Annotated in this window: 57 protein-coding genes and 4 tRNA genes (2 of these 61 cut by a window edge); 5 read left to right on the plus strand and 56 right to left on the minus strand. The window is 66.5% G+C overall.

Translation table 11 applies throughout. The features are described 5' to 3' along the window. From DXV50_RS03415 to DXV50_RS03435, 5 genes are all read right to left on the minus strand, one after another. On the minus strand, positions 1-109 hold the beginning of the coding sequence (locus DXV50_RS03415) for an FHA domain-containing protein (RefSeq protein WP_117204801.1). Its footprint begins 323 nt before the window's first position; the window shows 109 of its 432 coding nt (coding positions 1-109); its start codon is at positions 107-109; its stop codon lies off the left edge, out of view. A gap of 42 nt (positions 110-151) precedes the next feature. Further along, on the minus strand, positions 152-532 hold the full coding sequence (locus DXV50_RS03420) for a RidA family protein (RefSeq protein WP_117204802.1): 381 nt from the start codon (positions 530-532) through the stop codon (positions 152-154). Between the two features lie 15 nt (positions 533-547). After that, complete coding sequence (locus tag DXV50_RS03425) at positions 548-1,405, minus strand: hypothetical protein (RefSeq protein WP_117204803.1); 858 nt, start codon at positions 1,403-1,405, stop codon at positions 548-550. Positions 1,406-1,442: 37 nt separating this feature from the next. Further along, positions 1,443-2,165 carry a CDP-alcohol phosphatidyltransferase family protein gene (locus DXV50_RS03430; protein WP_117204804.1) on the minus strand — a complete coding sequence of 241 codons (723 nt, stop codon included), beginning with the start codon at positions 2,163-2,165 and terminating at the stop codon, positions 1,443-1,445. A gap of 106 nt (positions 2,166-2,271) precedes the next feature. Beyond that, entirely contained in the window at positions 2,272-3,666 is a 1,395-nt protein-coding gene (locus tag DXV50_RS03435) for a M20/M25/M40 family metallo-hydrolase (RefSeq protein ID WP_117204805.1), read from the minus strand. Between the two features lie 141 nt (positions 3,667-3,807). On the opposite strand from DXV50_RS03435, the gene DXV50_RS03440 reads away from it, so the two are divergent. The 3 genes from DXV50_RS03440 to DXV50_RS03450 all read left to right on the plus strand — a co-directional run bounded on the left by DXV50_RS03440 (position 3,808) and on the right by DXV50_RS03450 (position 5,350). Beyond that, a complete protein-coding gene (locus DXV50_RS03440; RefSeq protein WP_117204806.1) occupies positions 3,808-4,125 on the plus strand; it encodes a DUF1292 domain-containing protein in 318 nt (105 codons plus the stop codon). A gap of 126 nt (positions 4,126-4,251) precedes the next feature. Next, the gene (locus DXV50_RS03445) at positions 4,252-4,674 is read left to right on the plus strand and encodes a zinc ribbon domain-containing protein (protein ID WP_269801601.1); all 423 of its coding nucleotides are present in this window, start codon (positions 4,252-4,254) and stop codon (positions 4,672-4,674) included. A 73-nt stretch (positions 4,675-4,747) separates the two neighbouring features. Then, positions 4,748-5,350: a Type 1 glutamine amidotransferase-like domain-containing protein gene (locus tag DXV50_RS03450; RefSeq protein WP_117204807.1), complete on the plus strand. Its 603-nt coding sequence runs from the start codon at positions 4,748-4,750 to the stop codon at positions 5,348-5,350. A 733-nt stretch (positions 5,351-6,083) separates the two neighbouring features. Here the strand turns inward: DXV50_RS03450 and DXV50_RS03460 are convergent. From DXV50_RS03460 to DXV50_RS03570, 23 genes are all read right to left on the minus strand, one after another. After that, positions 6,084-6,869 (minus strand): radical SAM protein, encoded by a 786-nt coding sequence (locus DXV50_RS03460; protein WP_232817441.1) that lies wholly within the window; start codon positions 6,867-6,869, stop codon positions 6,084-6,086. Positions 6,870-6,919: 50 nt separating this feature from the next. Next, on the minus strand, positions 6,920-7,282 hold the full coding sequence (locus tag DXV50_RS03465; RefSeq protein WP_117204810.1) for a DUF1667 domain-containing protein: 363 nt from the start codon (positions 7,280-7,282) through the stop codon (positions 6,920-6,922). After that, a complete protein-coding gene (locus DXV50_RS03470) occupies positions 7,279-8,556 on the minus strand; it encodes an NAD(P)/FAD-dependent oxidoreductase (protein ID WP_117204811.1) in 1,278 nt (425 codons plus the stop codon). The genes DXV50_RS03465 and DXV50_RS03470 overlap by 4 nt, the downstream gene beginning before the upstream one ends. Then, positions 8,553-10,019, minus strand: coding sequence for an NAD(P)/FAD-dependent oxidoreductase (locus DXV50_RS03475; RefSeq protein ID WP_117204812.1), 1,467 nt, complete (start codon positions 10,017-10,019; stop codon positions 8,553-8,555). Before DXV50_RS03475 ends, DXV50_RS03470 begins: the two co-directional genes overlap by 4 nt. 157 nt (positions 10,020-10,176) lie before the next feature. Continuing rightward, a complete protein-coding gene (locus tag DXV50_RS03480) occupies positions 10,177-11,994 on the minus strand; it encodes an ABC-F family ATP-binding cassette domain-containing protein (RefSeq protein ID WP_117204813.1) in 1,818 nt (605 codons plus the stop codon). Further along, positions 11,994-12,851 carry a deoxyribonuclease IV gene (locus tag DXV50_RS03485; protein ID WP_117204814.1) on the minus strand — a complete coding sequence of 286 codons (858 nt, stop codon included), beginning with the start codon at positions 12,849-12,851 and terminating at the stop codon, positions 11,994-11,996. Before DXV50_RS03485 ends, DXV50_RS03480 begins: the two co-directional genes overlap by 1 nt. Then, positions 12,852-14,063, minus strand: a complete 1,212-nt coding sequence (gene coaBC / locus DXV50_RS03490) for a bifunctional phosphopantothenoylcysteine decarboxylase/phosphopantothenate--cysteine ligase CoaBC (protein ID WP_117204815.1) — start codon at positions 14,061-14,063, stop codon at positions 12,852-12,854. It lies immediately after the preceding gene. 2 nt (positions 14,064-14,065) lie between these two features. After that, complete coding sequence (locus DXV50_RS03495; protein WP_117204816.1) at positions 14,066-14,785, minus strand: zinc ribbon domain-containing protein; 720 nt, start codon at positions 14,783-14,785, stop codon at positions 14,066-14,068. A 63-nt stretch (positions 14,786-14,848) separates the two neighbouring features. Next, positions 14,849-16,024, minus strand: a complete 1,176-nt coding sequence (locus DXV50_RS03500) for a cysteine desulfurase family protein (RefSeq protein ID WP_117204817.1) — start codon at positions 16,022-16,024, stop codon at positions 14,849-14,851. 7 nt (positions 16,025-16,031) lie between these two features. Then, positions 16,032-16,709 (minus strand): ribulose-phosphate 3-epimerase, encoded by a 678-nt coding sequence (rpe, locus tag DXV50_RS03505; RefSeq protein ID WP_117204818.1) that lies wholly within the window; start codon positions 16,707-16,709, stop codon positions 16,032-16,034. Then, positions 16,709-17,755, minus strand: coding sequence for an NAD(P)H-dependent glycerol-3-phosphate dehydrogenase (locus DXV50_RS03510; RefSeq protein ID WP_117204819.1), 1,047 nt, complete (start codon positions 17,753-17,755; stop codon positions 16,709-16,711). Before DXV50_RS03510 ends, rpe begins: the two co-directional genes overlap by 1 nt. Further along, the gene (locus DXV50_RS03515; protein ID WP_232817442.1) at positions 17,755-18,486 is read right to left on the minus strand and encodes a glycerol-3-phosphate acyltransferase; all 732 of its coding nucleotides are present in this window, start codon (positions 18,484-18,486) and stop codon (positions 17,755-17,757) included. Before DXV50_RS03515 ends, DXV50_RS03510 begins: the two co-directional genes overlap by 1 nt. After that, a complete protein-coding gene (gene der / locus DXV50_RS03520; protein WP_117204820.1) occupies positions 18,487-19,818 on the minus strand; it encodes a ribosome biogenesis GTPase Der in 1,332 nt (443 codons plus the stop codon). It abuts the gene before it with no gap. A gap of 85 nt (positions 19,819-19,903) precedes the next feature. Beyond that, a complete protein-coding gene (locus DXV50_RS03525) occupies positions 19,904-21,283 on the minus strand; it encodes a DUF512 domain-containing protein (RefSeq protein WP_117204821.1) in 1,380 nt (459 codons plus the stop codon). Between the two features lie 3 nt (positions 21,284-21,286). After that, on the minus strand, positions 21,287-22,129 hold the full coding sequence (gene ispH, locus DXV50_RS03530; RefSeq protein ID WP_117204822.1) for a 4-hydroxy-3-methylbut-2-enyl diphosphate reductase: 843 nt from the start codon (positions 22,127-22,129) through the stop codon (positions 21,287-21,289). A 3-nt stretch (positions 22,130-22,132) separates the two neighbouring features. Continuing rightward, positions 22,133-22,855 carry a lysophospholipid acyltransferase family protein gene (locus tag DXV50_RS09835; protein ID WP_232817443.1) on the minus strand — a complete coding sequence of 241 codons (723 nt, stop codon included), beginning with the start codon at positions 22,853-22,855 and terminating at the stop codon, positions 22,133-22,135. Positions 22,856-22,863: 8 nt separating this feature from the next. Continuing rightward, complete coding sequence (gene cmk, locus DXV50_RS09840) at positions 22,864-23,565, minus strand: (d)CMP kinase (RefSeq protein ID WP_117204823.1); 702 nt, start codon at positions 23,563-23,565, stop codon at positions 22,864-22,866. Between the two features lie 56 nt (positions 23,566-23,621). Continuing rightward, positions 23,622-24,425: a pseudouridine synthase gene (locus DXV50_RS03545; RefSeq protein WP_117204824.1), complete on the minus strand. Its 804-nt coding sequence runs from the start codon at positions 24,423-24,425 to the stop codon at positions 23,622-23,624. Further along, positions 24,418-25,149 carry an SMC-Scp complex subunit ScpB gene (gene scpB, locus DXV50_RS03550; RefSeq protein ID WP_117204825.1) on the minus strand — a complete coding sequence of 244 codons (732 nt, stop codon included), beginning with the start codon at positions 25,147-25,149 and terminating at the stop codon, positions 24,418-24,420. The genes DXV50_RS03545 and scpB overlap by 8 nt, the downstream gene beginning before the upstream one ends. Continuing rightward, positions 25,149-25,988 carry a segregation and condensation protein A gene (locus tag DXV50_RS03555; protein ID WP_117204826.1) on the minus strand — a complete coding sequence of 280 codons (840 nt, stop codon included), beginning with the start codon at positions 25,986-25,988 and terminating at the stop codon, positions 25,149-25,151. Before DXV50_RS03555 ends, scpB begins: the two co-directional genes overlap by 1 nt. A 3-nt stretch (positions 25,989-25,991) precedes the next feature. After that, the gene (locus DXV50_RS03560) at positions 25,992-26,684 is read right to left on the minus strand and encodes a site-2 protease family protein (RefSeq protein ID WP_232817444.1); all 693 of its coding nucleotides are present in this window, start codon (positions 26,682-26,684) and stop codon (positions 25,992-25,994) included. A gap of 22 nt (positions 26,685-26,706) precedes the next feature. Further along, a complete protein-coding gene (locus tag DXV50_RS03565; protein ID WP_117204827.1) occupies positions 26,707-27,003 on the minus strand; it encodes a hypothetical protein in 297 nt (98 codons plus the stop codon). Then, positions 26,996-28,990: an ABC-F family ATP-binding cassette domain-containing protein gene (locus DXV50_RS03570; RefSeq protein WP_117204828.1), complete on the minus strand. Its 1,995-nt coding sequence runs from the start codon at positions 28,988-28,990 to the stop codon at positions 26,996-26,998. Before DXV50_RS03570 ends, DXV50_RS03565 begins: the two co-directional genes overlap by 8 nt. A gap of 204 nt (positions 28,991-29,194) precedes the next feature. Here DXV50_RS03570 and DXV50_RS03575 point away from each other — a divergent pair, with 204 nt between their 5' ends. Then, complete coding sequence (locus tag DXV50_RS03575; RefSeq protein WP_117204829.1) at positions 29,195-31,180, plus strand: acyltransferase family protein; 1,986 nt, start codon at positions 29,195-29,197, stop codon at positions 31,178-31,180. Positions 31,181-31,256: 76 nt separating this feature from the next. Beyond that, positions 31,257-31,332, plus strand: a tRNA-Ala gene (locus DXV50_RS03580). Between the two features lie 113 nt (positions 31,333-31,445). Here the strand turns inward: DXV50_RS03580 and DXV50_RS03585 are convergent. From DXV50_RS03585 to ppdK, 28 genes are all read right to left on the minus strand, one after another. Then, entirely contained in the window at positions 31,446-31,961 is a 516-nt protein-coding gene (locus tag DXV50_RS03585; RefSeq protein ID WP_198666400.1) for a P-loop NTPase family protein, read from the minus strand. A gap of 34 nt (positions 31,962-31,995) precedes the next feature. After that, entirely contained in the window at positions 31,996-32,592 is a 597-nt protein-coding gene (locus DXV50_RS03590; RefSeq protein WP_117204831.1) for a hypothetical protein, read from the minus strand. Between the two features lie 94 nt (positions 32,593-32,686). Further along, positions 32,687-32,762, minus strand: a tRNA-Ile gene (locus DXV50_RS03595). A 44-nt stretch (positions 32,763-32,806) separates the two neighbouring features. After that, positions 32,807-32,882 (minus strand) — tRNA-Ala (locus DXV50_RS03600). 4 nt (positions 32,883-32,886) lie between these two features. After that, a tRNA-Val gene (locus DXV50_RS03605) sits at positions 32,887-32,961 on the minus strand. Positions 32,962-33,047: 86 nt separating this feature from the next. Continuing rightward, complete coding sequence (locus DXV50_RS03610; protein ID WP_117204832.1) at positions 33,048-33,431, minus strand: hypothetical protein; 384 nt, start codon at positions 33,429-33,431, stop codon at positions 33,048-33,050. Between the two features lie 126 nt (positions 33,432-33,557). Then, on the minus strand, positions 33,558-34,694 hold the full coding sequence (locus DXV50_RS03615; protein ID WP_117204833.1) for a pyridoxal phosphate-dependent aminotransferase: 1,137 nt from the start codon (positions 34,692-34,694) through the stop codon (positions 33,558-33,560). 11 nt (positions 34,695-34,705) lie between these two features. Continuing rightward, positions 34,706-35,731: an alpha-hydroxy-acid oxidizing protein gene (locus DXV50_RS03620; protein WP_117204834.1), complete on the minus strand. Its 1,026-nt coding sequence runs from the start codon at positions 35,729-35,731 to the stop codon at positions 34,706-34,708. A 107-nt stretch (positions 35,732-35,838) separates the two neighbouring features. After that, positions 35,839-37,551, minus strand: coding sequence for a proline--tRNA ligase (locus DXV50_RS03625; RefSeq protein ID WP_117204835.1), 1,713 nt, complete (start codon positions 37,549-37,551; stop codon positions 35,839-35,841). A gap of 69 nt (positions 37,552-37,620) precedes the next feature. Continuing rightward, entirely contained in the window at positions 37,621-38,709 is a 1,089-nt protein-coding gene (gene ispG, locus DXV50_RS03630; protein WP_117204836.1) for a flavodoxin-dependent (E)-4-hydroxy-3-methylbut-2-enyl-diphosphate synthase, read from the minus strand. Between the two features lie 16 nt (positions 38,710-38,725). Further along, positions 38,726-40,105, minus strand: a complete 1,380-nt coding sequence (locus DXV50_RS03635) for a site-2 protease family protein (protein WP_117204837.1) — start codon at positions 40,103-40,105, stop codon at positions 38,726-38,728. After that, positions 40,105-41,301: a 1-deoxy-D-xylulose-5-phosphate reductoisomerase gene (gene dxr / locus DXV50_RS03640; protein ID WP_117204838.1), complete on the minus strand. Its 1,197-nt coding sequence runs from the start codon at positions 41,299-41,301 to the stop codon at positions 40,105-40,107. Before dxr ends, DXV50_RS03635 begins: the two co-directional genes overlap by 1 nt. Next, a complete protein-coding gene (locus DXV50_RS03645) occupies positions 41,298-42,251 on the minus strand; it encodes a phosphatidate cytidylyltransferase (protein WP_117204839.1) in 954 nt (317 codons plus the stop codon). Before DXV50_RS03645 ends, dxr begins: the two co-directional genes overlap by 4 nt. Beyond that, positions 42,248-43,033: an isoprenyl transferase gene (locus DXV50_RS03650; protein WP_117204840.1), complete on the minus strand. Its 786-nt coding sequence runs from the start codon at positions 43,031-43,033 to the stop codon at positions 42,248-42,250. The genes DXV50_RS03645 and DXV50_RS03650 overlap by 4 nt, the downstream gene beginning before the upstream one ends. Then, positions 43,034-43,579, minus strand: coding sequence for a ribosome recycling factor (gene frr, locus DXV50_RS03655; protein WP_117204841.1), 546 nt, complete (start codon positions 43,577-43,579; stop codon positions 43,034-43,036). A 2-nt stretch (positions 43,580-43,581) separates the two neighbouring features. Beyond that, a complete protein-coding gene (pyrH, locus tag DXV50_RS03660) occupies positions 43,582-44,307 on the minus strand; it encodes a UMP kinase (protein ID WP_117204842.1) in 726 nt (241 codons plus the stop codon). 172 nt (positions 44,308-44,479) lie between these two features. After that, positions 44,480-45,355 carry a translation elongation factor Ts gene (gene tsf / locus DXV50_RS03665; protein WP_117204843.1) on the minus strand — a complete coding sequence of 292 codons (876 nt, stop codon included), beginning with the start codon at positions 45,353-45,355 and terminating at the stop codon, positions 44,480-44,482. 50 nt (positions 45,356-45,405) lie between these two features. Then, on the minus strand, positions 45,406-46,149 hold the full coding sequence (rpsB, locus tag DXV50_RS03670; RefSeq protein ID WP_117204844.1) for a 30S ribosomal protein S2: 744 nt from the start codon (positions 46,147-46,149) through the stop codon (positions 45,406-45,408). Between the two features lie 203 nt (positions 46,150-46,352). Beyond that, positions 46,353-47,279 (minus strand): tyrosine recombinase XerC, encoded by a 927-nt coding sequence (locus tag DXV50_RS03675; RefSeq protein WP_198666401.1) that lies wholly within the window; start codon positions 47,277-47,279, stop codon positions 46,353-46,355. Next, positions 47,276-48,601 carry a methylenetetrahydrofolate--tRNA-(uracil(54)-C(5))-methyltransferase (FADH(2)-oxidizing) TrmFO gene (trmFO, locus tag DXV50_RS03680; RefSeq protein WP_117204845.1) on the minus strand — a complete coding sequence of 442 codons (1,326 nt, stop codon included), beginning with the start codon at positions 48,599-48,601 and terminating at the stop codon, positions 47,276-47,278. Before trmFO ends, DXV50_RS03675 begins: the two co-directional genes overlap by 4 nt. Before the next feature lie 38 nt (positions 48,602-48,639). Beyond that, positions 48,640-49,533, minus strand: a complete 894-nt coding sequence (locus tag DXV50_RS03685; RefSeq protein ID WP_117204846.1) for a DNA-processing protein DprA — start codon at positions 49,531-49,533, stop codon at positions 48,640-48,642. A gap of 4 nt (positions 49,534-49,537) precedes the next feature. Next, on the minus strand, positions 49,538-51,055 hold the full coding sequence (locus tag DXV50_RS03690) for a YifB family Mg chelatase-like AAA ATPase (protein WP_117204847.1): 1,518 nt from the start codon (positions 51,053-51,055) through the stop codon (positions 49,538-49,540). A 1-nt stretch (position 51,056) separates the two neighbouring features. After that, the gene (locus DXV50_RS03695) at positions 51,057-51,650 is read right to left on the minus strand and encodes a YraN family protein (protein WP_117204848.1); all 594 of its coding nucleotides are present in this window, start codon (positions 51,648-51,650) and stop codon (positions 51,057-51,059) included. Between the two features lie 176 nt (positions 51,651-51,826). Next, entirely contained in the window at positions 51,827-52,609 is a 783-nt protein-coding gene (locus DXV50_RS03700) for a ribonuclease HII (RefSeq protein WP_117204849.1), read from the minus strand. A 59-nt stretch (positions 52,610-52,668) separates the two neighbouring features. Next, positions 52,669-53,010, minus strand: coding sequence for a 50S ribosomal protein L19 (rplS, locus tag DXV50_RS03705; protein ID WP_117204850.1), 342 nt, complete (start codon positions 53,008-53,010; stop codon positions 52,669-52,671). A gap of 109 nt (positions 53,011-53,119) precedes the next feature. Further along, complete coding sequence (locus tag DXV50_RS03710) at positions 53,120-54,091, minus strand: DUF6273 domain-containing protein (RefSeq protein WP_117204851.1); 972 nt, start codon at positions 54,089-54,091, stop codon at positions 53,120-53,122. A 64-nt stretch (positions 54,092-54,155) separates the two neighbouring features. After that, complete coding sequence (locus DXV50_RS03715; RefSeq protein WP_117204852.1) at positions 54,156-55,202, minus strand: deoxyguanosinetriphosphate triphosphohydrolase; 1,047 nt, start codon at positions 55,200-55,202, stop codon at positions 54,156-54,158. Positions 55,203-55,280: 78 nt separating this feature from the next. Continuing rightward, positions 55,281-56,372, minus strand: partial view of a pyruvate, phosphate dikinase gene (gene ppdK, locus DXV50_RS03720; protein ID WP_117204853.1) — the end only. 1,674 nt of this gene lie beyond the right edge of the window; 1,092 of the gene's 2,766 nt are visible here — the last part of the coding sequence; its start codon lies off the right edge, out of view; it ends in the stop codon at positions 55,281-55,283.

Below are 56,372 nucleotides of genomic sequence, written 5' to 3' on the forward strand. Positions count from 1 at the left end.
GGTTGGCCGGCTTCTGCTGGGCCATGAGGTCCGGCACCGTGGCGTCTGCCGCGGGCATGCGAAAGATCTCGGTGGCGCCGGGGTTCTGGTTGGTCTCTTCGGTCTGCATGTGGTTCTCCCCTCGCGTTTTCAGTCGGTATCCATCATAGCGCTACCGGCAGGCCACGCAGTCCATCTCCACGAGCGCGCCGAGAGGAATGTCGGCGACCGCGACGACGGAGCGTGCGGGCGCGGGCGTGCCGAAGCGCTCCGCGTACACCTCGTTGAAGGCGTCCAGGTCAGTGAGGTCCCTGAGGTAGACGGTGGTCCTTGCGACGTCTGAGAGCGAGCAGCCGACCTCCGAGACGAGCCTCTCGCAGAGGTCGATTACGCGGGAGGCCTGCTCGGTGATGCCGCCCTCCACCAGGACGTCGGTCTGGCCCTCGGCGATAGGCAGCTGCCCGGCGGCAAAGACCAGCCGGCCGGCGGTGGTTCCCTGCGAGTAGGGGCCAAAGGCCTCGGGCACGCCCTGAGCGTTTATCGAGTACTTCATGGCGTTCCTTTCGGGCTAGCGCTGGCCCGAAAGGGCGCGCGCACCTATGAAGTCGGAGCCGGGCCTGAGGAGGCCCCAGCCGGAAAGCGTCCCTTGGCTGGGCTCGACGCGGCCGAGGGAGCTTGCGTCCTCTCCCCAGGGAAGCCCCTGGCGCACCAGCTGGTCGAGGATGACGGAGCCCGCCGGTGAGACCTCCTGGAAGGAGAGGAAGCTCCTCCAGAGGATAGTGGCCTGCGCCGGAGAGACAAAGACCAAGAAGGCGTCAACGCCTGCGTGTGGAAGCGGCGCGGCCGCGACGACGCAGAGGATGGAGTCGAGCTTGATCTGGGCCACGCGCCCGGGCCGTGGCAGGTCGGAGGGAGACTTCACGTAGTCGGCGAGGACGTCCCTTGCCTTTGCGCCGCACAGCAGGAGCGGCACGAGCATGCCCTGGGCGGACTCGACCTCGGTGCCCGCGTAGGGGGCGCATCCGTCCTGCTCCAGGTTGGCGAGAAACCCGAGCCAGGCCAGGAGCGTCTCGCCCCTGTCCGTCGGGTCAAGAAGGACGTACTCGGAGTCGCCGGTGCGAAGGCAGAGCGGGATGGCGTTGACGGAGGCGTCCCCGGTGAGGGACGGCTCGAAGGCGCACTCCCCCACACCGAGCGTGCGCCCGCAGAAGGCTGCGCCGGCGAGCTGCGTGGCCGGCCCGCCGTGGAGAAGCGCGTACGTGGCGCCGGTGAGGTCAACGAGGAAGGCACCCTCGCGGACGAAGGAAAGGGGCATGGAGCCCGGGTAGGTTGCCGGACGGGGAGGATTTCCGTCCTCGGGGTCCTCGAAGACGGCGTTGAGCAGGAGGTGCTCGCGATAGAGCGGGCCAAAGGTCTGGGAACTCATGGGTGCTTTCCGATTCGACGTTGGGCTTGGTGCGGGGCTAGGCGGCGTCGTCCGTTGCGAGCGACCTCACCTCAAGCCCCTTCTTGGTGTAGACGCATGCGGTGACAAATGAAAAGGCGCAGCCCGCATAGACGAAGAAGATGCCAACCGCGGCGGGCTCGGCGTTGAGGCCCGGCAGCCAGGACGCCCCGACCAGCCCGAGGCCGGAGACTACGGGCGCGCCCAGCAGCAGGTCGCAGAAGCCGAACATAAGAAGGGCCGTGGCGATCTTGCCGATGTAGACCACGTCGACGGGACGCTTGCGGTAGCGCTGCAGGACCGCGCCGCCAATGGCCAGGTAGACGTCGCGCCCGATGACGAAGACGGGCACCCAGAGGGGAAGCTCGCCGTTGAAGAGCAGGCCGAGCACGCCGGTGAAGAGCAGGACGCGGTCCATTACCGGGTCCATGATCTTGCCGAGCCAACTGACCGTCTGGGTGCGACGGGCAATCTGGCCGTCGAGGAAGTCCGTGACGGCCGCCACGGCATAGCAGGTGAGGGCGGCCACGCGGTGCTCGTGCCTGATGAAGAGCGCGAGGAAGACCAGCGTCAGGGCGAGGCGGCAGAACGTGATGACGTTTGCAACCGTGAGAATCTTGGTCGAGGGGTTCTGTGAGGAGCCGACTGGCACGTCCTGGAGTCCCTGCCTTTGCCGCTCGGCGGCGTCAGAGTCCGCGATGTTCTTGATGGCTTCCCTCAGTCGCTCGGTTCTTGTGGGCACGTGTTCCCTCTCGCAGAAAAATCGCTTACTGGTACAAGATACCCACTCTAGCGCAAGTGAAACAGGTGAGGCGTGCCTTGGCTGCGCGCCCCTTTGCCCCTCGCGGCTAGAGGACGGTCTTCTCCAGGAGTCTCACCAGTAGCCTGATGCTCTGCCGGAAGGTGCGGCGGGAGATGCGCTCGTTGACGCCATGGACGCCCCCGGCCTCCTCGGAGGGTGCGGGGCGCGCGGGGCAGAAGCGCAGGATGGACCCGCAGACGCCCTCGTAGCGCACGGAGTCGGTGCCGCCGCAGACCATGGAGGGCACCACGACGACGCCCGGGTGAAAGTGGCCTATGGCCTCCCTGAGCTCCGCGTAGCCCATTCCCTCGGGGCTGTCCTGCCTGCCGGCCGGAGTTGCGTGGAGAAGCTCGACCTCGACCTCGGGATCGCCCGCGGCCTCGCGCGCGAGCCTGACGACGCCCTCTGCCGTGACGCCCGGCAGCAGCCTGAAGTTGACGGTGCAACTGACGTCGGCGGGCATGACGTTGGCCGCGGCGCTCGAGCCCTCCAGGACGTTGGGGGCCACCGTGGTGCAGACGAAGGGGAAGAGCTCCCGGCGGCTCGCGCAGAGGCTGGCGATGGCCCCCGCGTTTGCGTCGACGTCGGCGCAGAGCGAGGAGAGGGGCTCTGCCGTGATGGCGGGCGCCAGGGCCTTGAAGGTCTGCCTCATGACGTCGGTGAGCTGCGGTGCCGGCTTTGCGTCGCAGAGCCGGGCGACGGCGCGGCAGAGGCGCTCCAGGGAGGTCCCGCCAAAGGGGTTGGAGGAGTGGCCGCCCTGGCCGCGGGCCGTGAGGCGCACGTTGGCGTAGCCCTTCTGGCTGAGGCAGACGTCCGAGATGACGCACCCGGGCGCACCCCAGGCGGCACCGTCCGCCATGGTGGTTGTTCCCTCGTCGAGAAGGAACGCGGCGCGGACGCCCCTTTCGGCCAGAAGCGCGGCCAGGGCCGTGGCCCCGTGGCTGTCCACCTCCTCGTCCTCGCCGAAGGCCAGGATGACGCCCCTGCGCGGGCGCTCCCCGCGGGCGAGCAGGTGCTCTACGGCCTCGAGCTCGGCCACGAGCATGTCCTTGATGTCCAGCGCCCCCCTGCCCCAGATCCACTCGTCGTCGATCTTTCCCGAGAAGGGGTCGCGCTCCCACTGCCCCTCGGTGCCCGCGACCACGGGGACCACGTCCTGGTGGGCGATGAGCATGGCCGGCTCGAGGGAGGAGTCGGTCCCCGGCAGCGTCAGCAGGACGGACTGGCCCACCAGCTCGAAGGTGGCGCGCTCCATGAGGTTGGGGTAGGCGTCCCGGATGAGGTCGTGGAGGGCGGCGAACTGCGAGAGGTCGGTCTTCTCGCCTGCCCAGACGGTGCGGCAGCGAAGGGCCGCGGAGAGGTGGCGCTCTGCGGAAAGATAGTCCAGGTCAGGATAGTCGCCCTCGTTTGCGTAGTGGGCGTAGACGTCGATGGTGTCCATGGGGCTTGCCTTTCCGCGCGCGGGCCCGGCGCGGCCGTATGGCGGCGGGGCTATCTTTTGCATGCAATCAGGGTAAACTGAGCGGAAACGAGTCCGTGGGCGCATGGTGGCCACGTGACAAACCTGACACAAGGAGGATCCATGGCCGAGGACAAGAACACCTTCGAGGAGGACGTCGAGTCCGCCGAGTTCATCACCCTGGAGTACGAGGACGGCACGTCTGAGCGCTGCGAGGTCCTGGGCGTCTTTGACGTCGAGGAGAAGCAGTACGTTGCGCTGGCTCCCGAGGAGGACGAGACCTCCGTCTACCTCTACGGCTACAACGAGCACGAGGACGGTACCTTCTCGCTCGCCGACATCGAGGATGACGAGGAGTTTGCCGCCGTGTCCGAGATGTACGAGAGCCTCATGGACGAGGGCGACGTCGACGACGAGGACGAGGACTCCGAGGAGGAGTAGCGCCCATTTGCGGCGACAAGAGCGCGGGCCCCGGAGGCGGTTGAGTGCTTCCGGGGCCCGCTTTTGTTGGGTGGGAATGTCAGACGCTACCCGGACGGCTGGGGCGAAGCAGCTCCCCTCACGGGCTTGCTCTATTGCGCCGACTGCGGTGGCAAGATGTATGTCCACCGCACCAACAACGGCAAGCGTATTTCTCAATATACCTGCTCCCAATACAGCAAAGTCCCAGTTGGAAAGCTCTGCAAGACCCAGCATCGTATCAATGAAGATGTGGTACTGTCCCTTGTCTCCGAAATGCTCAAAGCCATTTCCGAGTATGCAAAGCATGACCGAGCCGAGTTTGTCCGTGTGGTACAGGAAGCGCAGTCCAGCCAGCAGACAGCAGAGGTTAAGAAACAGCGGACACGCCTTGCTGCCGCCAAGCAGAGAGTTTCCGAGCTGGAAGTCCTGCCCTGTAAAATCTATGAGGACAGCATTTTGGGAAAGCTGTCCGACAGCAGATACGCCACTCTAGACGCTCAATACGCAAAGGAGCAAGCCGAGGTATGAGAACTTCGACAAGCTGACCATTGCCATGATTTGAACACGAAATTGAGCAACAAATTTATAAAGGAGAATATGGATGAAGCTGTTTTTGTGTTCGCACTTTTCAAGTGTAGGAAGTTTGATAAAAGAAGAAATTGATAACAAAAAAGTCGCATTTATTCCAACAGCATCGCTGCGTGAAGGCTACACCGGTTATGTCGGCTCGGCTCGAAAGCTATTTAATAAACTGGGAGCAACCGTAACTGAAATTGATATTTCAACGGAGGCTTATTCAACGATACAATCTGTTTTTGAAGATGCGGATGTAATATATTTTACCGGTGGAAATTCTTTTTTTCTTATAGACCAGCTCCGTAAAACGGGAACGGATGAGCTGTTGAAGAAAGAATTGGCAAAGGGAAAACTGATGATCGGTGAATCGGCAGGTGCGATTATATGCGCTCCTACCATCCAATATATTGAACAAATGGATGAAAAGCCGGAGGACTACTCACAAGAAGATGATGCAGGGCTTGATTTGATTGATTTCTATGTCCTTCCGCATTATCTTACAGCACCATTTAAGAAAGTTACCGAGAAAATAATGACTGAGTTTTCGGATTTGAATCTATGCCCAATTAACAACCGTCAGGGAATTGTAATTGATGGTGAAGGTTCAAAGGTTATTTGCAAAGACTAATTTGAAAATTCAAGTTTGTCGAACTGATAAAATCCCTTTAGGAACTAAAGGGCGCACTTCTATACTCTCTATCGAGAGTAGTGCGTCCTGCGGAGCTTCATTCCCGGTCAGCAGAAAATAGCTGCATGACTGAGAATGTTTCGTCACTTCGTTCCATCAAGGGAGCTACACTCCCTTGCGACCTTGCGACCTTGCGACCTTGCGACCTTGCGACGCTTGTGCGTCTATCCCTTGTGGACCGCAAGTTTGAAAAACCGAATACCGAAAATCAAACCGTTAACTGGTCGCAATGTGCGAAAAGTTAACGGTCTTTTTTTATCCCCATTTTCAAAAAGGAGGTCACGAAAAATGAAACCGAAAAAAACTCGACCAGCTCCGAGCCGAAAAGGAACGAGCCGAGACGCAGCTTGGACTACCCCCCTAAAAGATATTGTCGCCCTTCAGTATTCTTATCGTTTTCGGCACCCATAGATAGACGCTTTCCAAATATCGGACCGTGCGATTCGATTCTGATTCAAAGCTGCGGTTCTGCTGCCAAAATGGGGGCCAACGGTGTCGCTGTGTCGGCGAGCTTACTCCGGTATGTACGCCATTTGAATATTGATTCTGTCCGAAATAGAGCGTTTTCCAAGTTGGTGGCCGTCGAAGCAAGTACATCACTGATTGAATTGCGTACATACCAGGGTTAAGGTACGGGGATTCCAGAAACGCGCGTCAGCCGAGCATCACTCCCCTAGTACGACACCGTGCAGCGGATGCCGAGGGCGCGGACGCGCTCGGCGATGGCGTCCAGGACCTCGGGCGCGGCCTTGGAGAGACCCGCGACCGGCGTCTCACGGGCGACGGTGTAGATGGTCACGGCCTCGGGCCCGATGCGGCGCAGGGCCTCCACCCAGGGGTCGACGTACTTCTCGCCAGTGTTGTCCACGCTGACGCCGTCGACGCTGCCGGTGAGGAAGATCGTCTGGACTATGACGTGACCGCCAAAGGACGCAAAGGCCTCCACCTGGCGCTCGACGTCGTAGGCACCCACGGGGCGGTCGAGAAGCGCGATGTAGTCGGCGTCGACGGTGTCCAGCTTGAGGATGTTGTCGTCGACAAGCATGAGGGCGTCGTGGACCTCGGGCACGGTAGCGCGCGTGCCGTTGGAGAGGACGGCGATCTTGGCCGAAGGGGCCAGCTCGTCTCTCAGGCGGACAGCGCCCCGGATGGCCTCGGGAAAGGCGGGGCTCGCGGTGGGCTCGCCGTTGCCGGCGAAGGTGATCACGTCTGGCAGCACGCCATCCCCCGCCATCTTGCGCAGGCGGGCCTCCAGGGCGTCAAGGACCGTCTGGGCATCGTTGTAGCCGTCGGGCGTCCTGCGCTGGGCGTTGAGGCCGTTCTCGCAGTAGAGGCAGTCGAAGGTGCATATCTTGCCCGTTGCGGGCATGAGGTTCACGCCCAGGGAGACTCCGAGCCGACGGCTCTTCACCGGGCCGAAGACGGGGCTGTCGTTGAGGAAGGTTGACACTAGAATCACGCTCCAATCATCGAGCTCGATTCTATGGCATCGGGAGCTGCCCTGCCGGGTCAGGCCTCCCTCGTTGCCACGACGTTAACGCCAGTGCCGCAGACGTCGGCAAGGACGAGGTCCCCCACGTGGACGGGCGAGGTCAGGCGGACGCCCGAGAGCGCCCTGACCACGTCCGTGACCTTCTCGCGCGGGACGTCGCCTGCCGTGCGGACCGAGACGACCGCGTCCAGGGGCGAGCCGTCGACGGCCACCGTCGTGGTGACGCAGCGCATGGGGTGGCAGACCTCGTCGACGGCGTAGGCGGCGCCTCGAGGGCAGGCGTTGCCCGTGACCAAGGCCACCGAGCCGCCCTCCACGACCACCTCGAGCTGGCAGCCTCGGGGGCATCGAATGCACGTGAGCCTTCTGACGTCGCTCATCGACCGTCTCCCTCCACTCTGATGGTCACCCCGTAGTCCCCGGCGGCGAGAAGGTCCTCCCGACCGATGGTCAGCTGCTCCATCTGGCCGGGGACCATGATGGGCCGACGGCGTCGCAGGAGCGTTCTTCCACCCGCCTCGACGCTCACCATGGCGGCGTCCACGGGGGCTCCCACGCGGAAGCGGAAGGTGACCGCCTGGGGAAGGGCGTCCAGGTCAAGCCTCTGGGGCACCACGTAGCGCACGGCGCCTGCGGGCGTGACGGGCACGATGCCGCCAGAGGAGAAGGCCTTCTCCCCGCCCGTGGCAAACCGCGCCGCACTGGCCCCCGCGGCCTCGGCCTCCTGTGTCACGTAGTCCACGAGGTCGTGGACGTGAAGGACGTTTCCGCAGGCAAAGACGCCGGAAACGCTCGTCTCCAGCGACTGCGAGACTTCGGGGCCGCGAGTGACGGAAGACAGGGCCACGCCCGCCTCTCGGGAGAGCTCGTTCTCGGGCAGGAGCCCCACGGAGAGCAGCAGCGTGTCGCAGGGGTAGCGAACCTCGGTGCCGGGCACGGGCCGACCGTCCGTCCCCACCTCCGAGAGCCAGACCGCCTCAACGCGCCGACGGCCCTCGATTCTTGTCACGGTGTGCGAGAGCAGCAGCGGGATGCAAAAGTCGTCAAGGCACTGCACGATGTTTCTCTTGAGGCCGCCCGAGTAGGGCATGAGCTCCGCCACGCAGGCCACGTGCGCCCCCTCGAGGGTCATGCGACGGGCCATGATGAGGCCGATGTCACCGGAGCCCAGGATGACGACCTCGCGTCCGGGGAGAAGCCCGTCCATGTTGACGAGCCTCTGCGCGCAGCCTGCGGTGTAGACGCCCGCGGGGCGGAATCCCGGTATGGCGAGCGCTCCCGCGGGGCGCTCACGGCAGCCCATGGCCAGGACCACGGCGCCGGCGGACAGCGCGAGAAGGCCCCCGGCGCCCACGCAGGTCACGGTCCTGTCCTTGCCCACCGAGAGGACCATGGTGTCCAGGAGGACCTCGACGCCGGCCTCGCGGGCGGCAAGCTCCGCGCGGTGGGCGTACTCGGGGCCGGTCAGCTCCTCGCCGTAGGTGATGAGGCCAAAGCCGTTGTGGATGCACTGGTTGAGGATGCCTCCCAGGCGCTCGGCACGCTCTATGACCAGGACGTCATTGGCCCCGTGGCCTTGGGCGGATGCGGCGGCGGCAAGGCCTGCCGGACCTCCGCCGATGACGATGACGTCGTAGCGGCTCTTCGGTCTCACGAGGCATCGACCTCCTTGGTCCGGCCGAGGGCAAGGGGCGAGCCGGCGCCGTCCTTGGTGACGGAGCCTTCCTCGAGCCCGGGGACCTCCCTGGCAAGCAGTTCCATGATCTTTGGAGTGCAGAATCCGCCCTGGCAGCGGCCCATGCCGGCCTCAATGCGGCGCTTCACGCCGTCCACGCTGCGGGCGCCTGGTACGGCACGGATGGCGTCGACGATCTGCCCCTCGGTGACGGTGCGGCAGCGGCAGACAACGCGACCGTAGTCCGGCCGCTCGCGCACGAGGGCGGCCCACTCTTCGCGCGGCATGCACACCACGTCCGGAATGCCCCTTCTGGTTGCAACGAACCCCTCGCGCAGCGGCGGGTTGCCCAGAATGCCCGCGACGATGCCCGCGACGTGCCGCCCGATCGCCGGAGAGGCGGAAAGCCCCGGGGACTCTATGGCCGCGCAGTCCACGAAGCCCGGGGCATCGGGCGCCTCTCCGATGAGGAAGTCATGCTCCTCGCGGTGGGCGCGCAGGCCGGAGAAGGTGCGGATGCACTCGCGGAAGGGAACGTCTCTCACGGTGATGGCGGCCTTCTCGCGCACCTCGGCGAGGCCTGTTGCCGTGGTGTCGACGCCGTCCTTGTCGCCGATGTCCTCGGCGGTGGGGCCGACGAGGAGGTTTCCGGCCGTGGTGGGGGTCACGAGGACGCCCTTCCCCAGGCGCGTGGGCAGCGCGAAGACGGTGTGCCGGACGTGAGTGCCGGCACAGGTGTCGAGCACGTAGTACTGCCCGCGGCGAGGTGTTATGGCAAGTGGCGTGGCGCTGGCCATGGCGTGCACCTCGTCGGCTCGCACGCCGGCTGCGTTGACCACCACACGTGCTTTGAGCTGTGCTTTGTTGGTTGAGATTTGCCACGGGGAGCCACCTGCGCCGCGCGAGAGCCCGCAGACCCGCTCGCCAAGGCGGAACTCGACGCCGTTTGCGGCGGCGCTCTCGGCCAGCGCGCAGGTGAGCTGGAAAGGGTTCACGATGCCTGCGGTAGGGGCCCAGAGTGCGGCGACGGCGGCGTCGGATGCGTTGGGCTCCATGTCCAGAAGCTCTTCTCGCCCAATGACGCGCAGGTCGGGGACACCGTTTGCGAGTCCGCGCTCCAGAAGGGCGTGGAGGTCAGGCAGGGTCTTCTCGTCGGTGCAGACCACCAGGGAGCCTATTGCGCTGAAGTCCACGTCAAGCTCTTGGCAGAGGTCCGGCATGAGCGAAGTGCCCTCGACGTTGAGGCGGGCCATGAGTGTGCCGGGCTGGGCGTCAAAGCCGGCGTGGACGATGGCGGAGTTGGCGCGGGACGTGCCGCAGCAGACGTCGTCTTCCGCCTCGATGACGCATGTCCGCACGTCAAGGCGAGTGAGCTCGCGGGCTATTGCGCAGCCAGAGACGCCCGCCCCGATGATGGCGACGTCGTAGTAGGCCTGTTGCATGGCAACCTCCTGAGCGGTGGCGGGACCCTAGGAGATTGTCTTCCCCGCGCATGCCCGGGATTGCTCCGCCTCCGGCGAGCGGTATGAAAACGCGAGGGACAGGCTTTCAACCTGTCCCTCGCTTGCGCAAAAACGAACACGTCCCCAATTTGCGGGACTAGTCGAGGCCGAGGCGGTCGGAGAGCTCCAGCCACTCGTCCTCGAGGTCGGACGTCTGGGCCAGGGTGGCGTCGAGCTCCTGCTGGAGGGCCATGAGCTTCTCGAAGTCGTCCGCGGGGGCGCTGGCCATCTCGGCGCGGAGACGGTCGGGCTCGCCCCGGAGCTTGTCGAGCTTGCGGGTCACCGCGTCAAAGCGCTTCTTGAGCTCGCGCCGCTCGGCGTTGGAAAGGCCGTCTGAGGGCTGCCGCGCGGGCTTCTGCGGCGAGGCAGCGGCGGCGCCAGGCCTCGTGCCGGTAGCGGTGGCGCCTGCCTTGGACAGAATCGAGAGGTACTCGTCAACGCCGCCGGGGCAGTGCCTTACGTGGCCGTCGATGAGGGCGTACTGGTCGTCGGTCACGCGCTCCATGAGGTAGCGGTCGTGGCTCACCACCAGAAGCGTTCCGGGCCAGGAGTCCAGCAGGTCCTCCAGAACAGCGAGCATGTCGGTGTCGAGGTCGTTGCCGGGCTCGTCCAGCACCAGCACGTTGGGCTCGTCAAGGATGACGCAGAGAAGCGCCAGGCGGCGCCTCTGGCCTCCGGAGAGGTCGCGCACGAAGTTCTGGAACTCGCGCTGCTCGAAGCCCAGGCGCTCGCACAGCTGCGTGGGGGACAGCATCTTGCCGCCCACGAGATAGCTGTGCTTGTAGCGGGAGAGGATCTCCAGCACGCGCCAGTCCTCCTTGTCGGAGAGCGCGTCCAGGTGCTGGCTCATCCAGCCGAACTTGACCGAGGCGCCTATCTGCACGGAGCCGCGCGTGGGCTGGAGGTGTCCCGTCATGAGCTTGAGAAGCGTTGACTTTCCCGCGCCGTTGGCGCCGAGGATGCCGTAGCGGTCGCCGGGGCCGATGAGCCAGTCGAGGCTCTCCACCACGGGCGCGCTTGCGCCCGGGTAGGAGAACTCGACGTCCTTCATGGTGATGACCTTCTTGCCCAGACGGCTCACGGCAAGGCGCTTGAGCTCGAGCGGGTTTCTGAGGGGCGGGTCGTTGGCGATGAGGGCTCGGGCGGCCTCTATGCGGAACTTCGGCTTGCTCGTGCGCGCCTTTGCGCCGTGCGCGAGCCAATTGAGCTCCTTGCGCAGGGTGTTCTGGCGACGCTCCTCAATGACGGCGGATTGGCGGTCTCGCTCCACGCGCTGCTGGATGTAGGCTGAGTAGCCGCCCTCGAAGGGCGTGACCTCACGGTCGTGGACCTCCCACATGTGCTCGCAGACCTCGTCCAAGAACCAGCGGTCATGCGTGACCATCAGGAGCGCGCCCTGGCCTTGGGGCCAGCGGGCCTTGAGGTGGTCCGCCAGCCATTCGATGGCCTGCATGTCAAGGTGGTTGGTGGGCTCGTCCATGCATATGACGTCCCAGGTGCCCACGAGCAGGCGGGCCAGGTCGCAGCGGCGGCGCTGGCCACCGGAGAGCTCGCCCACCAGGCCGTTCCAGTCAAGGTCCCCTATGAGCTCGTCCACGATGCCGCGGATGCGCGGGTCGGAGGCCCAGACGTAGTCGGGGGTCTGACCCACCACGGCGTGCCCGACCGTCTCGTCATCGCCGAGCTGGTCGGTCTGGCCGAGGTAGCCCACGTGGATGCCGCCGCGCCAGGTGACCGAGCCCTCGTCGGGCTCCAGGCGCTTGGCCACGATGTCCAGCAGCGTTGACTTGCCGTCGCCGTTCTTGCCCACGATGCCGATGCGCTCGCCCTCGTTGATGCCGAGCGTCTGGTCGCTGAGCACGTGCTTGCCGGGCCACTCGTGCCCGACGTACTCCAGGCCTATGAGGATTCCCACTATCTGACATCTCCCTCGGCTGCAAGCCTGCGCAGCAGCGCGATCTCGCCAGCGTATCCCTGCAGGTCGTTGGGCGTCTCGAGGATCATGGGAAGCCCGGACAGCCTCGGCTCGCCCACGATGGCCGAGAAGGTCCTTACGCCCAGGGCGCCCTCGCCGATGCGCTCGTGGCGGTCCTTGTGCGAGCCCACGGGGTTCTTTGAGTCGTTGAGGTGCAGGGCGCACAGGCGGTCGAGGCCGATGACGCGGTCGAACTCGTCGAGAACGCCGGCCAGGTCAGACGCTATGTCGTAGCCGCCGTCAGAGACGTGGCAGGTGTCCAGGCACACGCCCAGGAGCTCGTCGTGCCCCACGCCGTCGATGATGCGGGCCAGCTCCTCGAAGGTGCGCCCGACCTCGGTCCCCTTGCCGGCCATGGTCTCCAGCAGCACGCGGGTGCTCTGGCCGGCAACCAGGACCTGGTTCAGGCCCTCGCAGATGAGCTCGATGCCCTTGTCGGCGCCCTGCTTGACGTGACTGCCGGGGTGGAAGTTGTAGTAGTTGCCCGGAAGGGACTCCATGCGCTCGAGGTCCTCGGCCATGGCGCGCCGGGCGAATTCGACGGTCTCGGCCTTGGCAGAGCACAGGTTCATGGTGTAGGGCGCATGGGCCACCAGGGGCCCAAAGCCGCTCTTGTCCATGAGCTCGCGCAGGGCGGAGACGTCGGCGGCGTCCAGGGGCTTGGCATTGCCGCCTCGGGGGTTCCTGGTGAAGAACGCAAAGGTGTTGGCGCCGATTTCCAGGGCGGTCCTGCCCATGGCGAGGTAGCCGCCGCTCGTGGAGAGGTGGCAGCCGAGGAAGAGGGTCTTCTCGCTCACCTAGGCACGCCCCCTCAGAAGGTCGCGCGTGGCGTCCAGGACATCGTCTGCCACCTCGGAAAGCGGCCTGGTCTCGCGCTGCGTGACGCCCGCGGGCGAGACGAGCGCGATGCGGCTCGTGTCCGCGCCGAAGGTGGAGTCCCTGCGGGAGACGTCGTTTGCGACGATGAGGTCCGCCCCCTTGCGCGCGAGCTTGGCCTGCGCGTTGGAGAGAAGGTCGTTGGTCTCGGCGGCAAACCCGACGACGACGCGCTCGCCCTTCTGGGAGCAGAGCGAGGCAAGGATGTCCCTGGTCTCGACGAGCTCGATGGAGTCCAGGTGCTCGTGGGCCTTCTTGAGCTTGTGGTCCGCGGGCGCGGCGGGCGTGTAGTCGGCGACGGCGGCCGTGCAGATGGCCGCGTCGCACCCGGGAAACGCCGCCATAGCGGCCTCGTACATCTCCTGGGTGCTCGTGACGTCCATGCGGACGACCCCCTCGGGCACCTCGAGCGCCGTGGGGCCAGAGACGAGCGTCACCTGGGCCCCGCGACGGGCCGCGGCGGCGGCGATGGCGTAGCCCATCTTGCCGGTCGAGGCGTTGGCGATGTAGCGCACGGGGTCAATGGCCTCGTGCGTGGGTCCCGCGGTGACGAGGATCCTGGTGAGCTGGAGGTCCTTCTCCGTGCGCGGGGCGTCGAGGGCGGCCAGGGCCGCAGAGACGATGTCCTCAACGTCGGCGAGCTTGCCCGCGCCCACGTCTCCGCAGGCGAGGCGCCCTTCCACCGGAAGCACGAAGCCGACGCCGCGGGCCCTGAGCGTCCTCAGGTTTGCCTGGGTGGCGGCGTTCTGCCACATGTGGACGTTCATGCCGGGGGCCACCAGCACGGGGCAGGCGGCGGCCAGAAGCGTGGTGCTAAGGCAGTCGTCGGCAAGGCCCGCGGCCATCTTGGCCATGACGTTGGCCGTGGCGGGCACCACCACCACGAGGTCGGCCCACTCCGCGAGGTCCACGTGCGGGATGGCGGTCTCGGGGTAGCCGTAGAGGTCGTCCGCCACGGCGTGCCGGGTGAGGCCCTCGAAGGTGGCGGGCCCCACGAAGCGCTCCGCGTCGGCCGTCATGGTGACGCGCACCTCGCAGCCGGCCTTCTGCAGGCCGCGCAGCACCTCGCACGCCTTGTAGGCGGCAATGCCGCCGCAGACGGCGAGAAGGACGTGCCTGGACTCGGACGGCAAGGCTACTCCCCCTGCTCGGTCGCGATGAGGATGCGGTGGCAGTAGGGGCACTCGGTGACCTCGGGACCGTGGGAGAGGTCGTGGAACTGGCTGGGCTGCAGCTTGACGCGACAGACCGTGGGGACGTTGCCCACCAGGGTCTCCACCGCAAGGCCACGGAAGCGCTTGCGGGCGGCCTCGTAGCGCTCCATCATGGCCGCGCCCACCTGGGCGCTCTCGCGGTCGCGCTCGGCGGAAAGCGAGCGGATGCGGGCCTTGAGCTCCGCGGACTCCTCGTCGTAGGAGGCCTGCGTGGCCTCGCGCTCCGCGTCCAGGCGCTCCAGCATCAGGTTGGCGTTCTTCTCGGCAAGAACGAGCTTGTCGAGGGCCTCCTGGCGCACCGGGAGCTCGAACTCGGTCTTCTCGATCTGCTTGGCAAGGTGCGTGAGGGAGAGCTCGATGTCGCGGACCTCGCGGTGGGTCTTGGTGCCCTCGACGGCCTCCGCCTGGACCTCAGCGGTCACGTCCTTGTAGTGCTGGAGGGCGTCCTTAAGGTCGTCGAGCTCGATCTGGGCGTCCTTGCGCTGGCCCAAGATCTTGGTGAGCTGGCTCTCTACCTTCTTGCGAGCCGCGGCGATGTTCTTGAGCTTTGCCTGCTGGGGCATGCCCGCAAGCGTGGAGGCGTCCTTCAGCAGCGCGAGGTCAATCTCCTGGAGCCTGAGGAGCGCGGTGGATTCGCTCATGGTTGTTCCTGCCTTCCCTATGCCCCGTGGGGCACCGATGTTCCTGTGTTGGTTGATGCGCCGCTACCTTGCGCGGCCCGCTGCCACGATTGCCAGGAGCGCGTCCGCAAAGGCGTCGAGGTCCTCCCTGGGGCACCTCTCGTCAAAGGAGACGCGAAGCGAGCCCAAGGCGTCGTTTCTGGGGATGCCCATGGCCGAGAGCACGTGGCTGGGGTCGCTCGACCCCGACGAGCAGGCAGACCCCGCCGAGACCTCGAAGCCCTGCTGGTCGAGGGCGAGGATGAGGGTCTCGGAGTCCATGGAGGGCACGACCACGCTCACGATGCCAGGCAGGCGGTCTGCGCCCACCTCGGTGCCGGCAGTGGGCCGGATGCCCGTCCCCTCGGCGCAGAGGCGCGCGTAGAGGCCGTGCGCGAGCCCTGCCGTGGCGGCGCGGTTCTGCTCGAGGTTGGCGCAGCACCAGGTGGCCGCCGCCGCGAATGCCAGCGCGGACGAGACGTCCTGCGTGCCGGGGCGTCGTCCCAGCTCCTGGCCGCCGCCGAGCATCATCGGGCGCAGGGGGACGCGGCCGCGCACGGCAAGGGCGCCTATGCCCACGGGCCCGCCGATCTTGTGGGCCGCGACGCTCACCGCGTCGACGTTGGCGAGGTCGAGCGGAATCCTCCCGAACGCCTGGACGGCGTCGGTGTGGAAGAGGGCCCCGGCCGCGTGGGCGGCCCTCGCGAGCTGGCCCACCGGCTGGACCACGCCCGTCTCGTTGTTTGCGCTCATGACGCTTACGAGGGCGCAGCTGGCGTCCAGGGTCTCGCCGAGGAGCTCGGGCGTGACCACGCCGGAGCGGTCGCACTTGGCGAGCCTGACCTCGAAGCCGCGGTCGTGCAGCATGGGCACGAGGTCCAGGATGGAGTCGTGCTCGATGGCGGAGAGCACCACGCAGGTGCGTCGGCGGTCGCGGGAGCGCGCGCCCTCGGCTATGCCCAGCACGGCGAGGTTGTTGCTCTCGGTGCCGCCGGAGGTGAAGGTCACGTCCGCGGGACGGACGCGCCCGCCCAGGCAGCGCGCGAGCTCAGCGCGGGCCCCGTCGAGGGCACGGGCGGCCTGCCTGCCCATGGTGTGCAGCGAGTTGGGGTTGGCGCCGGCGTAGGGCGCCTCCTCGTAGGCAAGAAGCGCGTCTCTTGCCTGCTGGCGCAGGGGCGAGGACGCCGCGTGGTCCAGGTATACGGTTTTGCGCGTCTGCATGCCCGGCCTAGGCCCTCTTTGCAAGGCCGAGCTGGCCGGCGTCCTTGATGGCGCGGATGGCCGCGGCGCGGTCGTCCTTCTTGAAGACGGCGCTGCCGGCCACGATGACGTTGGCGCCCGCGGCGCAGATCTGGCCGGCGTTCTGCTCTGAGACGCCGCCGTCGACCTCGATCATGGGGCTCACGCCGTGCTCCTTGGCAAGCGCGCGCACCTTGGCGACCTTGGCCACGGAGCTGGGAATGAACTTCTGACCGCCAAAGCCGGGATTCACGGTCATGACCAGGACCATGTCGACGTCCTCGATGATGGAGTCGAGCATGCAGACGGGCGTGGCGGGGTTGATGGCCACGGCCGGGCGCACGCCGGACTCGCGCAGGTAGGAGACAATGCGGTGGGCGTGGTTGGTGGCCTCCAGATGGAAGGACACCATGTCGGCGCCGGCCTCCACGTACAGGCGGGTCATCTCGTCGGGGTTGGAGATCATGAGGTGGGCGTCCACGGGGACGTCAGTGGTGGCCTTGATGGCGCGAAGCACGTCCGGGCCAAAGGTGAGGTTGGGGACAAAGTGGCCGTCCATCACGTCAAAGTGCACGTAGTCGGCCGTCTCGATGCTCTTGAGGTCCTCCCCCAGGCGCGCAAAGTCTGCAGACAGGACGGACGGGGCGACAAGAACGTCTTCAAGCATCAGATGATCCCTTTCGATTCGGTTGTTCGGCTCAGGCCGTAGAACTCCTCGCGTGGAAGTCTACCGAGAAGCGACGCGCTGGCGGAAGCAAGGTCGAGCCCATCCACGAGAACGTCATGCACGGCGCAGGTGAGCGGAGCCTCGATGCCATGCTCGCGCGCAAGCTCCCAGAAGCTCTGGGCCGCGTGCGCCCCCTCGACCACCATGCCGGTTCGGGCCTCGTATGCGGCAAGCCCCTCGCCGGCCACGAAGGCCTCGCCGAAGGTCCTGTTGCGGGAGTGCTCGGAGGTGCAGGTGGCCACGAGGTCTCCCATGCCGGCAAGACCCATCGGGGTGAGCGGGCTTCCGCCCAGAGCGTCTGAGACGCGGCCTATCTCCGCGATGCCGCGGGTCATGAGGACGGCCTGCGTGTTGTCGCCGGCGCTCAGGCCGGCCGCGATGCCGCAGGCTATGGCCACGACGTTCTTCATGGCGCCGCAGACCTCGACTCCGGTGACGTCGTCGGAGGCGTAGACGCGGAAGAAGGGGGTTGCCACGAGGCCTCGCAGGCGCTCGCCGACCTCGGGGCTCCCGCAGGCAAGGACGGCGGCGGAGACCTGACCCAGACAAATCTCCTCGGCGTGGTTGGGGCCGGAGAGCACGGCCATGCGCTCGGCGTGCCCCAGCTCGGCGCCGGCGACGTCCAGCATGAGCTGATGCGTGCCCGGCTCCATGCCCTTGGTGAGCACGAGGACGGGCACGTCAGGCGCGACGTGGGGCGCGAGCGCGCGGCAGACGTCGCGCAGGTGCGTGGACGGCAGGGCCAGGACCACGGCGTCCACGCCGCAAAGCGCTGCGGCCGCGTCGCTCGTGGCGATGACGTTGCCCGGCAGCTCGTAGCCCGTGAGGTGACGCGGGTTCCTGCGCGTTGCGTTGACGGCAGACGCCACCTCGGTGCTGCGGCACCAGAGCCTCACCTCTGCCGCCTGGCTGGCCATGAGGCCGGCGAAGGCTGTCCCCCAGGAGCCCGAGCCCACGATGCAGGCCGTGAGAAGCCCGGCCGCCACTAGCGGGCGCCTCCCTGGCCTGAGCCATCGGTGGCGTCGGAGCCGCTCTCGGGCTTCTCGCCGTCCTTGTGGAAGGCGAAGCGACGCTCCTCGCCGCGGGCGAGCTTCCTGATGTTGGAGCGGTGCGCCCAGATGACCACCAGGGCCACCACCACGATGGGCGCCACGGAGATGAGCGGGAAGCCCCAGAGGGCGCACTGGATGGGAAGCGACGCCGCGGCGCAGACCGAGCCCAGGCTCACGTAGCGGGAGGGCACGGCAAAGACCAGGAACACCACCAGAAGGCCCAACGCGACGGGCCACCACAGGCCCAGGGCCGCGCCAAAGCCCACGGCTATGCCCTTGCCGCCGTGGAAGCCCAGGAATGGCGAGAAGACGTGACCCAGAATGCAGCCCATGTAGACCAGGGAGAGCGAGGCGCCAAAGACCGTGGTGTGGTCAAGGGACGCGGCGTCGCCGCCAAAGACCAGTGCCGCCAGCACCCAGCGGGCGAGCAGCATCCAGACCAGGCCCTTGCCCAGGTCGCACAAAAGCGTCAGGGCCGCGGCCTTCTTGCCCACGCTGCGGGCCACGTTGGTGGTCCCGATGTTCCCGGAACCGACGGTGCGCACGTCCACGTGACCCTCGCGCTTGGCGATGACGAGGCCGAAGGGAATTCCGCAGACCACGTAGGCGCCTAGCGCAAGGGCCAGGGTCCACACGCAGAAGGTGAGGTTTGTGGTGAGAAGCACCTACTTCTCGCCCCCCTCGTTCTTCTGACGGAAGCGCATGCGGATGGGGGTGCCAGTGAGCTCAAAGCGTTCACGGATGCGGTTCTCCATGAAGCGCTCGAAGTTGTCGTCCACGAGGTCGGGGGCGTTGCACCAGAAGGAGAGCGCGGGCGGCTTGGAGCCGGTCTGCGTGCAGTACTGGATCTTGAGGCGGCGGCCCTTCTCGGAGCGGGTGTGGCCACCCTCGCGAATCTCTGCCAGCAGGTTGTTGAGCTCCGAGGTCTTGAGCTGCTGGGCGCGGGCCTCGGCGGCCTTGACGGCGGCAGCCAGGACCTTGTCGGTGGCGCGGCCGGTGAGGGCCGAGATGTTGATGAACGGGATCCACGGGGCGAAGGCCATACGCTTGCTGAGCGAGGTCATGACCTCGTCGCGCTTCTGCTGCGAGTCGATGAGGTCCCACTTGTTGAGGAGAAGCACGATGCCGCAACCGCGGTCGACGGCCATGTTGGCCACCTTCTGGTCCTGCTCGGTCACGCCCACGGTGGCGTCGACCACGAGCAGGCAGATGTCTGCGCGGTCGATTGCCTGCAGGCCGCGGACCAGGCTGTAGTACTCGATGTCCTCGTGCACCTGGCTCTTCTTGCGCATGCCGGCGGTGTCGACCAGCTTGATGGGCATGCCCTTCCACTGGATGACGGTGTCGATGGCGTCGCGCGTGGTGCCGGCCACGTCGGAGACGATGGAGCGCTTCTTGTTGGCGAGGCGGTTTGCCAGCGAGGACTTGCCCACGTTGGGGCGCCCGACGATGGCGATGGAGAGCATGTCCTCCTCCTCGTTGGCCTCCTCTTCCTCGGGGAAGCAGGCGACGATGTCGTCGAGGAGGTCGCCGGTGCCGTAGCCGTGGGAGGCGGACAGCGGGCGCGGCTCGCCGACGCCCAGAGCGTAGAAGTCCCACAGGCCGTCCTGCTCGCTCGCGGGGTCGTCCTTCTTGTTGACGATGAGGAAGACGGGCTTGTCGACGCGGCGGACGATGCGCGCGACCTCCTCGTCCTCGTCGGTGATGCCGGTGGCACCGTCAACAACGAAGACGATGACGTCGGCCTCCTGGCAGGCAAGAAGCGCCTGCTCGCGGATGCGCGGGGCGAAGACGTCCTGGGACTTGACGGACTCGATGCCGCCCGTGTCGATGATCACGAAGTCGCGGCCGTTCCAGTCGGCCTCGTGGTAGGAGCGGTCACGGGTGACGCCGCGGCTCTCGTGGACGATGGCCTCGCGAGAGACGGCGATGCGGTTGACGAGCGTGGACTTGCCCACGTTGGGGCGGCCGACCACGGCTACGATGGGCTTGGACATGGATTCTCCTAGCTCTTAGACAGACAGAGCAAGGATAGCATGCCCCCTCAGCCCCTAGGAGCTGGGATTCTGCCGTCGATGAGCCCTAGACCAAAAGACCATGCAGGCAGTCAAGGAGCTTGCCGGGGCTGGGCTCGCTAATCACGGGCGTGCCGCCACGGAGGGAGATCTCCTCCAGGATGTGGGCCTGCGTGTCCCCGTCAAGGGTCACGTGGTCAAAGTTGAACATGACCTCGGGCAGGACCACCACGGTGTCGGAGAGGTTGTCCGCCAGCTGCGCCAACAGGTCGCAGCTCACGATGAGGCCGGTCACGTTTACGTCCCCGCCAAAGTAGTCGTTGCGGATGGCCTGCGTCCAGACGCGCCCCTCCGGCGAGAGGAGCCCGGCAAAGACGGCGATGGTCTTCTCGGCCGCTTCCCCGCAGACAAGGAGGACCCCGAGGCCCCGCTCCGCAAGCGCGGCGTCCACGGCCTTGCACTCCCCCGCCCGCTCGGAGCGCACGAGGGCGGACTCGTCGAGAAAGCTCCTCAGCATGCCGATGCCGTCGTAGAACTGCGGGTAGCCGTCGTAGGTCTCCGCGGGAGGGACGGGCAGGTCGGCGTCCACGTAAAACTCATCGGAGAGCTGGAAGCGGGTGTTGCCCAGGGCCTTGCGAGCGCGCTCCTGGTAAGGCTCGATGAGACGCACGACGGCGCGACTGGCCTCGACGTCGTCAGAGAAGCTGCGGTCGAAGCGCTTGGAGTGCTTGGTGTAGCCCATGGGCACGATGGCAAGGCTCGTGATGTTGGAGCGCTCCTCCACCCAGTCGAGCGTGCGGTGGAGCTCGTCGCCGTCGTTGAGCCCCGGGCACAGGACGATCTGCGCGTGTACCTCCACGCCCGACTCGCACAGGGCCTCCAGGACCTCGACGCCGCGGGCGGCATGAGCTCCGATCATCTTGCGCCGCACGTCGGGCGATATGGCGTGGATGGAGACGTTCATGGGCTCCAGGCCGCAGGTGACGATGCGCTCCACGTCCTCGTCGGTGACGTTGGTGAGCGTAACGAAGTTGCCCTGCAGGAACGAGAGGCGGTAGTCGTCGTCACGCAGGGTGAGCGTGGCGCGCACCTCCTTGGGAAGCATGGCCATGAAGCAGAAGACGCAGGCGTTCAGGCACGTGCGTATGCCGTCGAAGAGCACGTCGGTGAACTCGATACCCCAGTCCTCGCCGGGCTCGCGCTCGAGCTCGCAGGAGGCGGTGGTGCCATCCGTGGGGTCAAAGACCTCGAGGTCGCACCAGCCGCCGTCCGCCTCCCAGCGCCAGTCGATGATGTCTTTCGGCTCGACGCCGTTGACCGTCACGATCCGCATGCCGGGCTCTATGCCGGCGTCCCAGGCGGGGCTTCCCTCCTCCACGCGGGCCACCCAGGCGCCGTCGGCCTGGGGGCGGGTGGAGGCGTAGTCCGCGCGCTTCTGCTCTGCCATGCGCTAGGCTCCCAGCATCTCTTGGATGGCGCCCCGCACGGCCTCGATCTGGCTGGCCGGCGTGGAGGCGCCCGCCGTGATGCCGATGACATCGGCTCCCTCGAACCACTCGGGGAGAACCTCGTCCGCGCCCTCGATGTGGTGCGTAGCCGGGCAGAGCCCGCGGGAGATCTCTGCCAGGCGGGTGGTGTTGGCCGAGATGCGCCCGCCGATGACCACCATGACGTCTGCCCTGGCGGCAAGCTCGGCGCAGGCGCCCTGGTGGCCGCTCGTGGCCTCGCAGATGGTGTTCATCACGCGGACCTCCTCGGCCTTGGACAGCAGGAGCGACACCACGTCGGCAAGGCGGGCACGGGACTGCGTGGTCTGGACGACAACGCCGAGCTTCTTGCAGGGGGCCAGGGCCTCAGCCTCCTCGGCAGTTCCGACGACGATGGCGCCCGGAGCGTGCGGGAGCGTGGCCTCCACCTCGGGGTGGCCCTTCTCGCCGACGACGACCACCTGGTAGCCCTCGTCAGCAAGGCGACGGGCGGCCAGGTGGACCTTCTTCACAAAGGGGCAGGTGGCGTCAAGAACCTCACTGCAGAGTGAGCGGGCGCGCGCCTCCTCGTCGGGGGTGACGCCGTGGGTGCGCAGCAGCAGCGTGCCGCCGGCGGCCTCCTCGGGGTTGGAGACGACGGTCACGCCGCGGGCGGCAAGGTCGCTCACGACGCGCGGGTTGTGGATGAGGGGGCCGAGGGTATGGACGGGACCCGTGGCCTCGTCGGCCGCGTGCTCGACCATCTGGAGGGCGCGCTCCACGCCGTAGCAGGCACCCGCCTCGGAGGCAATAACGATGCGTGCCATGGGCTACTCCAATCCGGGGTGGGCCTGGCGCAGCTCGTCCCTGAGCTCGAAGACGCGGCCCATGCCGACCTCCTCCATCTTGGCCACCTGCTCGCGGCGCTTGGGGGCGTCGATCTCTGCCCACTCCACGGGACGGCCGGCCCTGAGCCAGACGCGGGAGCGGAAGCGCAGGTTGCGGGCGCCGATGACGGCAACCGGCTGGACGGGCGCCTTGGCCATCTGGGCCATGAGCGCATAGCCGCCGTGGACCTCCGCGTCCGCGTCGTCCTTGACGCGGGTGCCCTCGGGGTAGATGAGCACGCACTCGCCGCGCTGCAGCATCGCGCGGGCGCGACGGATCAGCTTCATGTCGGCGGTTCCGCGCGAGACCGGGAAGCCGCCCACGCGAGAGAAGAGCCAGGTGGCGATGCCGATCTTATCGAACTCGCTCTTGTAGACAATGCGCGTATGGATGCCGGCGCGCCACAGCGTGACCACCATGATGACCGGCTCGACCATGGACTCGTGGTTCTGGATGATAACGCGACCGCGGGCTTCCTTGGTCAGCAGCTCCGCCTCCTCGATCTTCCAGGGCCACACGAGCTTGGTGAAGGCCCAGCAGGCCGCCACCACGATGTTCATGAGCACACGGGCCGTCCAGGGAAAGTCCGCCATGGCGTGGTCGTAGTAGTCCTCGTAGGAGTTGCCCGCAAAGGCGCGCATCTTGGTGCTCTTCTGGTCAGACATGGGGCCTCCTAGGCGTTCGCGCGGGCGAGAAGGGCCGGCGAGAGGGACGCGATCTTCCGGACGACGTCCTCAAAGCCCATGTCGGAGGAGTCGACGATGACGGCGTCCTCTGCCGGGCGCAGGGGCGAGGTGGCGCGGGAGGAGTCGTAGTCGTCGCGGCGCTTAAGGTCCGCCAGGATGCGGCGCTCCTCCTCGGGGTCGGCCGTGGCCGCGGCGTCTTGGGCGAGGTTGCCGCCGCTGCGCTGCACGGCGCGACGGCGGGCGCGGGCCTCCGGGCTTGCGGTGAGGAAGACCTTGACGTCTGCCGCGGGGAAGACCACGGTGCCGATGTCGCGGCCCTCGGCCACCACGTCGCCGGTCTCCCCCACCTTGCGCTGGAGGGCCACCATGACCTCGCGCACGGCCGGGTTGGCCGAGACCGGCGAGACGGCGAGCTCCACCTTGGGCGTGCGGATCTCCGCCGTGACGTCGCGCCCGTTGGCGATGACGGTCTGCCCGGCCTCGGAGGTGCCGAACTCGATGACTGTCTCGCGGGCGACCTCCGCCACGGCCGCGCTGTCCTCCGGGTCAACGCCCAGGCGAAGGCACTCGGCCGCCACCGAGCGATACATGGCTCCCGTGTCCAGGAAGGTGAGGCCAAAGCGGTCGGCGATGGCGTGTGCGATGGAGGACTTGCCGGACCCGGACGGCCCGTCGATGGCTACGATCATTGCGCTGCCTTTCCAGTGAGAAAAAGGGACAATCCCTATTTCTTGTCTCTTGTGTCTTAGCGGGTACAGAGGGACTCGAGGGCGCTGACCTCGGTCTCGTCGAGCTCGCGCCAGTGGCCCTCATCCACCCCGGTGAGGGCGAGGGGACCGAAGGCGTCCCTGTGGAGGCGCAGCACGCGGTGCCCCACGGCCATGAGCATCTTCTTGACCTGGTGCTTCTTGCCCTCGTGGATGGTGAGGGCCACCACGGAGTTGGGGTTGCCCCCACCGTCGACGCCCGCGCCGTTGGGGGCCACCACGGAGAAGAGTGGGTCGGACTCACTGAGGAGCTCGGCCTTTGCGGGAGCCGCGGGCCCCTCCTCAAGCATGACGCCGCGGCGCAGCTCGTCGAGCTCGCGCCTGGTGGGAACGCCCCTCACCAGGGCCACGTAGTGCTTGTCGACGTGGCGGGAGGGATGCAGGAGCTCCTGGCCCAGGTTGCCGTTGGTGGTGAAGAGCAGAAGCCCCGTGGTGTCCGTGTCCAGGCGCCCTACCGGGAAGAGCCCCGGGAACTCCTTGGAGGGAACGAGCTCGGCCACCGTGGGACGGCCCTGGGGGTCGCTCATGGTGGTGATGTAGCCCTGCGGCTTGTAGAGCATGACGTAGCGGCTGCGCTCCGTGATGGAGCAGGGCCTGCCGTCAACCGTCACCACGTCGACGCTGGGGTCCACCTTGCTGCCGAGCTCGCTCACCACGACGCCGTTGACGCGCACGCGCCCCGAGGTCATGAGGCGCTCCGAGCCGCGGCGGCTCGCCACGCCGGCTCGCGCCAGGAAGCGCTGCAGCCGCATGGGGACGATCCTCTCGCCCTCGTCAAGCATCCTCGGACACCCCCTCGCCGCCGTCCCCAGGCACCTCGTCAGGCGAGAAGCCCGTCTCGCCGTCGGTCTCCCCCAGGTCGCCGCCCAGAAGCTCGCGCTCGTCCTCGATGTCGTCCATGGCGTCCTCGAGCGTGGACTCCATCTGGCGGCCCGAGAGGCGCTCGCGGATGAACTGCTTGGACTCCTCGTCGGGGGCAAAGTCCTCCAGCGGCGGAAGCTCGCGCAGGGACTTGAGGCCAAAACGCTCAAGGAAGAGGCGGGTGGTGCCATAGAGTATGGCCTGGCCTCGGTCGGCCTCGTGGCCGCACTCGCGCACGAGGCCCTTCTCCTTGAGGGAGCCGATGACGCCGTCGGAGTTGACGCCGCGGATGGCGCGGACGCCCTCGCGCGTCACGGGCTGGTGGTAGGCGATGACGGCCAGGGTCTCCAGCGCCGCCTGGGAGAGCCTGCGCGTGTCCCAGGAGAGCACGTAGTCTGCCACCTGGTCATGGTAGGCGGGGTGCGTGAAGAGGCGCCAGCCGCCGGCGACCTCGCGCAGCTGGAAGCCGCGGTTTGCCTCCCGGTACTCCACGGATAGCTCCGCCAGGGCACCCGCCACCTCGGAGGGAGCGGCGCCCGTCGCTCGGGCGAGCTCGGTTGCGGCCACGGCGTCGTCAGACACCAGGAGAAGTGCCTCGAGCAGCGACTTCAGCGTGTCGGAGCCAAGGTTCTCTAGGTCTTCCACTACTCGTCCTTTCCGAGGGCCTCGGCGTCCGTCTCGTCAAGCTCGGCGAGAACCGACTCGTCGAGCTCGTAGGCGTCCGCGCCCTCGATGTGCGTGATCTCAATGTCCCCGAAGAGCTCGTCCTGGCGCACAGTCACCATGCCGCGCTTGAAGAGGTCGAGGATGGCCAGGAAGTTGACGACGACAACCTCGGGGGTGGTGTCGCCGTCCAGGAGCTGGCTGAAGCTCAGGTGCCCCATGCTGCGCACAAGGCGGTCCACGGAGGCCACGGTGAGGGCCACCGGCAGGCGCTTGGGCGCGATGTGCTCCGCCTCCAGAAGAAACGTCTCGCGGCGGCTGTCTATGTCCGCGCAGATGACGGCAAGGCTTCGCAGGCTGATGCCCTCGAGGTAGTCGGGCATGAGGTTCAGGAACTCGGGGTCAGGACCCACGGTGCGGGGCAGCATGCGCCCCTCGGCCTCAAGGCGCGCGCCCAGCGCGGCCCCGGCGCTCCTGAACTGCTTGTAGGCGATGAGCCTGGCGATGAGCACCTCGCGTGCCTCGTCGGGAGAGAGGCCCCCGAGGTCCGCGTCGTCCTCGTCTTCGACGTCCGCATTGCGGGAGACGGGCTCGGCGGGAACGAGGGAGGCCGCCTTGATGTCCAGCAGCGTGGACGCGACCAGAACGAAGTCGCTGGCCACGTCAAGGTCGAGATCCTCCATGCGCTCGACCTCAGCTAGGTACTGGTTGGCGACCTCCGAGATGGAGATTGAGCCGATGGTGACCTTCTGCCTGGTCACGAGCTGCAGGAGCAGGTCGAAGGGGCCGGAGTAGGACTGGGTCCTCACCTTGAACGACATGCGCTACACCCCCGAGAGCAGAAGGTCGTAGAGGTTGCCGGCCGTGAGGTCCAGGAAGGCTCCGAGCGGGTCCACGCCAAGAAATTCGGGCAGCACGTAGAGCAGGATGAGGAGGATGGGCATGGCGTAGTGCTGGATGCGGTAGTACTCCATCTTGGCCTTCCCCCTGAGGAGCGGCAGCAGCAGCTTGGAGCCGTCGAGTGGCGGCAGCGGGATCAGGTTGAAGAACGCAAGCGTCAGGTTGACGTAGACGTAGGTGGTGCAGACGCGCATGGCCCAGAAGAGTGCCTCGTAGGGCACGTTGCCCGCGACGACGGCGCCATACCCGAGGTTCCAGACGGCGTAGACGAGAGCCGTGCCCAGCAGGGCCTGCAGGATGTTAGAGACGGGCCCCGCCAGCGCGACGAGGGCGTCGTCCTTGCCCGGATGGCGAAGGCGGCGCGGGTCATAGGGCACCGGCTTGGCAAAGGCGAAGACCGGGCCGCCCATGGCCGCCATGATGAGCGGCAGCACTATGGAGCCAAACCCGTCAAGGTGGGCCCTGGGGTCAAGCGTCAGGCGCCCGGCCTCCTTGGCGGTGGGGTCGCCGAGCCTCAAGGCCATCCAGCCGTGGGCCACCTCGTGCACGATGGCAGAGAACATGACCAGGGCCACGCTGATGGCCATGGAGACAAGGCGTTGGGTGGAATAGAGCAAGCGAGACTCCCCTCTCGTGGCGCTAGCGCAACGAGGATGAAAGACGGCTGAGCAGCCAGTCGAAGATCAAAAACACTATAGCAGCTAGGGCAAAGTCCCCGTGGAAGACCCCGCCAAAGGGCGTCTGGAAGACAAAGAGCCCGCTGATGGCGCCGGGGAGCGCGCGCAGGACGGCCCCGTTGACGCCCAGCAGCGCCGAGCGGGGCGCCCCGATGAGCACGGCGTCGCAGACGGTGAGGGCAACGAGCAGCCATGCGAGCACGCGGCAGGCCACGGCAAGGGCGTGCGCCGCGCCCGCGCCCGTCACGGCCCTACGCATTGGCTGCCTCCTCGAGCTTCTCGGAGAGCTCGAGCCACTCCTCCTCGAGGGCGGGAATCTTCTTTGAGAGCGCCGTGTACTCTTTCATGCACTCGTCGAACTTGGCCGCGTCGTTGTAGAGGGCCTCGTCGGCCATGAGGGTCATGAGCTCGTCGTAGCGCTTGCGGGCGGGCTCAAGGGCCTTCTCGACCTGCTTCAGGCGGTCGCGCTCCTTCTTGAGGGCGCGGTTGCGGCGGTTTCTCTCCTCCGCCTCCGCGCGGCGCTGCTCCTTGGTCTTGACGTTTCTGCCCTGCGTGGCGTCAGCCTGTGGGGCGCTTGCCGCGGCAGCCGACCTTGCCGGAGCGGCGGGAGCCTCCTGGCCGCTCGACCGGGCCTCCAGCTCCGCGCGCTTGAAGAGGTAGTAGTCGTAGTCGCCGTCGTAGATGGTGACCTTGTGGTCGCGGACGTCCACGACCTTGTTGGCAACGGCGCGGACGAGGTGCTCGTCGTGAGAGATGAGCACTATGGTGCCCGGAAACTCCACGAGGGCGCGCTCGAGGACGTCGACGGAGTCGATGTCAAGGTGGTTGGTGGGCTCGTCCAAGAGCAGCAGCGGGTTGGGAGAGACGAGCATCTTGGCCAGGGCCAGGCGGGCCCTCTCGCCGCCGGAGAGCACGCCCACGCGCTTGTCCACGTCGTCGCCGTGGAAGAGGAAGGCGCCCAGCAGGCGACGCTCCTCGGAGGTGGTCCAGGTGGGGGCGGCGGCGTCCATCTCCTGCATCACGGTGTTGGCCTCGTTGAGCTGCTCGAGCTGGTGCTGGGCGTAGTAGGCCTGGGTGACGTTCTGGCCGAGGCTGACCGTGCCCGCATCCGGCGCAAGGCGGCCGTTCACAATCTTCATGAGCGTGGACTTGCCGGCGCCGTTTGGGCCGACGAGGGCAACGTGGTCACCGCGGTAAAGCGTGACGTCGACGTCGGAGTAGACGTGGTTCTCGCCAAATGACTTGGAGATGCCCTTGAGGCTGATGACCATGTCACCCGTGCGCGGCGGCTCGGGGAAGCGGAAATGGGCGCGCTTGGAGCCCTCGGGCAACATGACGAGCTCGCTCTTGATCTGCTCGATCTTCTTCATGCGCTCCTGGGCCTGGGCGGCCTTGGTAGGCTTGTAGCGGAACTTGTCGACAAACACCTGCATGTGGGCGATCTCTCGCTCCTGGGCGGCGCGCTTGGCGCGCATCTGCTCAAGGTTGTCCTCGCGCTGCTTGAGGTAGGAGCTGTAGTTGCCCGTGTAGGTGGTGATGCGGCGGTTCTCCACGGCGGCCACGTGGCTCACGCAGGCGTCCATGAAGGCGCGGTCGTGGCTGACAAGGAGCACCGCCCCGTCGTAGCTGGAGAGGAAGGACTCGAGCCACTTGACGCTCTCGAGGTCCAGGTGGTTGGTGGGCTCGTCGAGCATCAGAAGGTCGGGGTGGCGCAGGAGCAGCTTGGAGAGGGAGATGCGCATCTGCCAGCCGCCGGAGAAGTCCTCCGCAGGCTTGTCGAAGTCCTCGACGGGAAAGCCCAGGCCAGAGAGGATCTGGCGCGCGCGGCTCTCAAGCTCGTAGCCGCCCAGCCGCTCGAAGCGGTCCTGGGCGTGGCCGTACTGCTCCAGAAGGCGGTCGAGCTCGGGGCCGGGCTCGGTGACGGAGATCTTCTCCTCTAGCTCAGAGACAAGGCGCTCGTAGCGCTTGACCTCCTGGGCGCTGTCGACGACCTCGGCAAGGGCGGTCTTCTTGCCCGCGAGCTTTGTCTCCTGCTCCAGGTAGCCGACGGTGGTCTCCTTGGCAAAGGTGACGGAACCCTCGTCGGCGGGCTCGAGGCCCATGAAGATCTTGAGGAAGGTGGTCTTGCCGGAGCCGTTAGGGCCGACAAGAGCCCAGCGCTCGCCAGCGTTGAGCTGCAGCGTTGCCTGGGAGTAGAGGGTGCGTCCGCCAAAGGACTTTGAGACCTTGTCTGCGAGTGCGATCAATGCGGTAATCCTTGTGCTCGAGAGTTCCAAACGGTCATAAGTATATGCGCCCGGAAGGCCTCCTTCGCATATGCCTACGGAAAGACCAAGGGCGAGCGCATTGCCTCGCTTTGCCGCGCACTCAGGCAGTCGACTTGGGATAGTCTGAAATGCGTTTGAGAATTCCGCCGGGCTCACTCTCCCGGCAGCAAAGGCAGGTTCCATATGACAGAGACACCCATCCAAGACGTCTCCCAGAAGTCCCCGGCGGCAAGGTCCCCGCGCTCCCACTACGTGGGCGCGCTCGACGGCCTGCGCGTCCTGGCGATTCTTGCGGTCCTGGTCTACCACGCAAACCCGAGCTGGCTTCCTGGCGGCTACTTTGGCGTGACGGTCTTCTTCGTGCTCACCGGCTACCTCACCACGCTCTCCATAGAGCGCGAGATCGGTCGCGCGGGACGCCTCGACTACCCTCGCTTTGTCCTGAAGCGCGTGACGAGGCTTTTGCCCTCCATGCTTGCCGTCGTGGGCGTGACCACGATGCTGTGCGTGTTCCTGGCTCCCAACCTGCTTCCCAAGGTGAAGTCCGACGCCGTCCCCGCGCTCCTCTTTGTGGAGAACGTCTTCTACATAGTGAGGAACGTCTCCTACTTTGCCAACGCGGGACTCCCCTCTCCCCTCACCCACTTCTGGTACCTCGGCGTCGTCATACAGTTCTATGTAATCTGGCCGCTCGTCCTGCTGGGGATGCGCAAGGTCGTGAGGTCCCGCCGCATGGCGTGCTCGGCCATGGGCATACTTGCCATTGCCTCTGCGGTCCTCATGGCCGTTCTCTACGACCCCACCGGAGACACCGCCCGCATCTACTACGGACCTGACACGCGCGCGGCCGAGCTTCTGCTGGGTGCGCTTGCGGCCCTGTGGACCGGTGGGCACGGGCTCAACCTGCGGGTGCTTCCCGCGGTGGGGCCGCGCCTCAAGGATGCGCCCGCCTGGACCTGCGACGCGGTGGCGCTTGCCTGCCTGGCGGGCCTTGGCGTCATGTGCTTCTTGCTCAACGGGTACTCGGAGTTTGCGTACCGCGGCGGCATGCTTCTGGCCGCGGTCCTCACGGCCGTCCTGGTCTCTTGCCTCTGCAGGCCGCAGAGCGCCCTGGCCCACGTGCTGGGGGCGCGGCCCGTGGCCGAGGCCGGCAAGCGCGCGTTTTCCGTCTACCTCTGGCACTACCCCCTGCTGGTGGTCCTCAACCCGGCGACGAGAACCACCGAGCTTCCCGTCTGGGGGTGGGCGCTTGAGTTCCTTCTCATCTTTGCCTGCGCCGAGGCCTCCTACCAGCTCTTCGAGAAGGGCCGGGGTCCTCGGGATCTCGCCGGGCGCCCCATGCCCCTGGGCCTTGCCGTGCCGCAGGTGGCGTTTGGTGCCCTGGGCGTCCTCTGCGCCCTTGTGCTTCTCTTTGTGCCCATCCCCGCAGAGCAGACGGGCGTCCCCACCGAGATGCAGCAGATGAGCGCCGAGGAGCAGCAGTACCTGGCCGAGCAGCAAGCCGCAGCCGAGGCCGCCCAGTCTGGTGAGGGCGCAAACGCTGCCTCCGAGAGCGGCAACGACGCCCAGACGGCCAAGCCCCAGCAGGACAACACCACCTTTGACGTGAGCGGGACCTACTTTGCGGGCACCGCCTTTGCGGCCGCAATCGACCAGATAAACGCCACCAGCTTCACCGTCGACTCCAGCACGGGCGCCACCAACGCGAGCGTCATCCTCATCGGCGACTCCGTTCCAGCGGGAGCGATCACGCAGTTCTACAAGTACTTCCCCAACGGCTACATCGACGCGCAGGTGGGCCGCCAGCTCTATGCGGGCGTGGACGTCTACCGCCAGTGCCAGGCCAACGGTCACGATGGCGACGTGGTGGTCTGGGCCATCGGAGACAATGGCGTGGCCCGTGAGAGCCAGGTCAAGGAGCTCATCGATGCGGTGGATCCATCCAAGCACGTCTACCTCTGCACCGTCCGCGTGCCGCTGGCCCTGCAGGACATGAACAACCAGCTCTTCAAGGACGTTGCCGCCCAGTACGACAACGTTGACGTCATCGACTGGTACGCACAGAGCGCCGGCCACGACGAGTACTTCTGGAGCGACGGCACCCACCTCAGGCCGGAGGGTGCCGAGGCCTACGTCCTCATGCTCAGAAAGGCAATTACGGGACGGTAGGCGCTCTTGGCAAAATCTGATTTGACACTTGCGCACCGCAAATTGCCTTGCTATAGTTCTTCTCGCACCAACGCACGGGGAATTAGCTCAGTTGGGAGAGCGCGTGACTGGCAGTCACGAGGTCAGGGGTTCGAACCCCCTATTCTCCACCATGTTTTGTCAGAGGCTCCGGATTCAATCCGGAGCCTCTTTTTTCGCTTCGCATCCTCGTCGTTCCCTTCCTAAATCGACATTTATACTTATCTGAAGGGCATCATTTGTCGATTTAGGAAGGGAACGGACTAGAGCCCCTCAGATAGCGGTCAAGCTGGCGTTGATTGCGAATCACAACCACCTTTTCGGGAAACTGACTCTGCGTACGTCGATAGAGGCCCCGCCTTTGCCTTGTGCGGCCATCCCACAAAATCCAGCGAATGAACTCCCAGTCGATCTTCTCGTCGCAGCCCTCGGTCATGTCGGGACGGTTGGTTCCCTTGTTGATGCGGTAGCGTCTGAGGCACCGAGAAAGACAGTCCAGCCTCCCAAAGAGCAGCTGGACGATGACGTCGGCCTCCTCGCACCTACGCTCGTAACTCAGGGCCTTGTAGTTGCCGTCAATCACCCAACCATCGGGATGCTCGTTGAGAAAGGTCTGGACGATGCGCTGCTGCCCCGCCTTGGCCCGAATCTTCCATCCCGGCAGAAACTGAACGGCGTCCAGGTGAAGGGCGGGAAGCTGATAGCGGTCTTGGAGTTTGCGGCAGATGGTAGATTTGCCGGAACCGCTGTAGCCAATGACCATGATCTTTATAAGCGCTCCTGCCCGTTTTCAAGTATTAGCAATTGCTGGCTATGCAGTCGTCCACCCACTGCTTGACCCTCAGCGCGACTTCCTGCTTAGACATGTTGTCGACAAACAGGTAGTCAACGTTGTCCATCTTTGAGAACCATGCCCTCTTTAGCGGCATCAGGTGCTTCAAATTGTATTCGAAGGAGTTCCTAGCTCTGGTTGAATCACCCTGTTTGCGCTGTCTGAGCGTGGCGCCTGATGCATCCAAGAACAGGATTCGCGCAGGCATGCACTTCCTGATGCTTGTGAGCTCATCTTTTAGCGCCTTCTCAATATCCCAGTCCTTACCGATGGCCTTGGGATAGTTAATGGTGTGGAATTCGATCTCTTCCGCCCCAAAATCCATTACGGTGCAGGGACAATCCTTGACTCGCCCGTATCGTCTGACCTCGTTGTCTAGCCATAGCCTCTGAATCTCAAGGTAGTCTTCGTACTTGTTCTTATCGAGCTTTCGGTCTCTGATAGCCTGGACGACTTCCGAGTTCTCCTCATAGCTTACGTTCACATAAGAAGCGTTCTCGCACAGGTAGTTCAGGGCCGTCGTCTTGCCCACAGCCATGCATCCCTGTAGCGACAGCACCATGCGAGGCCCTTTCTGATTGGCAAAATCCTCAATGCAGAGAAACGACGAACCCGACTCGCCTAGCTTGGAGAGTCGGGTTCGGATGCGGGTAATATGGTGGGCCCAGCAGGATTCGAACCTGCAACCCAGGGATTATGAGTCCCCTGCGCTAACCGTTGCGCCATGAGCCCGTATGAAAAAGGCGACGACCAGAAGCCGCCGCCTTTAGTTTACATGGTGGAGAATAGGGGGTTCGAACCCCTGACCTCGTGACTGCCAGTCACGCGCTCTCCCAACTGAGCTAATTCCCCAAAATGGTGGGCGATGCTGGATTCGAACCAGCGACCCCTTCCGTGTGAAGGAAGTGCTCTACCCCTGAGCCAATCGCCCGCGCAAGAAAGAACTATACACAAAGCCCGACAGGAATGGAAGCACCAATTTTTGAAAAATGGGGATTCACACCCTGACCTGCGCTTCTATGCCGACTTGATGGCCTTGGCGGCCTTGGCGGCCACGATGGCAAGGACCATGCTGCAGACGGTGCAGACGACGGAGGTGACGACGGTCAGGGGATCCTCTGCCTTGTGGCTCAGGAGACAGTAGCCAAGGACGACGGCGCAGAAAAGGGGCGACCAGCTGGCCTGCTTGGCAAACTCGGGGATGTTAGACGGGACGTTAGCTGCACGGGCGCCGTTGAAGCCGTACCCAACAACCTCCAGGGACATCGCAAGGAACAGGCACTTGAAGGCGAGCTCGTAGGAAGTGGTGGCAAAGACGTAGACGCTGATGGCCAGGCCGACGATGCCGATGACCAAGCAGGCGAGGCTCACCATCTTGACGCTCTTGGACTCGGGTGACATGGAACCTTCTTTCCGGGCGTGGCGCCCTTCTAAGAATCTGATGACGGGGCAGAGTTTAGACCCAACCGGTGGCAAATCTGCCATCGGTTGGGATGCGGAAGCGTGACTGAACGGCTACCCCCTCCCCTATAGCCGGGCGAGAAAAGCCTCGATGCGGTCGAGGCCAAGCTTAAGATCGGCGTCGCTCACGCAGTAGGACAGCCTCATGAAGCCCTCGGCTCCAAAGCAGGTGCCAGGCACGCACGCGACGCCCGCCTCCCGTATGAGGCGCTCGCAGAGCTCCTCGGAGCCCACCCCAAGGCTGCGCACGTCCGGAAAGGCGTAGAAGGCGCCCGCAGGCCTCTGGACCGGCAGCCCCATCTGCTCCAGGCGAGCGACCACGTAGTCGCGCCTGCGGCGATAGGTCTGACGCATGGGCTCAACGTCGCAGCCAAGCGCCACGACGGCCGCCTCCTGCAGAAACGACGGCACGCTAGACACCAGGTACTGGTGCATCTTCTGGATCTGCGACTTGAGCGCGGGCGCCGCCGCAAGCCAGCCGAGCCTCCAGCCCGTCATGGCCCACGGCTTGGAGAACGAGTCCACCACGACGGTCTGGTCCCTCAGCTCCGGGTGACGCGAGGCAAACCGCTCGTAGCCCTCCTCGTAGCAGAGGCGGTTGTAGACGTCGTCGCAAACCACCGCGAGACCGCGCTCGGCCGCCACGCCAGCCACCGCGTCCAGGGACTCCGAGTCAAGGACACAGCCGGTGGGGTTGTTGGGGCTCGTGATGACGATGGCGCGGGTCCTGAGTCCCACCACGCCTCGCAGGTCCCTCTCGCGAATCTGAAAGCCGGAGCGGGAGGTGTCCAGGGTCGCCACGCGCCCGTGAGCGGCACGGACGATGGTCTCATAGAGACCGAAGGCAGGCGTGGGCACCACAACCTCGTCACCGAGATCTAGGATGGCCATGAGCGTGGCGGAAAGCGCCTCCGTAGCGCCGCAGGTCACTACGAGCTCGTCGGGTACGTAGCCAAGCCCCTGACGCCCCATGTAGGCCGAGAGAGCCTCCAAAAGCTCGGGCCGCCCGTTGTTGGGCGGGTAGTGCGTCTGCCCCTTTGCCAGCGAGCGCGCGACCGCCTCGCACACTGGGGCCGGCGTCGGGAACTCGGGCTCCCCCAGGGTGAGCCTCACGCAGCCATCGACCTCGGCTGCCAGCGCGTTAAAACGCCTGATGCCCGAGGTGGCGAGAAGCGCGAGGTCGCTGTTGGTGCTTGTCTCCACGCGTCTCTCCCCTACCGGTACAGCATGTCGGGGCGGATGTCGGCCACCGTTGCGGCACCGCACATCTCCATGGCGTCGGAGAGCTCGCCGGCAAGCTGACGCAGGTAGTCGCGGGCGCCCTGCTCGCCTCCGCCGAAGATTGCCACGACGAAGGGGCGGCACACGAGGCAACCATTGGCACCCAGCGCAAGCGCGCGGAAGACGTCGAGGCCGCTCCTGATGCCTCCGTCAACAAGGACCTCGGCGTCATTGCCCACCGCATCGGCGATGGCAGGAAGGACCGTGGCTGTGGCCGGCACGCCATCCAGGACGCGGCCTCCGTGGTTGGATACCACGATGGCGTCGACGCCGGCGCGAAGCGCGCGCTCGGCCGAGCCGGGGGTCATGACGCCCTTGAGGACGAAGGGCGTGCCCGCGTCGTGGCAGACGGCGCAGATCTCGGCCAGCTGACCCTCGTCCTTGGCACCCGCGGGCGGCTGCTGGCCGCGCAGGAAGGGCAGGCCGGCGGCGTCGATGTCCATCGCCACGGCGGCGGGACGCGCGGCCAGGGCCTCTCCGAGCTTGTGCTCGAGCGTGACGGGGTCCCAGGGCTTGACCGTGGGGATGCCCTGCCCGCCGAGCTGGCCGATGAGGGCGGTCGCGCGCGTCATTATCTCCCCGTTGAGGCCGTCACCGGTGAGGGCGAGCGTGCCCTCGGCCGCCGCGGCGCGCAGGGCGCACTCGTTGTAGGTCACGGTGTCGTACTTCTGGCCGTAGTGGCGCTGGACGTCTCCCACGGGCCCGATCATGACCGGCAGGGAGAGGTCCTGGCCAAGCAGCGTCGTTGAGGTGGACGCCTCAAAGGTCGCATGCACGCAGTCCATGTTTACGAGGACCTGCTGCCAGGCCTCGTGGTTCCTGATGGCAACGGTGCCCGTGCCCTTGGCGCCGGGCCCAGGGATGGTGCCCTTGCAGCCCCGGCCGTCACAGGTGGGGCAGGCACGGCAAAAGGGGCCGATGTTTCCGCGGGCAGCCGCGGCAAGCTCCTGATAGTCCATGGCGAATCCCTTCAAGAGGGCCCCGGGCCCATGACGGGCCCGGGGCCGATGACCTATGGCAGTCCCACTCTCCGAGTTGACAAAGGGGCCGACTCCCTTGTCAGCTTTTACGCGCGCTCGGGAACGATGCGCTCGGAGAGCCAGGAGACGAGTTCGTCCATGGGGACGTCAAACCGCTCGCCGGTGGCGCGGCACTTGACCTCGGCCTTGCCCTCCTTGACGCCGCGCTTGCCCAGGATGACCTGCCAGGGCAGGCCGATGAGGTCCGCGTCGGCGAACTTGACGCCCGGGCGCTCGGAGCGGTCGTCCAGGAGCACCTCGAGGTCGGCAGCGGAGAGCTCGTCGGTCACGCGCTGGGCCTCGGGCCACACGAGGTCGTCGCCCACGTTGAGCGGCACGACCTCGACCTCGTAGGGGGCGACGCAAACGGGCCAGCAAATGCCGTTCTCGTCGTTGTGCTGCTCCACGATGGCGGACACCATGCGAGAGACGCCGATGCCGTAGCAGCCCATGAGGAAGGGCTTCTCAACTCCGTCCTCGTCCATGAAGGTGGCGCCCATGGACTCGGAATACTTGGTGCCGAGCTGGAAGACCTGGGAGACCTCGATGCCACGGGCGTAGTGCATGGGCTTGCCGCACTTGGGGCAGAGGTCGCCCTCCTTGGCGGAGACCACGTCGACCCACTCAGGGATGGTGAAGTCGCGGCCCATCTGGGCGTGGCGGTAGTGGTAGTTGGCCAGGTTGGCGCCAACGAGCCACCACTTAGAGTCGCGCAGGGCCTCGTCGGCGCAGACGCGGATGCCCTCCGGCAGGCCCACGGGCCCGATAAAGCCCTTGACCAGGCCGGCCTCGCGGAGCTCCTCGTCGGTCATCAAGTGGTACTCGCCGAAGGCGTTCTCGGCCTTGCAGTCGTTCATCTCGTGGTCGCCGGGAACAAAGACGACGGTCGGACGGCCCTCGCCGTCGACGAGCGCCAGCGCCTTGCGCGTGGCGGACTCCTCCACGCCGAGAAGCGCGGAGAGGTCGGCGATGGTGCCCGCGTTGGGCGTGTGGACGCGCTCGAGCTCGCCGGCCTCGCCCTCGGCGACGGCGATCTTGGCTGTGGCGGCCTCGGTGTCGGCAGCAAAGCCGCAGTCGCACCAAACAAGCTCGGCCTCGCCTGCGTCGGCCAGGGCCATGAACTCGACGGAGGTGTCTCCGCCGATCTGGCCGGAGTCGGCAACGACGGGCAGGGCCTTCACGCCGCAGCGCTCTGCGATGCGGGCGTAGGCGGCCTTCTCGTCGTCATAGCACTCCTGCAGGGACTCCTGCGTGGCGGAGAAGGAATAGGCGTCCTTCATGATGAACTCGCGACCGCGCATGAGACCGAAGCGGGGGCGCCTCTCGTCGCGGAACTTGTCCTGGATCTGGTAGAGCGTGACGGGCAGCTGCTTGTAGCTGCGCAGCTCGTCGCGGACGAGGTCGGTGAAGGTCTCCTCGTGGGTGGGGCCCAGGACGAAGTCGCGCTCGTGGCGGTCCTTCAGGCGCATGAGCTCGGGGCCGTAAGCGCCCAGGCGGTGCGACTGCTCCCAGAGCTCGGCCGGGGTGACGATGGGGACCATCATCTCCTGCGCGCCGATGCCCTCCATCTCGTCCCTGATGACGTCCTCCACCTTGGAGATGACGCGCCAGGCGAGCGGAAGGTAGCTGTAGAGGCCGGCGGCGGTCTTGCGGATCATGCCGGCGCGAAGCAGCAGCTTGTGGCTGACGAGCTCGGCCTCGGCCGGGTCCTCCTTGAGCGTGGGGGCGTAGAGCCTCGACATCTTCTGGTAGCGCTTCATGTGAATGCCTTTCGGGTTGGGAACGCCCGCCGTCTGGCGACAGGCGGATTTGATTCTACGCCATGAGGGCTACGAGAACCGCGCTCGTATCTCATCGAAGAGCTCGTCGACCATGCGGTCCTCGGGCACCTTGCGGATGGGCTCTCCCTTGGCAAAGAGCATGGCCTGGCCACGACCGCTCGCCATGCCGATGTCGGCGTCGCGGGCCTCGCCGGGTCCGTTGACGGCGCAGCCCATGACGGCGACGGAGATGGGGGCGCGAACCCCCTGCAGGCGTCGCGCGACCTCCTCGGCGATGGGGATCATGTCTACCTGGCAGCGTCCGCAGGTGGGGCAGCTCACGAGCTCGGGCGTGAGCCTGCGCATGCCGAGGGCGGAGAGAAGGCCCCAGGCCACCTTGGCCTCCTCGACGGGGTCTGCCGTGAGCGAGAGCCGCATGGTGTCACCGATGCCCTGCTCGAGCAGGATGCCCACGCCGCAGGCGTTCTTGACCGTGCCCTGACGGAGCGTGCCCGCCTCGGTCACGCCGACGTGGAGGGGGACCTCGGGGAGCTCGCGCGAGAGGGCCCGATAGGTGGCAAGCGTGGTGGGAACGTCGTGGGCCTTGGCCGAGAGCACAATGTCCTCGAAGCCGCGGTCGCGGAAGTGGGCGACGAAGGACGACGCCGAGGCCACGAGCTTCTGGGGAAGCGTGAGGTCCTGGCGCTCAGCGAACTGCGCGTCGAGCGAACCCGCGTTGACGCCGATGCGGATGGGAATGCCCGCCTCGCCCGCGGCGTCGATGCAGGCGTCCACGCGGTCCCAGTCGCCAATGTTCCCGGGGTTGATGCGCATCCCCGCCGCGCCGCGACGGGCCGCCTCGACGGCGAGGCGATGGTCAAAGTGGATGTCGGCCACCACGGGGAGCGGCGAGGAGGCGCAGACCTCCTGGAAGCCATCAAGGGCGGTGGCGGTGGGGATCGCCACGCGGACGATCTCGCACCCGGCGTCGGCGAGGCGTCCTATCTGCTCGAGCGTCGAGGCGGGGTCGTCCGTCTTCGTCGTGCACATGGACTGCACGGAGACGGGAGCACCGCCACCAACCTGGACCGAACCCACGCGGACCGGTCGGGTGAGGTTGCGGGGGACCGCCGCCTGGGCATCAGAAGACTCGAACATGGTTGCACCTCGCCAATCAGAGCAGCCTCAGGATGTCGTTCCTGAGGACGAATACGAAGACAAAGAGGAAGAACGCAAGCCCCACGTAGCTGATGGCGTTCTGCACCCTGAGCGAGAGCTCGCGACGCAGCGCGAGCTGGATGAGCTCGACCAGGATCTTCCCGCCGTCAAGGGGAGGGATGGGAAGAAGGTTCATGAAGCCGAGCGACATGGATATCGCTGCGGCGATGTTGAGGAAGTCCCACACCCCGGAGCTCGCGGCCTCGGACGCCATGGCGGCGATGCCGACGACGGAGCTCGACTGGTCGAGGACCTCCATGGTGTGCTGCGGCATTATGAGCCTGGCCGCAAAGGACGCCACCTGCCCCGCGTAGCCCACCGCCGCGGCAGAGGCCTCGGCAAACGTAGGGTGATACGTCGCCACGGTGGCGTGAACACCAATCGCGTCGGTCTGCTGGCCTTCGGGAAGGTCGACCTGCAGGGGGACGTCGCGCCCGTCACGCTCGACGGTCATCGTGAAGTCCGACCCTTCGGCAAGACGCGCTCGGAGCTGCGTCACAACGTCTGCCCATGTGGGGGTCTGCTCCTCCCCCACACAGACCACGCGGTCTCCGGCCTTGATGCCGGCAGACTCGGCGATGGAACCCTCCTCTACGGCGCCAAGCACGGGCGAGGGGTCGATGGCGCTCACACCCCGGACCATGAGGACGCCAACCACCAGGAAGAAGGCCAGAAGCACGTTGACCGCGGGGCCCGCCACGAGCATGGCCACACGCTTGAGGAAGCCGCAGCCCAGGTAGGTGTGCGAGCGCTCGCGCGCAAGAAGGTCCTCTGCGGAGAGCCCGAGGTCGCAGGGCTCGCCGGCAGCCGTGGAGCCGGCGAGCGAGAAGTCGTGACCGCGATCGTACTCGGTGAGGCCGCGGCCGTCCCTGGCCAGGGTCTCGAAGGCGGCGGGCCAGGTCTTCTGGCTGGGGATCTCGCCGAGCTCGGCGTCGTAGTAGGCACGGATGGAGCCCCAGTCGGCGAGCGTGGCCATGAGGCCGTAGACGCGCTCCTCATCGCAGCCGAGCTCTGCGGCCACGTCGGCGACGGTGACGCGGCCCTCGCGCATGACGGCCGCAAGACAGGGCGCCAGCAGCTCGTCAGTCACCGGCTCCATGCCGCTGATGCGGTTGTAGCCGCCCAGGAGCAGCGGCGTCACGCCAATCTCGGTGCCGACCTTCTTGCTCTTGAAGGAGAGCCTCGCACGGCACGGGAGGCCCAGGAAGAACTCCGTCACGCGGACGCCAAAGACGCGCGCCGCAAGGTAGTGGCCTCCCTCGTGCACGAAGACCAGGACCGAGAGGAGCAGGACTCCCCAGAAGACGGCCGAGAGAAAGCCCCAGACGGCCTGCATCAAAGGGCCACCCCCAGCTGGGCGCGGGCCATCTCCCTGGCGCGCCGGTCCACCTCGAGGAGCTGCTCCACGCTCTGGACCTCCTCGTTGTCCCAGGCGTCCATGACGGCCCCCACGGACCGCTCGATGTCGAGAAACCCGCAGAGACCGCGGCGAAAGGCCTCGTTGGCGACCTCGTTTGCGGCGTTCATGGCGCACGGGAGCGTGCCGTGCTCGCGGCCCGCCCGCTTGGCCAGCGCAAGGCACCCAAAGGTCCTCTCGTCAGCCTCGTCGAAGGTGAAGTCGGGCTCGCCGCACCAGTCGACGCGACGGACGCTAGCCTCCCAGCGCTCGGGATAGCTCAGCGCGTACTGGATGGGCGCACGCATGTCGGAGCCGCCGAGTTGCGCCTTAACGACGCCGTCCACGAACTCCACCATGGAGTGGATCTTGCTCTGGCGGTGGACCAGGACGCGGATGTCATCGATGGGCACCTGGAAGAGATGGTGGGCCTCGATGACCTCAAGGCCCTTGTTCATGAGCGTTGCGGAGTCGATGGTGATCTTGGACCCCATGTGCCACGTGGGGTGCGCGAGGGCGCGCGCGGGCGTGACCTCGGCAAGCTCTTCGCGAGAAAGGCCGAAGAAGGGCCCGCCGGAGCAGGTGAGCCACAGGCGGCTCACGTCCTCGCTCCTCTCCCCCACCAGGCACTGGAAGATGGCACTGTGCTCGGAGTCGACGGGCAGCAGCTGGCCGGGGCTTGCCAGGGGGATGAGAAGGTCGCCGCCGCAGACGACGGACTCCTTGTTGGCGTAGGCAAGGGACTTGCCGGCCTTGAGGGCGGCGTAGCCCGCGTGGATGCCCACGAAGCCGACCAGGGCGTTCACCACCACGTCGACGTCGGGAAGCTCCGCGAGCTCGGTCACGGCCTCCTCGCCGAGGCCTACCTCGCAGGTGGGCGGAAGCTCGCTCATGACGGGGTCCGTGGCGCGCGACGCGTCAGCAAGGGCCACGTGGCGGGCGCCGAACTCGCGAGCCGCCTTGACCAGCGCCGCGGTGGAGACGTTGGCAGAGAGCGCCACCACGCGCACGCGGTCTGCGTGCCTGCGGCAGACGTCGAGCGTCTGGGAGCCTATGGAACCCGTGCAACCAAGAACGGCCACCCTGACAACGTGTGGCCGTTCGGTGCGCGGTGCCGTGTCTTCGAAGATCGTCAAAGGATTCCTCCAACGAGAAGCAGGAAATAGGCTGCCATGCAGCCAAAGAGCAGGGAGTCGGACCTGTCGAGAAGGCCTCCGTGGCCCGGCATCAGGTTGCCGGAGTCCTTGACGCCCACGCCCCTCTTGATGCGGGACTCAAAGAGGTCGCCCATGACTCCCGCCGTGCCAACCACAAGGCCCGTGAGAACGCAGGGCACGGGGGTCAGGCCCTCGACGCCCAGGGCGCCCATGGCCAGCCAGACCACGACGGAGGCCACCAGCCCACCGTAGAAGCCTTCCCAGCTCTTGTGGGGAGAGATGCGCGGGGCGAGCTTGTGCGCGCCTATCTTGGACCCCACAAAGTAGGCCAGCGCATCGTTTGCCCAGATGGAGAGCATGACGCCCAGGGTGAACGCAGCCCCCGTCACGCCCGGGTCAAACTTGCGGATGAGGACGATGGCGGAGAAGGCCAGGGAGGTGTAGAGCGGGCCGAAAGCCGTGACGGCGACGTCGGCGATGTTGGCCCGAGGCGTGAACACGTACCAGCAGGCGCAGGTGATGAGCAGCAGGAACGTCACGATGACCAGAGCGGCCTGGCCCTTGGCGTAGGCGGCCAGCGGATAGAGCAGCGCCGCCGCAAGTCCGATGGACTCGTTGGGCATGCGCCCGCCCATGCGGCAGATGCGGAAGAACTCGGAGCAGCAGAGCCACGCCATGCCGGCAACCAGAAGCGTCGTGGTGATGGGCCCAATGAAGAGGCACATGAGGGTCACGAGGGCGTAGATGGCGCCCGACGTGGTCCGCGTGAGGACCTTCTCGGTGACGCCGCGGGCCTTCTGGCCGGTAAGGTCACCGGAGGCGCGTCGGTCCTCCTTGGAGGCGCGCCTGCTCTCGAGCTTGTCTATCTGGCGATCAATGCCAATGCTGCGCGGCTCTTGCCTCTCGTCGCGCTCCTCGGGCTTGCTCACGAGTTGACGACACCCCCGAAGCGACGCTTGCGCCCCTGGAAGGACTTGATGGCTCGTAGGAACTCCCAGCGAGAGAAGTCAGGCCAGAGGGTGGGCGTCACGTAGAACTCTGTGTAGGCGAGCTGCCACAGGAGGTAGTTGGAGAGACGCAGCTCACCGGAGGTCCTGATGAGGAGGTCCGGGTCGGGCAGGCCGGTGGTGTAGAGCTCGGAGGCAAGGGCGTTCTCGTCGATGGCGGAGGCGTCAAGCTCGCCGTCCTGGACCCTCTGGGCAAGGACCCGTGCGGCACGGGCGAGCTCGGCGCGAGAGCCGTAGTTGACCGCGAGGGCAAAGGTCATGCCCGTGTTTGCGACGGTCTCGTCAAGGCCCTGCTGGAAGACCTTGCGGGTCTCCTCGGGAAGGGCCTCGAGGTCTCCAAAGAAGCGCAGGCGCACGTTCTCCTGGTGGAAGAGGGGCAGCTCGTGCAGGAGCGTGGTGGCAAAGAGGTGCATGAGCATGTTGACCTCCTCCTGCGGGCGCTTCCAGTTCTCGGTGGAGAAGGCGTAGACGGACAGCACGTCAAGACCAAGGCGGACGCTGGTGGTCACGGCCTCGCGCAGCGAGTCGACACCGGCGACGTGCCCGCGGGAGCGGTCGAGGCCACGGGCCTGCGCCCAGCGGCCGTTTCCGTCCATGATGATGGAGACATGGCCCGGGATGCGGGCCATGTCGATGTCTGCAAGACTGACGTCCTCGGGTGCCTGGGAGAAGTACTCCGCAAGCTTAGTCTCGTCGTAGCGCACCTAGATCTCCATGATCTCTGCGGTCTTGGTCTTCAGAAGGTCCTCGATCTGGGCGATGTAGCCATCGGTCAGCTTCTGGACGGCCTTCTTCTCGCGGGTCTGGGCGTCCTCGGGAAGCTCCTCGTCGCGCTCGATCTTGCCGTTGGCGTCACGACGGACGTTGCGGACGGCAACGCGGGCGTCCTCGGCAAGCTTGCTGCACTCCTTGGCCAGCTCGCGGCGACGCTCCTCGGTGGGGCGCGGGAAGGGCAGGCGGATGCTCACGCCGTCGTTGGACGGAGTGATGCCGAGGTCAGAGGCCTCGATGGCCTTCTCGATGGCCTTGAGGGCGGTCTTGTCCCAGGGCTCGACCACGAGCATGGAGGCCTCGGGGACCTTCACGCCGGCAAGCTGCGTGATCGGGGTGGGCTGACCGTAGTAGTCAACCTTGATGGGGTCGAGGATGTGCGGGTTGGCGCGGCCGGAGCGGACGCGGGCGAAGTTGGCCTTCAGGGCCTCGATGCACTTGTCCATGTGGGACTTGGCAAAGTCAGTGTGCTGGCTCATGTCTAGTTCTCCTCCTCGAAGACGGTCGTTCCGACGTTCTGGCCACCGACAGCGCGCTCGAAGCAGCCAGGCTCGTTGATGTCGAAGACCATGATGGGCATCTTGTTGTCACGGCAGAGGGCCGTGGCGGTGGCGTCCATGACCTTGAGGTCACGGTTGAGCACGTCGCTGTACGTGATGGTGTCGAACTTCTTGGCGTCCGGGTTCTTGCGCGGGTCGGAGTCGTAGACGCCGTCCACGTTGGTGGCCTTCATCAGAATCTCGGCGTTGATCTCGCACGCGCGAAGGGCGGCGCCGGTGTCGGTGGTGAAGTAGGGGTTGCCGGTGCCGGCAGCAAAGATGGTGATGCGGCCCTTCTCGAGGTGCCTGATGGCGCGACGGCGGATGTAGGGCTCGGCGATCTGGCGCATCTCGATGGCGCTCATGACGCGGCAGTCCATGCCGGCCTTCTCGAAGGTGTCCTGCAGGGCGAGGGCGTTGATGACGGTGGCGAGCATGCCCATGTTGTCTCCCTGGGCGCGGTCCATGCCGTTAGCCGCACCCTGGACGCCACGGTAGATGTTGCCGCCACCGACCACGACCGCGACCTCGACGCCGGCCTCGTAGACCGGGCGAATCTCCTCGGCAAGCCTCAGAGGGACGGCAGGATCTATGCCAAAGGACTGGGAGCCCATGAGGGCCTCTCCGGAGAGCTTGAGCAACACGCGCTTGTACTTGAAGTCAGACAAGCCAACCTCCACTCGCTCGAAAACTGCAACAGTTGGATGCGTTTGCATCCCTTGGATTCTAGCAGACGCGATGCCCGTGACCGCCCCCACACGGCAGGCGGTCAGCATCCACATAGAAAAGGAGCCGGCGACAAGTGCCGCCGGCTCCGAAGGTACCCGTTGGGGTGAGGGACTAGGCCTCCTCGCCGAAGCGATAGAGGACGAAGGTCTTGACCTTGATGTCATCACCGAGGGACTTGGAGACCTTCTTGGCGAGGCCGTCGATGGTGACGGAGGAGTCCTTGACGAACTCCTGCTCGCAAAGGACGAACTCCTTGAAGTACTTCTCGAGGCGACCCTGAGCCATGCGCTCCTGGATGGCCTCGGGCTTGCCGGACTCGGCGGCCTGAGCCTTGTAGATGCTCATCTCGTGCTCGACGGTGGCGGCGGGCACGTCCTCGCGGGTGGTGGCGACGGGAGCCGTGGCAGCGATGTGCATGGCGACGTCGTGGGCGAAGGTCTTGAACTCGTCGGTGGCGCCGGTCTCGGGCTTGGAGAACTCGCAGACGACGATGTCGGCGAGCTTGCCGCCGAGGTGGATGTAGCCGGTCATGGCACCGTTCTCGACGGCGACGCGCTGGAAGCGCAGGACCTTCATGTTCTCGCCGATGACGTGGATCATCTCGGTGAGGGCGGAGTCGACGGTCTCGCCGTTCATCGGGCAGGCCTTGAGGGCCTCGACGTCGGCGGGGTTCTGCTCGGCGACGACCTTGGCAAGGTCAGCGGCAAAGCCGGTGAACTTGGGGTTGGTGCCGACGAAGTCGGTCTCGCAGGAGAGCTCCAGGATGGCGCCGGTCTTGCCGTCCTCGGAGACGTAGGTGGCGATGGTGCCCTCGTTGGTGTCGCGGCCGGCGCGCTTGACGGCCTTGGCGATGCCCATGGTGCGCAGGACGTCGACGGCCTTCTCGATGTCGCCGTCAGCCTCGACGAGGGCCTTCTTGCACTCCATCATCGGGGAGTCGGTCATCTCGCGAAGCTGCTTGACGAGGGCGGCGGTAATCTGAGCCATTTTGCACTCCTCTATCTAGAACGTGGTTATACGGACAGCTCTTTTGGGAGCTACTCGGCAGCGGGAGCCTCGGCGGCAGGGGCGGCCATCTCCTCAGCGGAGATCTGCTCCTTGCCGGTGCCGGCCAGGACGGCGTCGGCGGCAAGCTCGCACATGAGGGAGACGGAACGGATGGCGTCGTCGTTGGCGGGGATGCCGTACTCGACCACGTCGGGGTCGGAGTTGGTGTCCAGGAGGGAGACGACGGGGATGTGCAGGCGGTTGGCCTCGCGGATGCCGATCTCCTCGCGCTTGGAGTCAACCACGAAGATGGCCTGCGGCAGGGAGGTCATGTCGCGGACGCCGCCGAGGTTGGTCTGGAGCTTGGTGAGCTCCTTGCCCAGCACGGCCTGCTCCTTCTTGGGCAGGGTGGCCATGCGGCCGTCCTCGACCATGGCCTCGAGCTCCTCCATGCGGTTGATGCGGGAGCGCATGGTCACGAAGTTGGTCAGCATGCCGCCGAGCCAACGCTGGTTGATGTAGGGCATGCCGCAGCGCTGGGCCTGGGTGGCGACGGGCTCCTGGGCCTGCTTCTTGGTGCCGACGAAGAGGATCTTGCCGCCCTTGGCAGCGGTCTCCTTCAGGAAGGTGTAGGCCTTGTCGGCGCCGAGCATGGTCTGCTTGAGGTCGAGGATGTAGATGCCGTTGCGCTCACCGAAGATGTAGGACTTCATCTTGGGGTTCCAGCGGCGGGTCTGGTGGCCATAGTGGCAGCCAGCGTCAAGCAGGGTCTGGATGGTAATCTTAGCAGCCATGGTAAACCTCCTGGTTTGTCCTCCGCGCGATGTCATCCCCGGAGCGCCACCCCGGACCTGGCTTAAGTCCTGGGCACCACGGCGAACGGGTCGTCACGCGTGTGTGATGTGATGCCGCGCTGGTACGCGGCACGCCATGCGTGCGCACAGCAATCAGAGATTATAGCAACAAGCAAATTGGGCTGTCGAGGGGTCTTTTGTGGTCATTTGGCGTTGCCGGAGCGCGGGTGGGCAAGGCGCGCCGCGTCCTTCAGGCCCTCCACGGAAAGGTGCGTGTAGATCTGCGTCGTTGAGAGGCTCTCGTGACCCAGAAGCTCCTGCACGCTCCTGAGATCGGCCCCACCGCCCAGAAGCTCGGTGGCAAAGGTGTGCCTCATCGCGTGGGGCGTGAGGGCCGGGTCGAGCCCGGCGGCCGCCACGTGCGCCTCGAAGGCGTCCCTCAGCGCGGCCGCGCTCATCCGCCGGCCGCGGGAAGACAGGAAGAGCGCGTCCTTCTCGCCGCCGGGACGCAGCAGGCGGGGGCGCGACGCCTCGAGGTACTCCCCCACCGCCTGGGCGGCGGAGTGGTAGAGGGGGACGACGCGCTCCTTGGAGCCCTTGCCAAAGAGCCTCACCTGCCCCTGCGCCAGGTCGACGTCGCGGACGTCAAGGGCGGAGGCCTCGGAGATTCGGGCGCCCGTGGCGTAGAGGAGCTCGAGGAGCGCCCGGTCGCGCACGCCCTTGGAGGTCCCGTCGCAGGAGTCTATGAGGCGGGCCGCGTCGGCGTCCGACATGGTCCTCGGCAGGCGCGAGGAGAGCTTTCTTCCCGGTATTGCCCCCACGCCGGAGCCCACGGCCACCCCCTCGCGCGAAAGCCAGAGGAGAAGCCCTCGGGTGCAGGACAGGCGGCGGTTGACCGTCCTCTCGGAGTAGCCCGCCCGCACGAGGTCTCCCAGGTAGGACCTCAGCCGTGCGTGGTCGAGGTCGGAGACGCAGAAGCCGTGCCCGTGAAGCCAGCGGCAGAGACAGCGGATGTCCTCGAAGTAGGCCCTCAGCGTGTTCTCCGAGAGCGTGCCCGAGCGCGTCAGATGGACGAGGTAGCTGGACGCCTCCGGGGCAAGCCCCGCCTCTTGACGGCCAACCTCCCTCACAGCGAGAAGAGCTCCGGCCGCGTGGCGAGGTAGGCGTCCAGGTCCGTGGCCGCGCGGGCCGCCAGGGCCTCTCGCTTCTGGGTCTTGGAGACCCTCCCGGCAAGCTCGATGGGGGGCACGATGCCGTAGTTGACGTGCATGGGCTGGTAGTCCTTGGTGGCCGGGTCCGTGGCGTAGGCAACCAGGGAGCCCAGCGCGCCCGTTGCGGGAAGGGCCACGTGGTCCACGCCGACGAGGTCCGCGTAGGTGTTGAGCGCGGCCAGAAGCCCGGAGGCGATGGCCTCCACGTAGCCCTCGGTGCCCGTGATCTGGCCGGCGAGGCGGGCGCGCGTCCCCGGGATGCCGAAGGTGGCGTCAAGCGCGTGGGGCGCGTCCACGAAGGAGTTGCGGTGCATGACGCCGTAGCGGAGGAACTCCGCCTTCCCAAGGCCCGGAATCAGCCGGAAGACGCGGCGCTGCTCCGGCCAGGTGAGGTTTGTCTGGAAGCCGACGAGGTTGTAGGCGGTGTGTGCGGCGTTCTCGGCCCTGAGCTGGACGGCGGCCCAGGGGCGCCTGCCGGTCCTGGGGTCGGTGAGGCCCACGGGCTTCAGCGCGCCGAAGCAGAGGGACTTGTATCCCGTGCGGGCGACCTCCTCCACGGGCTGGCAGGCGCAGAAGAGGTCGGACTGCTCGAACTCGCGGGCGATGACGCGCTCGGCGGAGAGAAGCGCCTCAAGGAAGGCGTCGTACTCTTCCTTATTCATGGGGCAGTTGAGGTAGTCTCCAGACCCGGTCTCCTCGTAGCGGGACTGTTCGAAGATCACCTCGCGGTCGAGCGAGTCCGCGTCGACGATGGGTGCGGCGGCGTCAAAGAACGACATGGAGTCCGTTCCCACGGCCGCGGAGACCGCCTGGAAGAGCGCGTCGGAGCAGAGGGGGCCGGCCGCGATGACGCAGGGTCCCTCGGGAATCTGCCGCACCTCCTCGCGGACCACCTCGATGAACGGCTCGCCCTCCACGAGGCGGGTCACCTCGGCAGAGAACTCATCGCGGTTGACGGCAAGCGCCCCTCCGGCGGGCACGCTCGTCTGCCGGGCAACGTCCAGGAGCACGCACCCCATCTTGGAGAGCTCGGTCTTGAGGAGGCCGGCGGCCGTCTCCGGCTTGGTGGACTTCAGCGAGTTGGAGCACACGAGCTCGGCAAAGCGGTCGGTGTGGTGGGCGGGCGAGGCCGAGGCCGGCCTCTGCTCGAAGAGCCGGACGCGCACGCCCCTCCTCGCAAGCTGAAGGGCGCACTCGGAGCCTGCGAGGCCCGCCCCGACGACCGTAACGAGCCCCTCCATGCGGCTCCTCCTTCCCCCGCCCGCGCGGGATAGACAGCTCAACCATTTTGCCCCAAGAGGTACTCCTTGGTCGGCGAGTATCGGCCGTCGGGCAAACGCTCCACAAGACCTCGCGCCTCGTGGTCCGTCAGGGTCCTCAGGAGGGTGAGGACGTCCTCGTTGAGGCGCGCCGCGAGCTCGTCGGGCCGAGAGGGGCATGCGACGAGGGCCGAGAGCACGGGGCCGGCGGCGGGCCTCTCCCCCTGAGAGCAGAACCGCGCGACGCCAAAGTCCATCGAGATCGCAAGCTCCAGCGACGCCTCATCCGGAATGATTCGCGCGCCCTCGGCGGCCAGCCGGTTTGTTCCCGAGGAGTTTGGCGAGAAGATCGAGCCCGGGATTGCGTAGAGCGTTCGCCCAAGCTCGAGCGCCGCGTCGGCCGTCGACATGGTGCCCGACACCTGACCGGCCTCGGTGATGACGAGGACCTTGCAGAGCGCGGCCACGACCGCGTTCCTGCGCGGGAAGGCGTACCTGCGCGGCGTCTGGCCCCAGCGCTCGAGCGAGACCACGGCGCCAGAGTCCACCGCCGCCTGGAAGACCGGCGTGGAAGACGCCGGATAGGGGACGTCGGCGCCCGTGCCCGCCACGACGATGGTCCTGCCGCCTGCGGCGGCGGCCGCCATTCCCGCGGCGTAGTCGCAGCCCATGGCCCCTCCCGAGACCACGGTGACCCCGCACTCGGCCGCCACCCTGCCGGCGAGCTCGGCCACGGCTATCCCGTAGGGCGTCGCCCGCCTGGCGCCGATGACTGCAAGGCAGGGGCCGGACAGCACCTCCCTGTCTCCGATGCCCCGCAGGACCTCCGGAGGGTTCTGGAGCTCGACGAGGCTCTGGGGATACCCCTCCCCTCCCAGTTCGAGCTCCCATCTGGGACCATTCAATCGAACCATGCCCTCACCCCATGTTCCTCGACCTGAACCCGAGGGCCTCCACCAGGTCCCCGGTGACCACCTCGTCATGCCCCTCGACGTCTGCGACCGTCCTGGCAACCCGCGCAACGCGCGCGATGGCCCTTCCTCCCAGGCAGAGCCGCCGCGCGTACGTCTCGAAGGTCTCGAGGGCCTTTGGCCCCATGTGCGCCGAAGCCACGGGGTCCCTGAGGTCGCGCTCGTCCAGGCGCGCCCGCCTCCAGTCCGCCCGCTCGCGCGCCTCCGTCACCATCAGGGCCATCTCAGCCGTGCCAAGGCCAACGCGGCCCTTTATGACCTTGTCGCTCGAGGGCCTGGCCACGTCGCAGACGACATCGATGCGGTCCATGAGGGGGCCGCCGATCTTGGCCTGATACGACTGGACGCGAGAGGGGGCGCAGGTGCATTGGTAGCCGGGATCGCCCAGGTGCCCGCAGGGACAGGGGTTTGCCGCCGCCACGAGCTGGAAGTCGCAGGGGAAGGTGTAGACGCCGTCGACGCGGACGATCCTCACCTCGCGGTCCTCCATGGGCTGTCTCAGGGACTGCAGCACGTTGTTGGCAAACTCGGGGAGCTCGTCCAGGAAGAGCACGCCCTTGTCCGCAAGGGAAATCTCGCCGGGAAGCACTGGACGGCCACCCCCGACGAGGCCACCAGCGGAGATGGAGTGGTGGGGAGCCCTGAAGGGCCTCACTCCCCGGGCTATGGCCTCGATGGGCTGTCCGGCCACGGAGTGGACGAGAAGCGCCTCGGCCCGCTCCTCCTCGGTAAGGGGCGGCAGGATTCCCGGCATCCTGCGGGCAAGCATGGTCTTGCCGGCCCCGGGAGGGCCGACCATGAGCATGCCATGACGCCCAGAGGCGGCTATGACCATGGCCCGCTTGGCCATCTCCTGGTCCACGACGTCGGCAAAGTCGAGGTCGGTCGAAGGCGTCGAGGCCAGGGGGCTCTGGCCAAACGTCCCCCGCGCGGCAAGCCCCAGGCCATCCAGGCCCTCCCTCAGCTGCGATAGGTTGGAGATGAGCCTCACCCTCTCCGCAGAGGGGCCGATGAGCTCGGTCTGGTCGGAGAGGACGGCCAGCCCGCAGAGCTTCTCGGCAAGCAGGACGTAGGCCGCCTCTCCCCTGCCAGGGCAGACCCGGCCGTCAAGCGCCAGCTCGCCAAAGAACAGCGCCTCGTCGGCAACCCTGGGGTTCACCTGCCGCGTGGCGATGAGGATTCCCACGGCTATGGGCAGGTCAAACGCCGTACCGCTCTTCCGGACGTCTCCCGGGGCAAGGTTGACCGTCACCTTGAGCCTGGGCATCTCGAAGCCCGCCGAGCTGATTGCGCAGCGCACTCGGGAGCGTGCCTCGAGTATGGAGGGGTCCCTGGTGCCGATGACGTCGATGCCGGGAATGCCGCCGGAAAGGCTCACCTCGACGGTGATGGGAAGGGCCTCCACGCCCCGGAGCGTGGCTGACATGACGCAGACGCTGACGTCCGCGGAATCGACGCCGGCCATCTCACTCGTCCCAGACGAAGGCGCCGACGAGGTGGCGGATCCTGCTTCCGCCGCCAACGACGAGGTTGATCGCTATCACGTCAAAGCGGATGTGCCTCACCTCGGAGTGAAATGCCATGTACAGAAGGGCAAGGGCGCGGTAGCCCTCCTGCTTTCGATGGTCTACGGCAAGCTCCGGAATCTCGTCCCTGCCGCCTGTGGGACGGCGCCTGGTCTTCACCTCGACGAGGACGACCTCGTCCCCGTCGAGTGCCACGATGTCCGCCTCTCGCCCTCCGCAGCGCCAGTTGGTGTCCAGTATCTCGAAGTCGTTGGACAGCAGAAACGCGGCTGCCATGACCTCGCCCTCGCGGCCCACCTCCTTGGTCGTCATGTCGGCAAGCGGGCGCCGCACGCGGACGCGCTCCGGATAGAGCCGCGCGAGCTCTTCCAGCTGCGCCTGCGTGAGGCCCAGCTCCCCCTCGTCCTCGCAGTCATCCTCGCAGGCCGCATCCTCGTCGCGCGCATGCGCCGCCTCGGTCGGGGCCCATTCCTGGTCGAGAAACGAATCCTCGTCCTCGACCGCCTCGTACGTCAGCTCGTCCAATTCCGCCATCGCTGTCTCCTTCCTCCGCCAACGGGAGGACGAGGATGGCAGACAGCACTTGCGGCTAGCTTTCCGGTCGCGTACCGCTGGCTTTCCGCACGCTTGCGGCTCAAAAATGGCCCGACGAAGTCGCAGCTAGGCGCATCCGTCGGGCCATGAGTCCAGGTATCGTCGAAAACGGGCGCTCAGAAGAGCGGCGGAGTCTCCAGAAAGTTGCCACAGAAGGAGATGCGATGAATGGGCGAGAGGCCCTTCTCCTTGATTGCGGCAATGTGCTCGGCGGAGGCGTAGCCCTTGCACTGGGCAAGGTGGTAGCCGGGGTACTCCTCGTCGTAGGCCACCATCATGGAGTCCCTCGTGACCTTTGCCACAATGGAGGCAGCCGCAATGCAGGCAATGCGGGCATCGCCCTTCACCAGGGTCTTCTCCTTGGGATGCACGTGCATGGGATTTCCGTCGATGAGCACGCAGTCGGGGTCCACCCCGGTGTCCTCGATCGCGCCCGCCATGGCCATCCTGAGGGCCTGCGCCATTCCGACGGCATCGATGGAGGCGGGCTCGACGTGGCAGATGCCGATGGCGAGGGCCACGTCGGCGATCTGTGCCGCAAGGGCCTCCCTGCGCTCGGGCGTGAGCTGCTTGGAGTCGTTGAGGCCGAGGATCTCTGGGTCGTCGGGAAGCGCCACGGCACCCACCGTGAGCGGCCCCGCAATGGAGCCGCGGCCCACCTCGTCCACGCCGACGACGATGCCCTCGCCACCCATCTCGCGCATGAGCGAGTACATGCCGTGGACGCGGTCGCGCTCAGCGGCCGCCCTCTCGATGCGCTTGCGCGCGGCGGCTATTGCATGCTGGACCTGCTTTCTGGGGTCCTCGGCGTACCTCTCCATGAGGACGAGCGCCTCGTCCTCGGGGGCGTCCGAAAGCGCCGCGGCGATTTCCCTCGCGCTCGTAGGCCTGGTTGCCATTTCTTCCTCCAAAGAAAAAGCCGCCCCGAAGGGCGGCTCTTGCCAAACCGTGTGCTCGCTTAGCGCTTCTCGCGGATGCGGGCGGCCTTGCCGACGCGCTCGCGAATGTAGTAGAGCTTAGCGCGGTGCACGTCACCGTGACGGATGACCTCGAGCTTGGCGATCTTCGGGCTGTGAAGCGGGAAGGTGCGCTCGACGCCGACGCCGAAGCTGATCTTGCGGACGGTGAAGGTCTCGCGGGCGCCAGCGCCGCTCATGCGGATGACGTCGCCCTGGAAGACCTGCTCACGCGTGCGGTCACCCTCGGTAATGCGGTAGTGAACCTTGACGTTGTCGCCAACCTTGACCGCGGGGATGTCCTCGCGAATCTGCTGACGCTCGATGGCGCGAATGTAGTCCATGCTCTTTCCCATCTCTAGAGGTGCCGACGCCCAATGCGAACGGCACATAGGTTTACACACAAGGAGGTAGTATACGTGAACTCGCGCCGCGGTACAAGAAGAACACAACTCACAGGCAGAACCCCAGGACGACGCCAGAGGCGCTGCTCGCAAGACCCACCGATGAGGGAAAGCCCGTGGCGGTGACCTGGAAGAAGCTCCCGGAGTCCCCGCGCCCCATGAAGACGTAGGGATAGGGCGTCCGGTACCACCAGGGCCACGCCTGCCCACGGTACGTGAGGGCAAGCGTGGCGGAGAGGCCGGTCGAGCCCGTGACGCCACGTGAGGCAAAGTAGGCGTACTGGCTGCCCTCGGCGTCGACGAGGGCGTCGTAGGAGGACATCGTGGGGCCATACTCGTCCGCAAACCAGGTGACGGGCCCGCAGGCCTCTACCGCCGAGAAGCACCAAAGCTCGTCGGTGGTAACGGTCACCGCGGCGGCGTCCTCGGTCACGCCTACGTTGTTGGTGGCCTTGCCGACGGCAACCAGCCTCGAGGAGAGCTCCGCGGGAAGCAGGGTCTTGCCCTCGGAGGCCGCCCAAGACCTGAGGGCACTCTTCTCCCAGCCGCCCTCCGTGGAGTCCGTGGCGCACATGGGCTGGTCGGCCACAACGGAGAGCATGTAGGTGAGTCCAGCCGGGGTGCCGTCCGCCCTGACGTCATGCCTCACGCCGACGAGCTGCGCATGGGCAAGCGTGCCGTCCGAGAGGGGGACCTCGATGTCTGCCGAGACCGGAACGCCGTCTTGGTCAACAAGGCCGTACTCGCGGGCGATGGCCAGGCCCGACGCGTCATCCGGCGCGGCCGAGACCAGGGCGGAGACCTGCGAGAGCTCCTCCCAGGAGTAGTCGCCTGCGGCCTTGACCTCAAGCGCGGGAGAGGCGGGGGTGACCGGCTCCTGCGAGCTGGAGACAGAGCCGGGAAGGCTCACCACGCCCGAGGCAACGAGCACCGCGCAGACCGCCGCTGCAAAGAAGACGATGGCCAAGACCAGCCCAAGGGTGCCCGCGCCCTTCTGCCCGCGCCTGCCGTGTGCTGCCATGAGGCCTCCTCCGCAAGAGTTCAATTAGAAGAGCGTACCAGAGGAGCGGCTGGCAAAGGACGCCTCAGGAGACGCTCCACACGCGCGGCACGAAGAGCTCCTCGTAGGTCTTGATGGCGTAGCGGTCCGTCATTCCGGAGACGAAGTCTGCCACCTGGACCTCCGGGGCGTCGGCGTCATGGAGCCGATACTCCCCGGGGACCTCGTCAAGGTGGGCGCAGAAGTGCGAGAAGAGCTCCTCGAGGAGCCGGCTGGCCTTGGGCTCCTCCCACTTTGCCTCGCCCTTCGAGTAGATGTTCGCAAAGAGGAAGGACCTGAGGGCCATCATGGAGCGCCACACCTCCGGGGTCATGCCCACCTCGCTCGTGGCCTCCGTACGCTCGACCACGTCCCTGACCATGCGCTCGATGCGCTCCGAGGAGGAGTGGCCAAGGACCTCGCAGGCATCGGTGGGGAGGTCCTCCTCGCAAAGGAGCCCGGCGCGCTTGGCGTCGTCGATGTCATGTGCCACGTAGGCCACGCGGTCCGCCAGGCCGACGACGCGCCCCTCCGCCGTCATGGCGCGAAGGCCTCCCGAGTGGCAGCGGATGCCGTCGACCACCTCCCGGGTGAGGTTGAGGCCGCGGCCCTCGCGCTCAAGAAGCTCCACGATGCGGGCGCCCTGCTCGTTGTGGGCAAAGAGGCGTCGAGAGACTCCCTCCTCCGGGTCGATCCCCCGCCAGCGGGCAAGGCAGCGCGAGAGGGCCCGCTCCCCCTCGTGGCCAAAGGGCGTGTGGCCGAGGTCGTGCCCCAGGGCAATGGCCTCCGTCAGGTCCTCGTTGAGCCCGAGCGGCCTCGCGATGGATCGAGCCACCTGGGCCACCTCGAGGGTGTGGATGAGCCGCGTGCGGTAGTGGTCCCCCTCGGGGGCCAGAAACACCTGCGTCTTGTGGGCAAGCCGGCGGAAGCTCTTGCTGTGGAGAATGCGGTCCCGGTCGCACTGGAAGCAGGTGCGCAAGGGGTCCGGCTCCTCGGGGGCGGTCCTTCCCGGGGACTCCACGGACAGGCGCCCGAGCGGGCCGAGAAGGACGCGCTCCCTCTCCTCGAGGTCAACCCTGCTGACGAGTGCCATCGTGCCTCCAAATAGCAGGACGGGGCAGAGTGCCTTGGCACCCCGCCCCATCGTGTCTAGAGCATGCAGTCCTTAGGGCTAGGCGAGCTTCTGGGCCCCGCCGTTGGACTTGATCTTGGCCTGGGCGGCCGCAAGGCGGGCGATGGGCACGCGGTACGGCGAGCAGGACACGTAGTCGAGGCCGAGGTCATAGTACATCTGGATGGAGTCAGGGTCTCCGCCCGTCTCGCCGCAGACGCCGCAGACGATCTTCTCGTTGGCCTGGTGGCCACCCTCGACGCCGAGCTTGACGAGATTGGCGATGCCGGGGTCGAGCGTCTCGAACGGGTTGGCCTTGAGGATCTTCTTGTTGAGGTACAGCGGGATGAAGGCGCTCTCGACGTCGTCGCGGGAGTAGCCAAAGCCCATCTGAGTGAGGTCGTTGGTGCCGAAGGAGAAGAAGTCGGCGTACTTGCCAATCTCGTCGGCGGTAACGGCGGCGCGCGGAATCTCGATCATGCAGCCCACGGGGATGTGGAGCTCGACGCCGGTCTGCTCGGAGACTCCGGCGATGACGCCCTCGATCTGCTCGCGGACAACCTTGAGCTCCTCGACGGTGCCGATGAGCGGGACCATGATCTCGGGCCTGGGGTCAAAGCCACGCTTCTTGAGGTGCGCGGTAGCGGACGCGATGGCGCGAACCTGCATCTCGGTGAGCTCGGGGTAGACAATGCCCAGGCGGCAGCCGCGCAGGCCGAGCATGGGGTTGGCCTCCTGGAAGGAGTCCAGTCGGGCGAGAAGGTCACGACGGGCCTTGAGCTGGATGTCGCTCTCGCCACGGTCCTCGGCGTGGGCAAGCTCGACGGCGTAGTCGCGCGGGTTGTCCAGGAACTCGTGCAGGGGCGGGTCGAGCAGGCGAACGATGACGGTCTTGCCGTCCATGGCCTTGAACATGCCGAGGAAGTCGTCGGTCTGAACCTTCAGCAGCTGGCCGAGAGCCTGCTGCTTGGCGCCGGTGCGGTCGGCCAGGATGAAGGACTGGATGATCTCCTTGCGGTCGCCCAGGAACATGTGCTCGGTGCGGTCGAGGCCGATGCCCTCGGCGCCGAAGTCGCGGGACAGCTGGGCGTCCTCGGGGTTGTCGGCGTTGGCGCGGACGCCGAAGATGCGGCCGCGGGAGGCGTCGCGACG

This window comes from Paratractidigestivibacter faecalis (assembly GCF_003416765.1).
Lineage (GTDB): Bacteria > Actinomycetota > Coriobacteriia > Coriobacteriales > Atopobiaceae > Paratractidigestivibacter > Paratractidigestivibacter faecalis.

Bases quoted from the DNA above. Each gene is read 5' to 3' on its own strand.
- DXV50_RS03525 (WP_117204821.1), bottom strand. From the start codon at position 21,283: ATGGCAGAGCAGAAGCGCGCGGACTACGCCTCCACCCGCCCCCAGGCC.
- DXV50_RS03690 (WP_117204847.1), bottom strand. From the start codon at position 51,055: ATGGCCGGCGTCGATTCCGCGGACGTCAGCGTCTGCGTCATGTCAGCC.
- der (WP_117204820.1), bottom strand. From the start codon at position 19,818: ATGTCCAAGCCCATCGTAGCCGTGGTCGGCCGCCCCAACGTGGGCAAG.
- DXV50_RS03625 (WP_117204835.1), bottom strand. From the start codon at position 37,551: ATGAAGCGCTACCAGAAGATGTCGAGGCTCTACGCCCCCACGCTCAAG.
- rpe (WP_117204818.1), bottom strand. From the start codon at position 16,709: ATGCTTGAAGACGTTCTTGTCGCCCCGTCCGTCCTGTCTGCAGACTTT.
- DXV50_RS03420 (WP_117204802.1), bottom strand. From the start codon at position 532: ATGAAGTACTCGATAAACGCTCAGGGCGTGCCCGAGGCCTTTGGCCCC.
- DXV50_RS03475 (WP_117204812.1), bottom strand. From the start codon at position 10,019: ATGCAACAGGCCTACTACGACGTCGCCATCATCGGGGCGGGCGTCTCT.
- DXV50_RS03435 (WP_117204805.1), bottom strand. From the start codon at position 3,666: ATGGACACCATCGACGTCTACGCCCACTACGCAAACGAGGGCGACTAT.
- DXV50_RS09835 (WP_232817443.1), bottom strand. From the start codon at position 22,855: ATGTCTGACCAGAAGAGCACCAAGATGCGCGCCTTTGCGGGCAACTCC.
- ispH (WP_117204822.1), bottom strand. From the start codon at position 22,129: ATGGCACGCATCGTTATTGCCTCCGAGGCGGGTGCCTGCTACGGCGTG.
- DXV50_RS03685 (WP_117204846.1), bottom strand. From the start codon at position 49,533: ATGGTTCGATTGAATGGTCCCAGATGGGAGCTCGAACTGGGAGGGGAG.
- DXV50_RS03585 (WP_198666400.1), bottom strand. From the start codon at position 31,961: ATGGTCATTGGCTACAGCGGTTCCGGCAAATCTACCATCTGCCGCAAA.
- DXV50_RS03545 (WP_117204824.1), bottom strand. From the start codon at position 24,425: ATGCTTGACGAGGGCGAGAGGATCGTCCCCATGCGGCTGCAGCGCTTC.
- DXV50_RS03710 (WP_117204851.1), bottom strand. From the start codon at position 54,091: ATGGCAGCACACGGCAGGCGCGGGCAGAAGGGCGCGGGCACCCTTGGG.
- DXV50_RS03700 (WP_117204849.1), bottom strand. From the start codon at position 52,609: ATGGCAACCAGGCCTACGAGCGCGAGGGAAATCGCCGCGGCGCTTTCG.
- rplS (WP_117204850.1), bottom strand. From the start codon at position 53,010: ATGGACTACATTCGCGCCATCGAGCGTCAGCAGATTCGCGAGGACATC.
- cmk (WP_117204823.1), bottom strand. From the start codon at position 23,565: ATGATCGTAGCCATCGACGGGCCGTCCGGGTCCGGCAAGTCCTCCATC.
- DXV50_RS03495 (WP_117204816.1), bottom strand. From the start codon at position 14,785: ATGAGCGAATCCACCGCGCTCCTCAGGCTCCAGGAGATTGACCTCGCG.
- rpsB (WP_117204844.1), bottom strand. From the start codon at position 46,149: ATGGCTGCTAAGATTACCATCCAGACCCTGCTTGACGCTGGCTGCCAC.
- DXV50_RS03620 (WP_117204834.1), bottom strand. From the start codon at position 35,731: ATGGACTATCAGGAGCTTGCCGCGGCTGCCCGCGGAAACATCGGCCCC.
- DXV50_RS03695 (WP_117204848.1), bottom strand. From the start codon at position 51,650: ATGGCGGAATTGGACGAGCTGACGTACGAGGCGGTCGAGGACGAGGAT.
- DXV50_RS03440 (WP_117204806.1), top strand. From the start codon at position 3,808: ATGGCCGAGGACAAGAACACCTTCGAGGAGGACGTCGAGTCCGCCGAG.
- DXV50_RS03575 (WP_117204829.1), top strand. From the start codon at position 29,195: ATGACAGAGACACCCATCCAAGACGTCTCCCAGAAGTCCCCGGCGGCA.
- trmFO (WP_117204845.1), bottom strand. From the start codon at position 48,601: ATGGAGGGGCTCGTTACGGTCGTCGGGGCGGGCCTCGCAGGCTCCGAG.
- DXV50_RS03500 (WP_117204817.1), bottom strand. From the start codon at position 16,024: ATGCAGACGCGCAAAACCGTATACCTGGACCACGCGGCGTCCTCGCCC.
- tsf (WP_117204843.1), bottom strand. From the start codon at position 45,355: ATGGCTCAGATTACCGCCGCCCTCGTCAAGCAGCTTCGCGAGATGACC.
- DXV50_RS03565 (WP_117204827.1), bottom strand. From the start codon at position 27,003: ATGCGTAGGGCCGTGACGGGCGCGGGCGCGGCGCACGCCCTTGCCGTG.
- DXV50_RS03610 (WP_117204832.1), bottom strand. From the start codon at position 33,431: ATGTCACCCGAGTCCAAGAGCGTCAAGATGGTGAGCCTCGCCTGCTTG.
- DXV50_RS03425 (WP_117204803.1), bottom strand. From the start codon at position 1,405: ATGAGTTCCCAGACCTTTGGCCCGCTCTATCGCGAGCACCTCCTGCTC.
- DXV50_RS03590 (WP_117204831.1), bottom strand. From the start codon at position 32,592: ATGGTGCTGTCGCTACAGGGATGCATGGCTGTGGGCAAGACGACGGCC.
- DXV50_RS03555 (WP_117204826.1), bottom strand. From the start codon at position 25,988: ATGTCGTTCAAGGTGAGGACCCAGTCCTACTCCGGCCCCTTCGACCTG.
- frr (WP_117204841.1), bottom strand. From the start codon at position 43,579: ATGAGCCAGCACACTGACTTTGCCAAGTCCCACATGGACAAGTGCATC.
- ispG (WP_117204836.1), bottom strand. From the start codon at position 38,709: ATGTTCGAGTCTTCTGATGCCCAGGCGGCGGTCCCCCGCAACCTCACC.
- DXV50_RS03715 (WP_117204852.1), bottom strand. From the start codon at position 55,202: ATGGCACTCGTCAGCAGGGTTGACCTCGAGGAGAGGGAGCGCGTCCTT.
- DXV50_RS03635 (WP_117204837.1), bottom strand. From the start codon at position 40,105: ATGCAGGCCGTCTGGGGCTTTCTCTCGGCCGTCTTCTGGGGAGTCCTG.
- DXV50_RS03465 (WP_117204810.1), bottom strand. From the start codon at position 7,282: ATGAGCGACGTCAGAAGGCTCACGTGCATTCGATGCCCCCGAGGCTGC.
- DXV50_RS03450 (WP_117204807.1), top strand. From the start codon at position 4,748: ATGAAGCTGTTTTTGTGTTCGCACTTTTCAAGTGTAGGAAGTTTGATA.